Source organism: Aliiroseovarius sp. B-4 (assembly GCF_056857795.1).
In genome coordinates this window covers 171,122-228,792 of sequence record NZ_JBSXNV010000041.1, presented here as the reverse complement: position 1 = coordinate 228,792, position 57,671 = coordinate 171,122, and the positions used below count along the sequence as shown (strand labels likewise).

The window sequence follows — 57,671 nt, the reverse complement described above, 5'->3', positions numbered from 1 at the left end:
TCGTGCAGCTTACATTCGAAATCGTAAAATGCGATCTGGCGCACGACCGTATTGATCATGTCCTCGACCTTGCCGGCCAGCATCACCTTCTTTTCGGCCTGCGTTTTCGCCTGACCCAGCAGCTTGCGGAAGGTCAGCATTTCACCGAAGACGGACGCGGTTTCGGCCAGGGTGAGCGGGGTGGAGGACAGCATTTCGCCCTGGTCGGCGGCCAGCACTTGGTGGACACCGTGGCCCAATTCATGCGCCAGGGTCATCACATCGCGGGGTTTGCCCAAGTAGTTCAACATCACATAGGGGTGCACGTTCGTTACCGTCGGGTGTGCGAAGGCACCGGGTGCTTTTCCGGGTTTCACGCCCGCATCAATCCAGCCTTTCGAGAAGAACGGCGCGGCAATCTCGGCCATGCGCGGGTCGAAATCGGCATAGGCGTCCATGACGATCTTTTCAGCCGCAGGCCAACCGACGAGCTTGTCGTCCTCCATCGGCAGGGGCGCGTTGCGGTCCCAGACCTGCATCACGTCCAGCCCCAGCCATTTGCGCTTTAACTCGTAATATCGGTGGCTCAGGCGCGGATAGGCGGCGACCACGGCGTTGCGCAAGGCTTCGACCACTTCGGGTTCTACGTGGTTGGACAAGTGCCGCCCGGTCTGCGGGGTTGGCATCTTGCGCCACGTGTCCTCAATCGCTTTCTCTTTCGCCAACGTGTTGTGAATGCGCGAGAAAAGCTTCGTGTTTTCACCCAAAACGCTGGCGATTTCGCGCGACGCGGCCTCGCGGGTTTCGCGATCCTTGTCTGTCAGAAGGTTGGCCGTGGCCTCCAGCCCGCGCTCCTCGCCATTCACGGTAAACATCAGCCCCGCGACGGTTTCGTCAAACAGCGTGTTCCACGCCGAGGCACCGACCGACGATTTGTCATGCAGAAACTGTTCCAACTCGTCGGACAATTGATAAGGCCGCATCGCGCGCAGGCGGTCGAAGATCGGCTTGTAACGGGCAAGCGCCGCGTTGTCGGCAAACCAGCCGTCCAGCACGGAGTCGTCGATCCGGTTCACTTCCAGCGAGAAAAACACCAGTGGCGCGGTGAACACAGTGATCTTTTCCTGACAGTTCTGGAAAAACTGAGCGCGGTCCGCATCCGTGGTCTGTTGATAATAACGCAGGCCGGCAAAGGACATGATGCGCCCGCCGATCAGGTCGATCTTTTCGTAATCTTCGATGCAGCCCAGCATTCCAGCAGCATCCAGACCGGCGAGCTTGCCCTGGTAGGTGGCGGCGAAATCGGCGCAGGCTTTTTCTAGCCAGTTCATATCGCGCGCCAGTTCCGGTGCGTCCTCAGCGGTGTAGAGGTCGCTCAGATCCCATTCGGGCAGCCCTTCAAGAGGAACATCACCGGTTTGTGCATTGGCATCGCGAACGGGGAAGGGAAGGGTGGTAAACATCGGACCTCCGGGTTGTTGTCTGGGTCAAGACATAGGACGGGGGCAGGGCAGTTGCAATCCGCCCCCGCGCGTGGCAACCGGTCGCGGCACAGGGCACGAATTAGCCGATATTCCCCGTCTTGGGGTTTTGACCCGGCCCCGCGGTCCCTTTATAGGTGGGAAGCAGTTTTCAAAGGACACGCGCTTGATCCGATTCATTCTTGGCATTTTCGGTGCCGTGTTTACCGGCATTACGCTGGCCATTTTCATGGCCGCGCTGGCCATTGGCGGCGTTTTCTGGATGTATTCCAGGGACTTGCCCAGCCACGAGCAGCTTGCCAACTATACACCCGCCACCATCAGCCGCGTCTATTCTGGCGAAGGTCGGTTGATGGACGAATTCGCTCGCGAGCGTCGTCTGTTTGCCCCGTCGGACGAGATTCCCGACCTCGTGAAGTATGCTTTCATCTCGGCCGAGGACAAAAACTTCTATACTCACGCCGGTTTTGATCCTCGTGGGATTGCCGCCGCCGCGCTAGAGGCGGCCCGCGGCGGCAAGCTGCGTGGCGCGTCCACCATCCCGCAGCAGGTGGTCAAGAACTTCCTGCTCAGTTCGGAACGGTCGGCAGAGCGCAAGATCAAGGAATTGATCCTGTCGGTGCGTTTGGAAAGCACATTGTCCAAGGACGAAATTCTGGCGCTGTATCTGAACGAGATTTTTCTTGGCCAGAACTCCTATGGTGTGTCTGCCGCGGCGCAGACCTATTTCAACAAGACGCTGGACGAACTTGAACCACACGAAGCCGCCACGCTGGCCTCGATGCCGCAAGCGCCCAGCAACTTTCACCCGGTGCGGGCAAAGGATCGGCTGCTGACACGGCGCAATTACGTGCTGCGCGAGATGTTCCAGAACGGCTATCTGGACCGCGCAACCTATGATGCAGAGGTCATCAAGCCCTTGCTGTCGGTTCAGAACGGTGATTTTCCGGCGTTCCGTCAGGCGCTTCCGCCGCGCGACTATTTCACCGACGAAATCCGTCGTCAGCTCAGCCGCAATTTTGGGGAAGAAGAATTCTTTACCGGCGGCATGACGGTTCGAGCGACCGTCGACCCCGACTTGCAACAGGTGGCGGCAGATAGCCTGCGCATCGGGCTGGAAGGCTTTGACCGCGGCCGCGGCGTGTGGCGACCGACAGGCGTGACGTTGCCGCAGGACGTGCTGGGCGACGAAGCGACTTGGCGTGCTGCGCTGGCCGAAGCGAAATTTCCACGCGACATCGAAGGCTGGCATCCGGCGGTCGTTCTGGAAGTCGGCAACAGTGACGCACGTATCGGCATCGAAGGTGTGGACGAGAATGAAGACGGGCACTGGATCCCCGCCAAAGACGTGACATGGGCGCGCCGCCTTGAAGAAGACGGCAGTCTTGGACGCCGCGCCAAAGTCGCCGGTGATCTGCTGAAAGTGGGCGAGGTCGTGCATGTGCGCCAGATGACCAGCGATGAAGATGGCAGTTTCATCCGCTGGACCTTGCGTCAGGTGCCCGAGGTGCAGGGCGGGTTCATGGCGATGGACGTGAACACGGGCCGTGTTCTGGCGATGCAGGGCGGCTTCAGCTATCAGCATTCGGTGTTCAACCGCGCGACACAAGCAACGCGTCAACCGGGGTCAAGCTTCAAACCGTTCGTCTATGCCGCCGCGCTGGACAGTGGGTTTTCCCCCGCCACCATTGTGATCGACGCCCCGATCGAGGTGGTTTCCGGTGGCCAAATCTGGCGTCCCAAGAACTATTCCAACCGCTTCTATGGCCCGACGCCGTTGCGCACCGGGATTGAACAGTCACGTAACCTGATGACCGTGCGTCTGGCGCAGGAAATCGGAATGGACACTGTGGCAAGCTATGCCGAGCGCTTTGGTGTCTATGACCGGATGAACCAGTTCCTTGCCAATTCGCTGGGGGCCGAGGAGACGACCTTGTTTCGCATGGTCGCTGCCTATGCGATGTTCGCCAACGGAGGCGAACGGGTAGAGCCGACGCTGGTGGACCGTGTGCAGGACCGTTGGGGCAAGACAATCTATCGTCATGACAGTCGCCAATGTGCTGATTGCAGCGACCCGTCTCTCGCCAGCGGGCAGGCGCCACAGATCGTCTCCGATCGCGAGCGGGTGATGAACGCCATCACCGCGTATCAACTTACCTCTATGTTGCAGGGCGTCGTTGAACGCGGCACGGCGCGCAGCGTCGTCAACCTGCCAGTGCCCACAGCCGGCAAGACCGGCACCACCAATGACGAGCGGGATGCCTGGTTCATCGGCTTCACCTCGAACATCGTGGCAGGCTGCTATATCGGCTATGACCGCCCTCGTACCATGCCCGGAACCTCGGGTGGTGGTATGTGTGGTCCGGTGTTCCAGCGATTCATGCTTGAGGCGATCAAGGAATATGGCGGTGGTGAATTCAAAGTGCCTCCGGGCGGTCGTTTCATCAATATCGACCGTTTCACCGGCGCACGTTTGCCGCCGGATGCTTCGGGCGATTATGTGGTTGCCGAATATTTCCGAGATGGAGAAGAGCCTCTGTTTGGTGTGATGTTCGATGGTGGCTTCGCCATGGGCGCCAATCTGCCCATGTTTGATCGTGGCGAAACGGACGAAGGGACCACCGAGGTGCAAACCTCGACCGGCAAAACGGTGGTGGTTCCCGGCAAGGCAGATTTCGGTTCCCTGTCGTCCGGTGGCCTTTATTAGCAAGGATTCCGGTGGCGGGGCGTTGGCGCGGTCAGGCAGGCATCGGGCCGGTTTGTCACCTTGCATGCACCATTCATCTGCTTTGATCTGCATTTTGCCCATTGTCATTCGGACCCCGGACCACGTATGGTCCATCTACGGTGGATCGCGCGTTCGCGCCCGACCACTGACGAGAGTTTCGTTGTTTTGCTGACCGAATGATGGCCAATGCCACAGGCCGGGGCAAAACAAGCCGAGAATGCTTTGGAACGCGCCCGACAATGGGCTGGCTGCCAGAGCGCGAAATTGACGATCAAGGACGGTAGAGCCCGAAAAGCCTGTGTTCTCGATCCGAAAATCCGCCCGATGTCTGACAACAGACCGGGCATAAGAATGGGCCGCGCACGGGTTTCTGGTCACTCCAGAACCTGCAAGCGCGACCGGAGAAGAAACGCGATGATGCGCGAGAGGATCGAGCAAACACAAAAGGCGGGGCGTAAGCCCCTGACCTTGTTGCCGTATCCCACGCATCGCTTCGCCCTGACAAGTCACCCCGAAAATCGTGCGCTTCCGCCTGGAAGGGCGCGCGTTTGGGGTGCGGAAAGAACACATGCCCAAGAAGATGCTTATCGATGCGACCCACGCGGAAGAAACCCGCGTTGTGGTGGTCGACGGAAACAAGGTCGAGGAATTTGACTTTGAATCAGAAAACAAACGCCAACTAGCTGGCAATATTTATCTGGCCAAGGTGACGCGGGTCGAGCCTTCGTTACAGGCGGCTTTCGTGGATTATGGCGGCAATCGCCACGGCTTTCTGGCCTTTTCCGAAATCCATCCAGATTACTATCAAATCCCCGTCGCGGATCGCGAGGCGCTGCTGGAAGAAGAGCGCGCCTATGCCGAAGCCATGGCGGACGAAGACGAAAAACCACGCAACCGCCGTCGCCGGTCGCGTGGTCGGTCCCGGTCCAAGGCCGAAGAGGCCAAGTCCGATGATGCGGTGACGACCAAAGAGGTCGAAGCCACAGGGTCTGGCATGGATGTCATTGATCTGGACAATGGCGCGGAGGATGACCTTGAAGGCCAATCTCCGATGGAGCGGGTCGATGAAACTCCGGTAGAAGAACCCGAGGACGACCTGAACTCCGATGGCGGCAACAATTCTGCCGATGCGGATGACCGGTCTGCCGCCGACTCCGACGGTGCTGACGACGACAGCGATGGCGATGATGAGGACGAAGGCGACGACGATGATGACGCACCGCTGGACGCCTCGGAAAAGGATGACCAGATCGAAAGCGTCGCCGATGATGACGCCGTTGAAGATATTCGCCCGCGCCGCAAGCCGCGTCCGAAACGCTATAAGATTCAGGAAGTGATCAAAGTGCGCCAGATCCTTCTGGTGCAGGTCGTGAAAGAAGAACGTGGCAACAAGGGTGCCGCACTGACCACCTATCTGTCACTGGCAGGCCGGTATTGCGTCTTGATGCCCAACACCGCGCGCGGTGGCGGGATCAGCCGCAAGATCACCAACGCGCCTGACCGCAAGAAGCTGAAAGAAATCGCCGCCGAAATCGACGTGCCCAAGGGGGCAGGTTTGATCGTGCGCACGGCAGGCGCCAAGCGCACCAAGTCGGAAATCAAGCGCGACTATGAATATCTGCAACGTCTGTGGGAGCAGATCCGCGAGCTGACGTTGAATTCGTCCGCCCCCGCCAAGATTTATGAAGAAGGCAACCTGATCAAACGCTCGATCCGCGATCTGTATTCGCGCGAGATCGACGAAGTGTTCGTGGAAGGCGAGGCGGGCTATCGCACCGCCAAGGACTTCATGAAGATGATCATGCCGTCCCACGCCAAGAACGTGAAACTGTATCAGGATCAGATGCCGCTGTTCGCGCGCTATCAGGTCGAAAGCTATCTGTCGGGCATGTTCAGCCCCACCGTGCAGTTGCGGTCGGGTGGCTATATCGTCATCGGCGTGACCGAGGCACTGGTGGCCATCGACGTGAACTCGGGCCGGGCCACCAAAGAAGGCTCGATCGAGGAAACGGCGCTGAAGACCAACCTTGAAGCAGCAGAAGAAGTGGCGCGCCAGCTGCGTCTGCGTGACCTTGCCGGTCTGATCGTGATCGACTTCATCGACATGGAAGAACGCCGCAACAACAACGCGGTCGAAAAGCGTCTGAAAGACAAGCTGAAAACTGACCGCGCGCGTATTCAGGTGGGCCGTATCTCGGGCTTTGGTCTGGCGGAAATGTCCCGCCAACGCCTGCGCCCCGGCATGATCGAGGCGACGACACAGCCTTGCAACCATTGCCACGGCACCGGTCTGATCCGCTCGGATGACAACCTTGCGCTGAACATTCTGCGTCAGTTGGAAGAAGAAGGCGTGCGCCGCCGGTCGCGCGAGGTTCTGGTGAAGGCCCCGGTCGGCATCGTGAACTTCCTGATGAACAACAAGCGCGAACATATCGCGCAGATCGAAGCGCGCTATGGCATGGCCGTTCGGATTGAGGCGGATCCTTTCCTGATCTCGCCCGATTACTCGATCGAGAAGTACAAGACCGCCACCCGCACGGTGCCGGAAGCAACCGCGCCAGTCGTGTCGGTCGATGCTTCACTGATGGACGATATCGACGAGGTGGAAGAGGCCGAAGTGGTGGTCGAAGAAACCTCTGAGGAAGAACAGAAACCCAAGAAGCGCCGTCGTCGTCGTCGGCGGCGTCGGTCGTCCAATGGGGACGATACGCGTCAGGACACTCAGAACGGTGAGGCGTCGGACGACAACAGTGCGGCGGATGACGCCAAGAACGGGACCGACACAGATGCCGAGGCCGAAGCGCCGTCCGAGGATGCGGTTGAAAAGCCCAAACGCAAGCGTGCGCCGCGTCGTCGCTCGAAGAAACCAGAGGATGAGACCGCTGACGAAACCGTGGCGGCAGACGCAGCACCTGGGGATGCACATGCTTCCGTAGAGGCCGAGGCAGAAGCGAAACCGAAGCCCAAACGCGCGCCCCGCAAACGGGCCGCGAAAGCGAAGGCGGAAGAAGCTGTAACCGATGCGACGGCAGAGGCCGATGCAGAGGAAAAGCCCAAAACGCCGGCGCGCAAGTCCCGCGCCAGGAAGCCGAAGGACGAGGCGGTCGGGGACACTCCAAAGGCAGAAGACGCTCCGGCGGCTGACACCGAGGAGAAACCCAAGAAAGCTCCGCGAAAACGGGCTGCCACGTCGCGGAAGAAAAAGACTGACGAGGCGACGCAGGACGCACCAGCGCAGGCAGACGCCAACCCCGTCCCTGACAAGACGCCCGAGCCCGCGATGGCAAGCGCCGCGCCCACCGCAGCGTCCGAGCCAGAGGTAAAGGCTGACGCGCCCCCCAAGCCCAAGCGCAAGGGCTGGTGGTCACTGGGCAGCTAGGACGCAGACAAATAGAGGCCGGGCAGCGCCCGGCCTTTGTTGATTGGACCTAACCCTTGCGGATAAAGTAATGCGTGGCGGCTTCGTGATCTTCCTGCGCCACCAATTCATGACCCTGTTCAGCACAGAAATGCGGCACGTCGATCACCGCCGCCGGGTCGGTCGCTTGCAGGCGTAGAACTTGCCCTTTCTCAAGCGACTTCAAGCGCTTGCGCGCCTTCAATACGGGCAGGGGACACAGCAGCCCCAGCGCATCCAGATCATCGTCAAATTTCATATCTTCCCATAGGACTTTGGCGCTGGTCTGTCCATTGGTTGGGAGAGCAAACATGTCGCGCGGCTATGATGCTGTGGCAGGTGGCGGCGTGCATTTCCTGGCTGTGATCTAAATTTCGTTCCTCAATGACGAGGCGCGGCTTGGCGCGATCCCGTCCTTGTCGGCGTCCGAAGGGTCAGTCGCTCAGAAAACCGCCCTGCATGCAACCTATGCTGCTGGGCTGGGGAACCCTTTCCGTCTGGTCGCGGGCGTCTTCCCGCGCCTGACCGGGGCATGAAACGGCATATGAAACGGATCGAACGCATCATGGCCTGTTTCTGTATACCATCGGTCTGATGACGCTGACGGTGGCTTTTGTGCTTTTCTTACTGGTCGATTGAGGCTTTCGAAGCATTGGCCGCCCTTGGTTGATGGGGCTTTGTTAGATAAGGGTTTAATTTCGCCTGTTTTTCCGGCTAGTCTGCGGACAAACCAGCCAGGCCGGGTCAATGAAACCTAACGACGCCTCCCCACCCGATTATCCCGCATATGTGCGTCGCCGCCGGGTGTTTTACATCCCCGGTTACGACCCGATTCATCCGCGCAGGTATCGTGAGCTGTATCGCAAGGAAGGGGCCAAGCAGGGTGCGATCTCGGGCTATAGGATCGACCTGATCGGACGGCAGGGGCCGGGCACCTATGGCTGGCAGGTCACGGGCCGGATGGATGACACCGGGACCGAGGCCGAGTTCGACGTGCTGGTTTGGGCTGACATTGTGCGCGACAGCATGAAGCTGAACATCGCGCAGACTTATCTTCTGATGTCGCGGACGGCGTGGACCTATATATCATCCGGGGCACTATGGCGGCTGATGGGGTTGCGCAAGGGGCCGGTGATCGCGGCACTTTATCCGGTGGGCATGTTGATCCTGCAACTGATCCTTGCACTTCTACTGGGTCATATTCTTGGCCATGTCACAGCGTTTTTTGCCGGACATCTGACGCTCAGGGCGGACGCAATGATGGTCAGCTACTGGATCGGGTTTGCAACCACGGTGGTCGTTATGATGAAGTGGTTTCGCAAGATCGACAACAGGCTTTATGTCTATTACCTGATGCATGACTACGCCTATTCGGCGCGTTCGAAGGGGGCCAACCCGCCGGAATTGGAGGCGCGGATGGCACTGTTCGCCGATCAGATTGCCGAGGCGCTGCGCTCGGACGTGGATGAGGTTCTGGTGGTAGGGCACAGTTCCGGCGCGCATCTGGCCGTGTCTGTTCTTGCAGATCTGCTGCGGGCCGGGCGCGTGCCAAAGGATGGCCCGAGGCTGGCTTTTCTGAGCCTTGGGCAAGTGGTGCCGATGGTCAGTTTCCTGCCCGAAGCGCATCGCCTGCGGCGCGACCTGCGTGACATGAGCGTTCAGACCCAGATCGCATGGGTCGATGTAACCGCCCCCGGCGACGGTTGCGCCTTTGCGCTGTGTGACCCGGTAGCCGTGTCGGGTGTCGCACCCGCGACGGGCAAACGTTGGCCGCTGATTATCTCAGCCGCGTTTTCAAAAACGCTTAGCCCGGCACGATGGAAGGAACTGCGCTGGCGGTTTTTCCGGTTGCACTTCCAATACCTCTGCGCCTTTGATCAGCCCGCAGACTATGATTATTTCCGGATCACAGCGGGGCCGTTGACTTTGGCAGACCGCTATCGGGACCGCCGCCCGTCGGCCAGCAGGATAGAAACGCCAGTCTCGAAATACACTAGCATGACAGCATGACTGACCGCTTGCCTCCCAAGCCACCGTCGCGCAGCGGGCGGGTGTCGCTTTGGCGTTACGCGAAGCTGTTTCGTCGCGACATACTTTCCGCCCAGCCTGCGCGGCTGTATCACGCTTGGATGGCCGAATTTCGCACGCCGTTCTTTCGAAGCTACATGTGCAATGACCCCTCGCTTGTCGATCTGGTTCTGAAAGAACGGCCCGATGACTTCCCCAAATCCGACCGCATCCGCGAAGGGCTGGCACCGCTTTTGGGCAACTCGGTCTTTGTCACCAATGGAGAGGTCTGGAAACGCCAGCGCCGCATCATCGACCCGGCGTTTGAAGGCGGGCGGTTGCGCGAGGTGTTCCCGGCCATGTGGGACGCCGCTGTTTCCGCCGTGGACCGCCTGCGCCCCATGGCGGATGGAACTCCGGTCGAGGTTGAAAGCCATGCCAGCCACGCCGCCGCCGACGTGATTTTTCGCACGCTTTTCTCGATTCCCATCGAGCATGAGATAGCCGGGCAGGTGTTTGCGAAGTTCCGCGACCATCAGCGCGCCCAACCTGTGGTCAACCTTGGGGCGCTATTGCCCTTGCCGCGCTGGATGCCGCGGTTTCATCGCCGCAAGGCGAAAGAGACCGCGCGCCAGATCAGGGAGCTGATCCAGGACCTGACCGCCGCCCGTATGGCCGCGATCGGGCAGGGCACAGCCCCCGAAGATCTGGCCACCAAGATCATGACAACGACCGATCCCGAGACCGGCGATCAGTTTGACACTGATGAAATGGTCGATCAGGTGGCGATCTTCTTTCTTGCGGGCCATGAAACCAGCGCTTCGGCTTTGGCGTGGGCGCTGTATCTTCTGGCGCAATATCCCGATTGGCAGGACGGGGTTGCAGCAGAGGCACAGTCGCAGATTGACCCCGACAAGATCTATTTCTCGGTCATGTCGCGGCTGCGTCTGTCGCGCGATGTGTTCCGCGAGGCGCTGCGCCTTTATCCCCCCGTGCCGATGATGGTGCGCGAGGCGCGCTGTCCCGAGAGATTCCGCGCACGCGCTGTGCCCAAAGGCAGCCAGATCGTCCTGAGCCCGTGGCATCTGCATCGTCATGAACGTTTGTGGGACGATCCCGACACGTTCAACCCCGCACGGTTTCAGACCGCGAACGGAAAATCCTGCCTTCGCAACGCCTATATCCCGTTTTCCAGCGGGCAGAGGGTCTGCCCCGGTGCAGGCTTTGCGATGATCGAGGGGCCGTTGATCCTGTCGATGCTGGTGCGGGCCTATCGCTTCGCGCTTGTGGCTGACAAACCCGCCATGCCGGTGGCCCATCTGACGGTGCGGGGCGAAGACGGGATTTGGCTGTCACTGACACCACGAGAGTAAAGCTCAGCCCTCGGACGGTCGTCTGTAGTGATCGAGCACATAAACCCGAATGGCCGATGCCAGTCCCCGATCGACACCGCGTGCTGCATCAACCTCGGCTGCAAGTGCGTTCAGGGGCAATCCGCGCGCATTCGCAATCTCGCGAAAGGCCTGCCAGAATTCAGGTTCCAGCGACACGGACGTGCGATGCCCATGCAAGGTGAGCGAGTGTTTTTCCGGGCGCGTGGTCATTCTGTCTCCGGGTCACGTTTGTGACCGTCAAGCAGTCTCCGCGCGCGCGTTATTTTCGTGCTGTCCACCGCCTTCTGGGATTTGGTGCGTCCAAATTTTGCGGCATTTTCATCAGCACGGGCCTTGGTCGCGGCCCGCACCTTTTCTTTTCGAAACCGGTTCAGGTTGACCGGCCCTGAACCAGAGCCAACCATCAGTCCTTCGGGCCGATCATCTGTTCGGGGCGCACAACCTCGTCAAAGGTTTTTTCGTCCACGAAGCCCAAGGCAATCGCTTCTTCTTTCAGCGTCGTGCCGTTCTTGTGCGCGGTCTTGGCCACTTTGGTCGCGTTGTCATAGCCGATTGTCGGGGCCAGCGCTGTCACCAACATCAGGCTTTCCTTCATCAGCTTGTCGATGCGTGGTTCGTTGGCCTGAATGCCATTCAGCATCCGTTCGGTGAAGCTGTCCGCCGCGTCACCCAGAAGTTGAATGGATTGCAAAAGGTTATAGCTCATCATCGGGTTATAGACATTCAGTTCGAAATGCCCCTGCGAGCCTGCGAACTTGATCGCGGCATCGTTGCCCATCACGTGCGCCGCCACCTGCGTCAGTGCCTCGGCCTGGGTCGGGTTCACCTTGCCCGGCATGATCGAACTGCCCGGTTCGTTTTCCGGCAGGATCAGTTCGCCCAGACCCGAACGCGGGCCGGATCCGAGGAAGCGGATGTCGTTTGCAATTTTGTAACACGATCCTGCGACGGTCGCCAAAGCGCCTGACATGAAGACCATGGCGTCATGGGCGGACAGGGCTTCGAACTTGTTGGGGGCGGTGACGAAGGGCAGGCCGGTGATGCGCGCCATGTTCGCGGCAACCTCCTCGCCCCAACCGTTCCTGGTGTTCAACCCGGTGCCAACGGCGGTGCCGCCCTGGGCGAGTTCGTATATCCCGGGCAGGGCCAGCTTTACCCGCGCAATCCCCTGACGGATCATGTGCGCATAGCCCGAAAATTCCTGTCCCAAGGTCAAGGGCGTCGCATCCTGCGTATGGGTGCGGCCAATCTTGATGATGTCCTTGAATTCGTCCTGCTTGGCCTCAAGACCGGCCAGCAGCTTTTCAAGGCCCGGCAACAGCACGTCGCGCACGCTCATCGCCGTGGCGATGTGCATCGCGGTCGGGAACGTGTCGTTCGAGGATTGCCCCATGTTGCAATGGTCATTGGGGTGAACGGGGTCTTTCGAGCCGATCACGCCGCCCATGATTTCGATCGCGCGGTTGGCGATGACCTCGTTGGCGTTCATGTTCGATTGGGTGCCGGACCCGGTCTGCCAGACAACCAGCGGGAAGTTGTCATCGAACTGGCCAGCCACCACTTCGCTTGCGGCCAGAATGACGGCATCGGCGATCTTGCCGTCCATCGCGCCCGAGGCCTTGTTTGCCTCGGCGCAGGCTTGTTTGATCACGCCCAAGGCGCGCACGATGGCAATGGGCTGCTTTTCCCAGCCAATTGGGAAGTTCATCAAAGAGCGCTGCGTCTGCGCCCCCCAGTATTTGTCAGCGGGAACCTCAAGCGGGCCAAAGCTGTCGGATTCTGTGCGGGTCTGGGTCATGTCTTGGCGCCTTTGTTTTCAAAACCGAGGCCGTTGTACACGACTGCACACCAAATTCAATGCTGGTAGCGCCTGAACAACGCCATCGCGCAGCGGTCTTGATCTGCTATTTCCGGAAACTGTCCAGCCTGACGATCTCGGCCTCTTTTTGCGTGTCGCCTTGTGGGTCCGTATCTTCGGTGCGTTCGTCGCGTTCCGGGTCGGCCACGGGTGCGGCTTCTTCGGCGACCTCGCCATTATCTCCGGCCAGATGCAGATCGGGGTGGTGCTCATCCTGTATTTCAAAGCGCAGCCCAAATTCGACCGACGGATCGACGAAGGTGTTGATGGCGTCGAAGGGCACGAACAATGTTTCCGGCGCATCGCCGAAATTCAACGTAACCGAGAACCCGTCATCGCCGACCGTCAGGTTTTCGAACCAATGTTGCAGCACGATGGTCATATCTTCGGGGAACCGATCATGCATCCAATCAGCAATCTCAACCCCGTCATGGCGGGTGTCGAAGTTGATGAAGAAATGGTGTTCGCCCGGCAGGCCAGCGGCCGAGACGTCGTCCAGCACCTTGCGGATCAGATCACGCATGGCGTCATGCATCAGGTTTCCATAATCTATGGTGTCGGACATGAGCACTCTTTCTTTAGCTTGGGTCCAGAATACGGGATTCGGTGGCGATGAAAAGGCGCAACATGGTCAGAAGCCAAGCTGGTATAGAACCGCGCCTAAAGCGGCCAAACTTGCCAGTGTCAACGGCAGAGATATACGAAATCGGAAAAGCAACAAGGCGGCGATACCTGCGAGCCAGATGGCCGACGCATTCAGGCTGTCCGCAACCGGCAGGCTGGGGGCGAAAACGCCATCGGCGCGCATGATCTGGCCGAAAAACACATGCAGGGCGAACCACAGCGACAGGTTTGCAATCACCCCGACCACCGCCGCCGAAATGGCCTCCAACGCGGATGTCAGGCGGGGGCGGGTGGTCAGCCACTCAACATGCGGTGCGGCGGTGAAAATCCATAGAAAGCAGGGAACGAAGGTGGTCCACAGCGTCATGGCGGCGGCCAGCAGGGCAAATGCAGGTCCCGAAATCCCATATCCCGCCATATAGCCTACGAATTCTGTCACCAGGATCAGCGGGCCGGGGGTGGTTTCCGCCAGTCCCAATCCGTCCATCATTTGTGCGGGCGACAGCCAGCCGTGGGTGGTGACAGCTTCCTGCGCCATATAGGCTAAAACCGAGTAGGCTCCGCCAAAACTGACCACGGCGAGTTTCGAGAAGAACAAGCCAATCGTGGTCAGCGTGTCTTCACCAAGGCTGTAGGCCAGCAGGATCGGAGCGAACCACAGCGTCAACCAAACAGCCGCCTGTCGCAGGGTTCGGTATGGTGGCACCGCTTGTGCACGTGTGGATGTCACAGCCGGGTGGTGCGCGCGGTTCGTAACCATTCCAACACAGGCGGCGGTCAGGATCACCAGCGGGAAGGGCGCGTCGAACGCATAGAGCGCCATGAAGGACGTGAGCGCGATGGCCCAATGCACCCTGAGCCGCAAAGTTTTCTTGGCCAGTCTCAGAAGCGCTTGCAGAACCACGATGACCACCGCGGCCTTCACGCCCAGAAACACCGCCTCGACCACAGGCAGCTGACCCCATCGCGCATAGGCGTAGGAAAGTCCCAACATGACCGCGGCACCCGGCAGAACGAACAGAAGCCCCGCGATCAACCCGCCGGGCACCCCGCGCAGCCGCCAGCCGGCATAGGTGCATAGCTGCATGGCTTCGGGACCGGGCAGCAACATGCAGAAGGACAACGCATTCAGGAATTGCCGTTCCGAAAGCCATGGGCGGTCTTCCACCAGTTCCCTGTGCATCACGGCAATTTGCGCTGCGGGGCCGCCAAAGGACATCAATCCAATGCGCGCAAATATTCGGGTCAGGTCATGCAGGCCAGGCGTCATTGCCGGATAGGGCCTTGATCCAAGCCCGTTGGCAAGGGGAAAGCCGGCTAGGCCGCGATCCCTTCGCCGGAAAGGCAAAGTGCAAGGCTGTCCGGTGGCAAATACCCCAGCTGTTCAAAGAAAGTCAGGAAGTCGATCTGGTTATATGCCTCGACAACCTGTCCGTTCTTGATGCGCACCATGATCTGACCGGTGGTGTGCACCGGTCGGCGATCGGCAAGCGTCACCGCATGAACGGTCAGGGTCGCCCAGACCCATTCGCCCATTTCAACCTCGCGATCAAAGCGGATTTCGCTGATTTCGACCTGTGCCAGTAACGCTTCGGCCAGCACGCGAAAATCGTCAGGGCCGACGCCGAAATCCATCACGCCCTGCGCTTCGATGTCCGGGGTGAAAAAGCGTCCGATCGCATCAAGATCCTGCTGGACCCAGACACGGTCATACCATTGTTTCAGAAGCTCCAGATGGGCCACGCGCCGCTCCTTCCAATACCATTTGTTTCGGTTCTCACGATGACGATTCTACGCAGGAACCGTTAAGGATCAGTAACCGCCGATTAGCCGAATATTTTTTGGAAGTGCAGGCTTCTGTTGCCAGGTGCCTGCGAACCCCGCCTTACGCGGCTAGGCGCAAGGGCTTAAATCGGCAACTCGAACTGCTTACGCAGCCAGAGCCATAGCCGGAGCTTTGTTGTCATTTGCAACTAGCTTAAGTGAACCGATAACGGTGGTATCTCACCGAGACAAAGCCAACCCCTTTAGACGTCCGTCGATCCTGTTTCGTCCCCATGATCCCCAAATGAAGGATGTTTGGTGGAGACGCCGGGTACCGCCCCCGGGTCCGATCCGCTTATTACGAGCGCGTTTATGTCCATAGTCCCTGACGGGACAGATCATATGTAGGGACTTGGAGGGCGGATGAAAAGGGGTATAACTCAGCAGATTTTTTTACGAGAAAAGAGGTGCTTGATGCGTTCAGGGATTTTTTCAACATATCGTCAGGGTGAGAACCGTGTTACGGCTTCGATCGTTAATGTTCTACGCCGACTGCCCATGGATGTGGTTGAGGTGATTTTGAAACGATTGGCATTTGATGAAGATCCAGCTTCGGCATTCTTTGTTTTCAAGAACCAAAGTGCAAAGAATGATGGTAGCGATACCGTTCCCGATGCGGAACTGAGCGCTAATTTCAAGATTTTGCTTGAGACAAAGATTGTGTCGGACGCGTCCGATCAAGCCCAAATACAGCACCACAAAAACAAATCGGGGATGCAGAACATCAACGCGTTGTTCTTTTGACGCCTGATTTCGATGATCCTACCAAGAAATGGGGAGATGAGGAACAAAAAGGAGTGACGTGGCGCGATTTCTATTTCTTAACTGAATTGATAGATAGCCTTTTTACGGACGAAGACTTGATCCTTTCAGAACGTGACCAGCTCCTTTTGAAGGAACTACAAATCATGCTTCGGGATGAAGGTTTGCTTCCCAGTCGGGACCGGGTCGTGGTCGTCGCAGCGAACATGGCTTTTATGAGGTATGAGAAGCAGACTGGCGCGCGCGTCCGCGCCTATATATGTCAACCAAACCGCACTTTTCGAGCAGATTCCTTTGCCTTTTACGCGGAAGGTAAGATCCAACCGCTCGTGGCAAGGGTCACAAAATCTATTGAAGAGCTTGATGTTCGTACATTTACGAATAGTAACCCGCAATCCGAGATTGTCCTCGAGGAAGATGAAAAAAAGGCTGTCAAAGAGTGTTACGAACTGTCGGAAGACCTACGCGCGGCAGAAAGCGAACAGCCATTGGTATTGAAAGTGGTGTTCTTGTCCGCTCCCGATGCGAACGAAACGATTAAACTAGATCGCCCCATTGAGAATGACCTGAGAAACCAGAATACACAACGCCGATACGCCTATACGCAAGGACAGCGATATACATCACTCAGTCGGTTGCTTGAAGTCGTCAAAGAGAACAAAGGAACGAGTGCGCTTTAGCCCTTGCCAGTGGCGCGCGACCGTCCCAATTCAGCCGTGTACTCTGCAAGCTCCGCCAACGAACTGTCAGCACCAGCCCCATCCTGCCCCTCAATCGCATCCGCCAGCCGCGTGTGCAGCCCCACAATCCTCTCACGATCCCGCTGCGTATAGGTGATCATGTTCATCAGGGGCTGCATTGCCTCGACCGCACCGGCCAGCTGATAGGACAGCACCGGGTTGCCAGCCCCGTCCACAAGCGCGCGGTGAAAAGCCACGTCTGAGGCGCAGAAGGCTTCATCCGTCAGACCGGGTTGTGCCTGGCGATGGATTTCGGCGCGCATGGTGGCCAGATGATCGGGGGTGCGGCGTTGGGCCGACAGCGGCGCGCAGGCGCGTTCCAGCGCATAGCGCGCCTCGCAAGCGGTTTCGAAATCCACATCGTTCATCGACAGGAGCAGGGTCGAGGTGGTGATCTGCTGACCATAGGCTTCTTCAAATGACATGCGGTTCACGAAGGCCCCACCCGCAGCGCCGCGCTGGGTGCGGATCAGGTTCTGGGCAGCCAGTCGCTTCAGCGCCTCGCGCACGGTCGAGCGTCCGACATTGAATTTTTCGCAAAGCTCTGCCTCGGACGGAAGGCGTTGATCGACGATCAGTCCACCATTGATAATCGCGTCTCGAATGGCCTCGGCGATCTGTTTTGAAAGGTCCTGATTGTCGTCCAAATCGGTTTTCACGTGCATCACCTCTTAATTGTCAGACATTTACTTGCTCTGTGATCAATTGTCAGACATTATCATTCCGACTCGCAAGATGGGGGACCCATGTCCGTTTCGTCAAGGATAAGAACCATGAGCGCGCCGCATTGGCTGGCGCTGTTTGGGTTGATCCTTGTGGGGTGGGGGCTGCTCTATGCGATGGCTCTGCCGCAGGACGCGTTGGAGATGTCGCGCATCTATGGCGCGGAGTTTTGGCGCGCTCTGTGCGCCGTTGCGCCTGACAAGGCCGGCTTCATCGGACTTTTTGCCATGTGGGCTGTGATGGCCGCCGCGATGATGGCCCCGACCGCGCTACCTGCATTCGCAACCTATGACGATCTGATCGTCTCGGGCGCAGGAAGTCGCCGTGGCTTTGCCGAGCTTGTCGCGGGCTATCTGGTGGTTTGGCTGGGCTTCGCCGCCATCGCTGCCGCGGGCCAGTTGGTGCTGTTTCGTGCCGGACTGCTGTCGCCTCTGGGGCAAAGCATCTCGCCATGGCTGACAGGTGCGTTGTTGATCGGGGTGGGAATGTATCAGTTCTCGACGCTCAAGGACGCCTGCTTGTCCAAGTGCCGCCAGCCGATGACATTCTTCATGCAACACTGGCGTGAAACACGCTGGAACGATGTAACGTTGGGTCTGCGCCTTGGCGCCATCTGCCTTGGCTGTTGTTGGGCGCTGATGCTTTTGGGCTTCGTTGGCGGGGTGATGAACCTCGCCTTCATGGGGCTTGCGACCCTCATCATGATTTTTGAAAAACTGCCGGATATTGGCCGCTATCTGACCCGCCCCTTGGGCTGGGCGCTGATTGCGGGCGGTGTCTTGGTGCTTGTCCAGGGAGGATAACATGGACGGAACACAAGTCGGTCAGGTCGAATGGACCATCAAAGGGGAGTTGATCCTCAACTGCAATTGCACGGTCTTTTGCCCCTGCGTGGTGAGCCTTGGAAAACACCCGCCCACAGAAGGGCATTGCCAGACATGGGGCGGGGTGCGGATTGATAGCGGTCAATACGGCGATATTGACCTGTCGGGCCTGAACCTTGGTCTGATGATCGAAATCCCCGGCAATATGGGGCGGGGCAACTGGAAGGTGGCGCTGTTCGTCGATGACCGCGCCAGTGATGACGCCTATGACGCGTTGGTGACGATCTTTTCCGGCGCAGCCAAAGGCACCACCGGTCTGTTCCAGATGCTGGTCGGTGAGTTCCTCGGCGCGGAACGCCAGCCAGTCACATACGAGACCGAGGGCAAGACCCGTCATATCACCGTCGGACGCAAGATAGACGGCGTCGTGCATCCGGTCGGTGGTGCCGACCCGGACGAGGACATTGTTATCCGAAACACCCAATACTGGATGGGGCCGGACATTACCGTCGCCACCGCCACAAAAGGCAAGCTGCGCGCGCATGGGCGGGTGTGGGATTTCGATGGCCGCTCGGCCGAGATTTGCCAGATCGACTGGAAAGGCCCCGGTCGCTAAGGCGGCTGGGATTGGCACGGACGCGCGACCCATGGCCCTGATCTCACCCTCCCGCCGTTTGCGGCGCACGCCCTTCAGCCCCGGTGTCGAAGCCGCCGGGGTCAAAGGTTACACAGTTTACAACCACATGTTGCTGCCGACCGTCTTTCGGTCGGTGGAAGAAGATTATTGCCATTTGAAAGACGCCGTGCAGGTCTGGGACGTGGCCTGCGAACGGCAGGTCGAGCTGCGCGGTCCCGATGCCGCGCGCCTGATCCAGATGCTCACTCCGCGCGACCTGTCAAAGATGCAGGACGGACAGTGCTTTTATGTGCCGATGGTGGACGAAACCGGGGGGTTGCTGAACGACCCTGTGGCGGTGAAGCTGGACGAGGACCGCTTTTGGATATCAATCGCTGACAGTGATTTGCTGTTTTGGGTGAAGGGGCTGGCCTATGGGTTTCGGTTGGATGTGCTGGTCGACGAACCGGACGTCTCGCCCTTGGCCATTCAGGGGCCGAAGTCCGACGATCTGGCTGCGGCGGTCTTTGGTGACGCGGTGCGCGACATCGGCTTCTTTCGATATAAACGGCTGGAGTTCCAAGGGCGTAGCCTTGTTGTGGCCCGCTCGGGCTATTCCAAGCAAGGCGGGTTCGAGGTTTACGTCGAAGGCTCAGATATCGGAATGCCGCTGTGGAATGCGCTGATGGAGGCGGGCAGGAACATGGACGTGCATGCCGGTTGCCCTAACGCGATCGAGCGGGTCGAGGGTGGGCTGCTCAGCTATGGCAACGACATGACCCGCGAAAACACCCCGCACGAGGCCGGGTTGGGACGATTTTGCGCGACAGAATCCGCGCTGGGCTGTGTGGGTCGTGATGCACTGCTCAGGGTGGCCAAGGAAGGTCCGGTGCAACAGATCCGTGCCATCGAGATATTTGGCGGCGTCCCACCATGCGATCGCAGCTGGCCCCTGATGGACGGGGAAAAGCAAGTGGGGCAAGTGACTTCGGCCGCCAATTCTCCGGATTTTGAAACCGGCGTCGCCATCGGTATGGTGCGCATGACCCATTGGGCCACGGGCACCGAACTGGATGTTTTGACACCTGACGGGCCGCGCGCGGCCACCGTTCATGAAACCTTTTGGATATAGGAAAACGACGATGTTCAAAGCACTTGTGATGGAGCAGAATGACGAAGGCCTGGCCCAAGCTGTGATCAAAGAGATCAGCGAGGATCAACTGCCCGAGGGCAATGTCACCGTCGCCGTCGAATATTCTACCGTGAACTACAAAGACGGGCTGTGCCTGTCACCCAAAGGCGGGGGGCTGGTGCGCAACTATCCCCACGTGCCCGGCATTGACTATGCGGGCACGGTCGAGGCATCGGACGACAACCGCTACAAGCCTGGCGACAAGGTCGTGCTGACCGGATGGCGCGTGGGCGAGGTGTCCTGGGGTGGATATGCACAGAAAGCCCGGATCAGTGCGGACAAGCTGGTGCCGCTGCCCAAGGGTCTGACGACGCGTCAGGCAATGGCCGTGGGCACGGCGGGCTTTACCGCAATGCTGGCCGTCATGGCGTTGGAAGATCACGGGCTTCAACCGGGGCAGGGACCGGTGCTGGTGACAGGCGCGGCAGGCGGCGTGGGGTCGGTTGCCACGGCCATTCTGTCCAATCTTGGGTATTATGTGGCTGCCGTCACGGGCCGTCCGGATCAGACGGACTATTTGCAAGGGCTGGGCGCGGCTCAGATAGTCCCGCGTGAAGAGTTGAACCAGACAATCAAACGCCCGCTTGAGGCCGAGACATGGGCCGGTTGCGTCGATGCCGTGGGGGGCGACATGTTGGCGCGCGTGCTGGGGCAGATGAAATACGGGGCCAGCGTGTCGGCGGTTGGTCTGGCTGGTGGTGCGCAGCTTCCCGCCACTGTCATTCCGTTTCTGCTTCGCGGTGTGAACCTCTTGGGGATCGACAGCGTGATGCAGCCCTATGAAAACCGCCTGCGCGCGTGGACGCGGATTGCCACCGACCTTCCGATGGATAAGCTGGATGCCATGGTGCAGGCTGCAACTTTGGACGATCTGCCCGCGCTGGGTGCCGATATTCTGAAAGGCCAGGTGAAGGGACGGGTGGTGGTGGATGTGAATGCCTAACACCGAAAAGGGGCACCAGATGGCGTCCCGTGCCGACAAGACGCTGGAAGAAATAGACGGTCAGGTCTGGCCGATGCCCTGCTGTGCGTCCTATTTGGAAGCGACCTGTGCGACCCTTCGCAAGAAACCCATCGGTGATTTCACCGTCGAAGACCTGCGGATCATGGTGGCACAGGATGTCGGGGCGGATGTGTTGAAGCCGTTCGTGTTAAAGATGCTTCGGGACAACCCGATGGCAGAGGGGGACTACCATCCCGGCGATCTGCTGGAGGCCGCGGTGAAACGCTGGCCGGATGACGATTTTCTAAGCGATCTTGCGGCACGGAACGGAAAGTGAGCACCTATCGAGCGCCCCACCCTTTTTCGCCGCTTGACCCTGACCGAAACCCATAGCACAACCGCGCTGTCCCGTTTTTCAAACGGGGCTGCCTGCGAAGGTGTTTTCGCAAGGCTGGCTGGAAGTCCTGCCGGATCAGGGGGTGCCTGATCCGTCTGGCATACCCCCAATTGACATAAAGAGGAGCCGACAGATGGCGAAACTGGATATCAACTGGGTGCGGGCACAATTTCCGGCCTTTTCCGAGCCAAGCCTGCACGAACAGGCGTTTTTTGAGAACGCAGGTGGGTCATACACCTGCAAGCCGGTGATTGACCGGCTGACGCGATTCTATCGCCAACGCAAAGTGCAGCCCTATGGTCCCTTTGAAGCCTCGCGACGGGCAGGGCAGGAGATGGACGAGTCCCGTACCCGCTTGGCCGCAATGTTGGGAGTGGGTTCGGATGAACTGAGCTTCGGTCCCTCAACCACGCAAAACACCTATGTGCTGGCGCAGGCCTTTCGGCAGCATCTGGCATCGGGTGATGCGATTGTCGTGACCAATCAGGATCACGAAGCCAATTCCGGCCCGTGGCGACGGCTTGCGGATGAAGGGTTTGACATTCGCGAATGGAAGATCGACCCCGACACGGGCCATCTGGACCCGGCGGGGCTGGATGAATTGCTGGCAGACGGCAAGGTGCGGCTTGTGTGTTTCCCCCATTGCTCGAACGTGGTGGGCGAGGTCAATGATGTGGCCGCGATCTGCACCAAAGCCCGCGCGGCGGGGGCCTTCACTTGCGTCGATGGCGTCAGCTATGCGCCGCATGGATTGGTGAATGTGGATGCACTGGGCGCGGATATCTATTTGTTTTCGGCCTATAAAACTTACGGGCCGCACCAAGGGATCATGGTGATCCGCCGCGCGCTGGGCGAAGCGCTGCCCAATCAGGGGCATTATTTCAATGGCGATGCGCTCTACAAACGGTTCACACCTGCCGGACCGGATCACGCGCAAATCGCTGCGTCGGCCGGGATGGTGGATTATTTCGACGCGATGGCGGCCCATCACGGTATCACGGGTGACGCGGCCACAATGGCAGCAGGCGTGCATGACCTGATGCGCGCGCATGAAACTAACCTGTTGCAACCCCTGCTGGATTATCTGATTTCGAAGAATTCGGTGCGCTTGCTCGGGCCTGCGCGGGCTGACCGGCGCGCGCCGACCGTCGCGCTTGTTACGCACGAACCTGCGGCTGGGCTGGCAGAGCAACTGGCCCCGCTGGGCATTATGGCCGGTGGCGGCGATTTCTATGCTCTACGAGCGTTGCAGGCGCAGGGCGTCGACCCGGCTCATGGGGTGCTGAGGGTCAGTTTTACCCATTACACATCTGAGGGTGAAGTGGCGAAGTTGATCGGTGCGTTGGATCAGGTGATTTAATCAGGATTGAATAACAGGCAGTTACCAGCCTTTTTGCATGTCGTTCAGGCGTGTTTCCGATACAGGGCGGCCACGACGATTTGCAGTTGCAGCATGTTTTGTTGCAACTGCAAAGCAACCATCTTGTCAGCGATGCCATCTCCGTCCTAGCCTGTAGCAGACGGATCGCAAGCATTTGGGGGGTGGTATGATCCTGACCAGCACAGCGGGGCAGTCGAATTTGCCACGCTATTTCAGCAATGTATTCGAGATCGCCTGTCGGATGAACCGGGGGCGTCTGGATTTTGTCACGCCGGACGGACGCAGGTTCCGCGCAGACGGCGCGCATCCCGGTTTCGTTGCCGAACTTCATGTGCATGATCCCGACGTATTTGCCCGCCTGATACGCGAGGGGGATCTGGGCTTTTGCGATGCCTATATTGATGGCGGTTGGTCGACGCCTGATTTGCAGGCGTTTCTGGATTTGCTGCAAGATGACAATGACATTCTGTATGACGGGTTCCCCGGACAGATATTCCTGCGCGCCTACGAACGGCTGCGCCATCTGATGAACTCGAACACCAAAAGCAGGGCGAAGAAGAACATCAGCTATCACTACGATTTGGGGAATGATTTCTACGCCTTATGGCTGGATGATACGATGACCTATTCCTCGGCGCTGTTTCGCAGCGGGCAGGACAGCCTTGAGAAAGCGCAGGAGCAGAAATACGCCTCGATGATCGAACAGATGGGCGTGGGACCGGGCGATCATGTGCTTGAAATCGGCTGCGGTTGGGGCGGATTTGCCGAACATGCGGCGCGCAAGGGCATCCGGGTGACGGGGCTGACGATCAGCCGAGAACAGCACGATTACGCGGTGGAACGGATTCGCAAGGCGGGGTTGTCCGATCTGGTCACGATCAAGATGCAGGACTACCGTGACGAGACGGGACAGTATGACGGCATCGCGTCGATTGAGATGTTCGAAGCGGTGGGCGAGAAATACTGGCCGGTATATTTCGGCACGGTGCGCAAATGCCTGCGCCCCGGTGCACAAGCCGTTTTGCAGATCATTACGATCACCGAAAAACGCTTTGAGGTCTATCGAAAAGGTGTTGATTTCATACAGAAATACATCTTTCCGGGCGGTATGCTGCCATCCAAGACCGCACTGCGGGCCGAGGTCGAGAAAGCAGGCCTTGCCTTCCGCAATCAGATCGCATTCGGGGAAAGCTATTCCGCGACGCTCAGGCGCTGGCACGAGGTGTTCAATGCCAAGTGGCAGCAGGTCGCTGCTCTTGGGTTCGACGATCGGTTCAAGCGAATGTGGAATTTCTATTTGACCTCCTGCGCGGCTGCATTTCATTCCGGCAATTGCGATGTTGTGCAGGTGACACTTAAAAACCCCGAGTGACGGCAAGCCGGTGATGCGTGATTTGGGTGTCACAACTGTTTTTCCTGGGTCAGGTGCCATAAAATGGCCATAACCCCCTGTGAAAACGTCGATGTGAACGTCGTGCGAGCAGGAGTGTTACATGCCCACAGCCGCAAAACTTGTCGCCGCTGCCATTCTGGCGGTCTCAGGCTGGTTCAGTGCCGAATTGATCAAACCCTTGATGGAAGAAGGCCGCGATTTGTCAAAGCTCGGCCCGATTTTTGCGCTGGTGGGTCTGTTTGTCGGGTGGAAGTTCCTTGGCCCGCGGGCGGATCGCAGCTTGGGCAGTGTCGGGGCCAACGCGTTCACCACAATACTTGTGCAGGTGGGACTGACGATGTTCGTCTTCGCGTTTGCCGTGATGATCAAGCAAAGCCTGCGTCAGGCTTATGATGGTCCGATCGAGGCGTTGCAGGATATTTTCATGATCAGTGTCGACTTTTTTCAGAAGTATTTTACCGGAGAAGTCGTCGGTGCGGCCCTGATCGGTGGCGGATTGGCCTCGTGGTGTGCGTTCAGCGCGGCCCGTAAGTGGGGCTGATCGTGTGACACCCATGTTTTTCTATGGCACCCTGTGCCACCTGCCATTGCTTGAGCTTGTGTTGGCAGGGGAGTGTTATCAGACGCGCGCGGCCACGCTGGCGGGCCATCGGGTCAGATGGGTCAAGGATCAGCCGTTTCCCACCATCGAATCGGACGCGGATGGCAACGCGCATGGTTTATTGGTCGAAGGGTTAAGCGACACCGCCAAAGCGCGGCTTGATTTCTATGAAGGCGGGTTCGATTATGCATTGAAGGGGGTCGCGGTGCGCCCGGATGACGGCACCGACGCCGTGATCGCGCAGGTCTATTTCCCCACGCCCGGCCTTTGGACGCCCGGCGCACCGTGGTCGCTGGACGATTGGGTGTCGCAATGGGGCGCGATGACACTGGAAGCCGCGCAAGAGGTCATGTCCTATTTTGGCGAGGTGTCGGCCGAGGTGATCGCCCAACGTTTCCCGATGATCCGCACCCGCGCGGCCAGCCGGGTTCGCGCGCGCGCCAGCAAGTCTCCCACCACGCTGCGGGCAGGTTTCGGGGCAAGGGATATCGATATTCACACCAGCACTCGGCCCTATGCCCGATTTTTCACCATCGAGGAGCAAGACCTCTCATTCCGCCGTTATTCCGGTGAAATGAGCGAGGTCGTGAACCGCGCAGCCTTCATCGGCGGTGATGCGGTGATCGTTTTGCCCTATGACCCGGTGCGGGATCAAGTGATGCTGGTGGAACAGTTCCGCATGGGGCCGCACATGCGCGCAGATCCCCATCCGTGGACGCTGGAACCCGTTGCGGGCCGCATTGATGCGGGCGAGACGCCAGAGGATTGTGCACGCCGCGAAGCGCTTGAGGAAACCGGGCTGACGCTCGACCGGTTGTTGGCGCTGCCGCATCACTATCCCAGCCCTGGCTCCAGCACCGAGTTTTTCTATACTTACGTTGCGTTGTGCGACCTGCCGGATGCCGCCGCCGGGATCGGCGGCGCAGAGGAAGAAGCCGAAGACATTCGAAGCCATGTCGTCCCGTTTCAGCGCCTGATGGACCTTGTGGACAGTGGCGAGGCCGCCTGTGGCCCGCTGATCGTGTGTGCGCTTTGGCTGTCACTGAACCGCGACGCGCTTCGGGCCGGAAGCTGACCACGGCCCCTTGAACCCCTCATTGCCAACCCCTACAGATTGTAGGGAAACCGCGACACAGGGGCAGAAGATGGATATCAAGCAGGATCTGGAAGCGACCGTCGGCAATACGCCACTGATCCGACTGAAAAAAGCGTCGGAACAGACAGGTTGTGAAATTCTTGGCAAGGCGGAGTTCATGAACCCCGGCCAGTCGGTCAAGGACCGGGCAGCGCTGTATATCATCAAGGACGCCGTGGCGCGGGGTGAATTGAAGCCGGGCGGCACCATTGTCGAAGGCACGGCGGGCAACACCGGCATCGGTTTGGCGCTGGTCGGCGCTTCGATGGGGTTCAAGACGGTGATCGTGATCCCCGAAACCCAGTCCGAAGAAAAGAAGGACATGCTGCGGCTGGCGGGGGCTGAACTGGTTCAGGTGCCGGCGGCGCCTTATCGCAACCCCAACAATTTCGTGCATTATTCGCGCCGTCTGGCCGAAAAACTGGCCAAGACCGAACCCAATGGCGTGATCTGGGCCAACCAGTTCGACAACGTCGCCAACCGCGTCGCTCATATCGAAACCACCGGTCCCGAGATTTGGGCGCAGACCGGCGGCAAGGTTGACGGGTTTGTCTGCTCGGTCGGGTCGGGTGGCACGCTCGCCGGGGTTGGCATGGCATTGCAGCCCAAGGGCGTGAAAATCGGCATTGCAGATCCGATGGGCGCGGGGCTTTACAGCTATTACACCACCGGCGAGATCGCGATGGAGGGCAGCTCTATTGCGGAAGGGATCGGGCAGGTGCGGATCACCAAGAACCTTGAAGGCTTCACCCCCGACATGGCCTGGCAAGTGCCTGATGAAGAGGCCTTGCCCCATATTTTCGATCTTTTGCAAGAAGAAGGCCTTTGCCTTGGCGGCTCATCCGGGATCAATGTCGCGGGCGCGATCCGTATGGCCAGGGAAATGGGCCCCGGACACACCATCGTGACCGTCCTGTGCGACTATGGCACACGCTATCAGTCGAAACTGTTCAATCCGGATTTCCTGCGTGAAAAGGAACTGCCGGTGCCGGACTGGCTGGATCGTGGTCCCGCGATGCTTCCCGAGGTGTTTGAGGAAGTCGAATGACCCGCCTTCTTGCGGCCGGGTTTGCGGCCTTTCTGCTCATTGTAACTGTGTTTGGCGCGCTGGCTCAGGACACAGCCGAGCCGGAAGCAGAGCGCCCCCCGGCCTATGTGGTCAAGGACGACGGATCGCCCGACTATGCGGCGTGGGAACAGGCTGCGAACCGAGCCGAGCAGGCGATCGAGCAAAACCGGGCGTCCGACAAGGTGCTGGATGATTTGCGGCTGGAACTGACCGACTGGCGCAACCTTTTCAGCGAGGCGCAGAAAGAGAACTCGATCCGCATCGACACGCTGAAAATGCAACTGTCGACGCTGGGGCCGGAACCGGAAACCCCGGGGTCTGAACCTGCCGTTCTGACCCAGCGCCGCAGCGAGCTGACGACGAAGCTGAATTCGGCAAGATTGCCGGTCCAGGAGGCGGAAGAAGCCTATTCCCGTGCAGATGTGTTGATCCGGGAAATTGATGCCTTGATGCGGTCGCGACAAACAGATCAGATGCTGGCTCTGGGGCCAAGCCCGGTCAATCTCGCGCTGTGGCCGAAGGCGTTTACGGATCTCAAGACGACACTGGACCTTGCTGTCGGAGAAGTGCGTGAAAACTGGGGTAGCGACGCCCAGCGGCAGGATCTGCGCTCAGACTTGCCGCTGACCCTGCTGTTTCTGGTGGTTGCGATCTTGCTGCTGACACGCAGCCGGGTCTGGATCATGCAGCTTGGCAATAAAGTCCGCGAACGGCGCCGCGGATCGGCCCGCGGCGTGATTGGCTTTATCGTCTCCATCGGTCAGGTGCTTGCCCCGATGTTCGGGATATTTGTGCTGATGGTGGCACTGAACCTGGCAGGCGTTCTGGGCCTGCGCGGGCAGGTGATCGCGGACGTTCTGCCTTGGTTTGGGTTCAGCTTGTTCAGCAGCCTGTGGATCGGCACCCGCTTGTTTGCGACAGAAAGTGGCGGTGCGCCGCTGATCGACCTGCCGCGTGCTGCACTGCGCACCGAGGCACGGGTCAACGTAGCCCTGCTGGGTATGTTGCTGGGTATATGGCCCATTCTGACCAGCTTGTCTGACCACGAAGGGTATGCCGGCGGCACCTTCGCTGTCCTGTCCTTCCCGGCCATCGTAGCGACCGGATATCTTCTGATGCGGGTGGGCCGAACTTTGCGGCAGCATATTCAGGTCCAGTCAGATGGTGAGACGAAGACCTTCCGCGAACGGGCTGTGGTCTTGATGGGTCAGGCGTGTGCGGTCGTCGGGATCGCTGCGCCCGTGCTGGCGGCGATTGGATACACAACTTTGGCCTCGTCTATCCTGTTCCCCATGGTTTTGACCATGGGCATGATTGCGGTTCTGTCCTTGTTGCATGTCTTCCTGATCAATGTTTACGGCGTCGTGCGAAAGATCGACGAAAAAGAAGCGGATCAGGCCCTGCTGCCGGTTCTGATGACATCGGTTCTGGTGCTGTTGTCGTTGCCCATCCTGGCTCTGATCTGGGGTGTGCGTCCGACCGAATTATCCGAGCTCTGGACCACGTTCCAGCAAGGGTTCCAACTGGGCGAAGCGCGTGTGACACCACGCTCGTTCATGATCTTCGCGTTGATTTTCGGCATCGGGTATGTCGCCACGCGGGCGACCCAGTCGGCCTTGCGCAGCTCTATCCTGCCGAAAACCCGGCTGGACAAGGGTGGCCAGAACGCCATCGCGGTCGGCGTGGGATATCTGGGCATTTTCCTTGCAGCGGTGATCGCAATCACGACGGCGGGCATCGACCTGAGTTCGATTGCAATTATCGCCGGTGCCCTGTCGGTCGGCATCGGGTTTGGCCTTCAGACCATCGTGTCCAACTTTGTGTCCGGTATCATCCTGTTGATCGAGCGGCCGATCTCGGAAGGCGATTGGATCGAAGTCGGCGGACAGATGGGCTATGTGCGCGATATCTCGGTGCGCGCCACCCGGATCGAGACGTTCGATCGCACCGATGTGATCCTGCCAAACAGCGACCTTGTCTCAGGGGTGGTGACGAACTACACGCGCGGCAATTCAATCGGGCGGGTAATCATACCGGTCGGTGTTGCCTATGGGTCCGATACCCGGAGGATCGAGGCCATATTGCTTGAGATTGCCGAGAACCACCCGATGGTGACAGTGTCTCCGCCGCCATCCGTTGTCTTCCAGGGTTTTGGTGCCGACAGTCTGGATTTTGAAATCCGGGCAATCCTGAGCGACGTGAATTTCATGCTCAGCGTGAAAAGCGAAATCAATCACGAGATTGCAAAACGGTTCGTCGAGGAAGGCATCGAGATTCCGTTTGCACAACGCGACATCTGGCTGCGCAATCCCGAGGCGTTGGTGGGACGGCCTGAAGTCAAGGCCCCCGCCGCAACAACCGAAGCAGTATCGCCCGCCGCGTCGCCCCCCAAAGATATGCTGACCGCCGAGGATATGCCGGGCGCCGAAAGCTCGGACGCCGAGGATGGAGACGGCGATGACTGACGCATTGTTTCGGCAAGACGCTTATCTGCGACAGGCATCAGGACAGGTCGTGTCACATGCCGATCGTGGTGTGGTGCTTGACCAGTCAGTTTTCTATCCAAACGGGGGCGGACAGCCGGGGGATCGTGGCACCCTGACCTGGGATGATGGGGCGATGGTCGTGATCAACGCGCTGAAAGGTGAGGGCGAGGACATCGCCCTTGTGCCTGAAGAAGGTGCTGTGTTGCCGCCAGTTGGTACGATGGTCACGCAATCGCTCGATTGGGCTCAGCGTTTGCGCCATATGCGGATGCACACGGCGCTGCATCTTCTGTCCGTTGTCATTCCGTTGCCGGTCACGGGTGGCCAGATCGGGGCCGGGAAGTCGCGCCTCGATTTCGCGATGGACGAACCGCCCGAGGACAAGCAGGCACTGGAAGACGCGCTGAATGCGCTGATCGCCCGTGATCTGGAAGTGTCCGAGCGTTGGATCACAGATGCAGAACTCGACGCCAATCCAGGTCTGGTGAAAACCATGTCCGTTCAACCGCCAAAAGGGGCAGGGCAGGTGCGCCTTGTCCGGATCGGCACGGAGGCCGAGCAAATTGACCTGCAACCCTGCGGTGGCACCCATGTCCGCCGCACCTCTGAGATCGGGCAGGTCCGCTTGGGCAAGGTTGAAAAGAAAAGCCGCCTGAACCGCCGGTTCAACATTCATCTTGCGGATTGATCAAGGCGAAATGGCTGAGGCCTGTAATCGGGATTCCGAAGGGCGAAATTGGCCACGCCATAATCCTTTCGGAAAATCACAATGACGGCTTGAACCCGCTTGGCTTTTTGCTGTAGCAACGCCCTCGGAGCGGTGGCCGAGTGGTCGAAGGCGCACGCCTGGAAAGTGTGTAGGCGGGGAACCGTCTCGAGGGTTCGAATCCCTTCCGCTCCGCCATTATCCCCATTGCGAACCAGTGACACCGCCCTGACGGGCACGGATTTTTCCGTGTTATCAAAGGGGTTTGCAGGAACCGACCGAACCTCATAGACGCGCTGCCAGGCCAAGGCTGGGCTCAGAATGGCCCTCAGTCTCAGTTTGGGCGAACCTAGCCCGTTCCGGTTCGGTCTTGTTTTCTCGTTACCTTTCAATGCTCTGCCGCCGAAAACCGCCAAAACCCAATCGCGCGTTTCGAACGATATGGATGGCAACATAGACGGAACACGCGGTAGGCGCGTTGCTCGGGAAGCCAGCGTAAATTGGCGGATTGCTAGGGTAGGTTTGCATCCCATTCCCCCAACCGAAACCGCTGATGACAAATGATTTTCCCGCGTCTAGCCTGGCCGCATGCCGAACGGTCCTTGGACAGACGCAGAGAATGACCTGATCGTCGCGGATTACTTCGCGATGCTGGCTGCGGACTTCGCTGGCCGGTCCTACAACAAGGCCGCTCACAATCGCGATCTTCAGGCCCAGATCGACCGCAACCGAAGTTCGATTGAGTTCAAGCACCAAAACATCAGCGCGGTTCTCCGGGCCCTCGGCGAGGACTGGATCCCCGGCTACAAGCCCGCGCAAAACTACCAAGGGACACTGGAAGAGGCGGTGGCGCGTTGGCTGGACCTCAACCCCGGCTGGCTGTCCCGCATTCCGGACCGGCCCGCGATGGGCCTCCGTGAGGCAGCTCAGCTTTGGATTGGGCCGCCCCCGACGCTCAGCAACCAGCCGCCCCCTCCTGAGCTTGAGCAAACCATCGCCACCGCCCGCAAATTCGATGTGGCGGAGCGTGATGAGCGCAACCGCGCGCTTGGCCGGGCCGGAGAAGAACGCGCGCTGGCGCATGAGAAAGCGGTGCTCGCTGGCTCCGGGCGCTCTGATCTTGCGTCAAAGGTGCGATGGGTCTCGGAGGAGGATGGCGATGGCGCGGGGTATGATATCGCCAGTTATGCGCCGGATGGTCGGCCCCGTCTGATCGAAGTGAAGACGACCAACGGCTGGGAACGCACACCCTTCCATATTTCGCGCAACGAGCTGGCTGTTGCCGACGAACGGCGGGCGGACTGGTGCCTCATGCGGCTCTATCACTTTGCACGCGAGCCGAAGGCGTTCGAACTGCGCCCGCCGCTGGACGCCCACGTGTCGCTGACCGCCACGAGTTTTCAGGCCAGCTTTCACTGACCCTCAGTCAAACACGCGCTCCGGCTGCTCGACCCATGGCAGCTCCGCCACGCCGCAAAGGTCGAAGATCGACAGCACCGTGGGCTCGCGCCGCAGGACCAACCGTTCCAGCACTGATGGCGAGAGCCATGCCAGCCGGATTACGCGGCTGACATAGTGGTCGGAGATGCCTTCCTCTCTGGCGAGATCGGCGATGGTGGTAACGTCGCCACGCTCAAGCCTGTGCCGCCAGTGCCACGCGCGCCCGATGGCGCGCAGCAGGCGGGCGTCCTGGCCGCGATCCATGGCAACTTCGATTTCCTTGGGCGGCAGGATGCGAGGGCGGCCCCGTGATGATGATGGGCGACGGCGTGAACGACGCGCCCTCAAGCAACTGACATTGATGCTTCCCGAAGATTTTGTGTCAGAATCGTTCCTGCGGTGTGAATAATCAGATATTTACATCCTATGGATATTGTTATCGTCACGACCGTTATCGCGTCGCTTTTTCTTGTCATAGGAGTAGCAGAGCCACTGGCCGCGCGCCTGCGCCTGCCTTACAGCGCAATTCTTGCAATCCTCGGCATTCTCATCGGGTCGTTTGCAATTTTCTTCCTTCGCACGGAACTGACGGATGCACTTAATCCTGTGGCGGAAGCGATAACAGGGCTGCCGATCAGGTCGAATGTCTTTCTTTATGTGTTCCTGCCAACGCTTCTGTTCCAAGCCACACTGGGCATGAACTTTCGCCGGATGCTTGACGATTGGGTGCCCATCATGGTTCTTGCGGTCGTCGCGGTGGTCGTTGCAACGCTCAGTGTCGGGTATGCACTGTCGTGGACCAGCGCCTTGCCTCTGGCCGCATGCCTTCTGATCGGAGCCATCGTATCAACGACGGATCCTTCGGCAGTGGTCTCGATCTTTCGCTCGATCTCTGCCCCCCGACGCCTTTCCCGGATCATCGAAGGCGAAAGTCTTCTGAACGATGCCGCAGCCATCGCACTTTTCGGACTGTTTTCGGGGTTCGTGATGCTGGGTGTGCCTGACCCCAAACTTGGCGATGCGCTTGCCCAGTTTCCCGTCCTGATCGTGGGGGGGGCGTTGACTGGTTGGCTGGCGGCACGCATTGCGATCTGGATCATGGCGCTGTTCAGCTCACATGAACTTGCACTGATTTCCGTGTCCGTTGCCCTGCCTTACCTCGCCTACATTGTCGCAGAGCAAAGCATTGGTGCTTCGGGCGTGATTGCGGTCGTGGCGGCAGGATTGACCCTGAACCTGACCGGACCCGGCCGTTTGCCGCCGCAGGCGTGGAAGAATCTGCGCGAGGTCTGGGATCTTCTGGCGCATTGGGCGGGTGCGCTGATCTTTATTTTGGCGGCACTTCTGATCCCCCGATTGCTTGAAGATGTCCGGATCAGCGATTTTGTCCTGATCGGCGTCGTGATTGTTGCTGCGGTCGCGGCGCGAGCCGTGATCCTTTTCGGTCTGCTGCCGTTGCTGACGCTTTTGCGTGTCTCACCGTCGGTCGAGCGGCCGTATCGGACGGCCATCCTTTGGGGCGGTCTGCGCGGTGCCGTAACGCTGGCGCTGGCGCTGGCCGTAACCGAAAGCTTGCGGGTGCCGGTCGAAGTGAAGCGCCTGGTCGGTATCCTCGCCACCGGGTTCACACTTTTCACGCTGCTCGTTCAGGGCACGACGCTCCGCTCGGTTGTGCGTTGGCTTGGTCTTGATCGACTGTCCGCGATCGACGAGGCGATTTCCCGGCAGGTCGTTGCCGTGGCCCTTCAAACCGTCCGCGAGGATGTGGCACGCACGACTGAAGATTATTCCTTGACGCATGATGTCGTTCGATCAGAAGCGAAGGCTTTCGGTGATCGTCTGGATCAGGCCGTCAAAACAGCTGAAGACAGTGATGATATCCTTGATCGGGACCGGATCACGCTGGGGCTGATCGCGCTTGCCGGTTTCGAGCGTGATACGATCCTTGCCCGCGTCCGAGAGCGCACAATCTCTGCCCGAATGGCAGAACAGACCCTGTTGGATGCCGACCGGTTGATTGAAGGGGCGCGCTCGGGCGGGCGCAGCGGCTATCAACGGGCGGCGCGGCGCGCTGTCGGCTATGGTCGGACGCTGCGTGTTGCGGTTATGCTTCACAACAAGATCGGCTTGTCAGCGCCTCTTGTTCGGATGACGGCAGACCGCTTCGAACGGCTGCTGTCACAGCGATTGATTTTACGCGATCTCGATCTGTTCATTGACGGTCGTATTCGCCGTATCCATGGCAGGCGAGTCGCAGACCTTCTGAATGAATTACTGACCCGGAGGATCGAACTGGTGGAGGCGGCAATGGATGGGCTGCGTTTGCAATACCCGGGATACGCAGAGGAGTTGGAGCGCCGCTTCATTCGGCGCACATCGTTGCGGTTTGAAGAACGGGAGTATTCTGCCATGCGCGAAGACGGTCTGATCGGCGCAGAGGTTTACACCAGCTTGATGCAAGACCTGACCATGCGGCGCGATGCCGCCGAAGGTCGCCCGCCGCTGGATATCGCGTTGAAACGGTTCGAACTCATCCGGCAATTTCCATTGTTTGCCGATCTTGACGACAAGGCCGTCAAGCGGCTGGGGCGGGCGTTGAAGACCCAATATTTCAACCCGGACAGTGTAATCTTGCACAAGGACGGCACAGTCAAAAGCGTGTTCTTCATTGCCTCGGGCGCGGTGGAATTGGAAAGCGCAGGCCAAAAGTGGCGCTTGGGCCGAGGCGAAATGTTCGGGCAGGTTGCCATTCTGACAAAAAACACCCGCCGCGCAGAAGTGCGTGCCATTGCGCCATCCTCGCTTTTGGTTCTTGATGTCGCCCGGTTCCGGTCGCTGCTCAAGAAAAGCGTCGCCTTGCAAAAAGCGGTCCGCGCCAGCGCAGAGCAACGCGGCATTGATCCTGATATACTTCTGATGGAGCACACGAAGGGAGCCTGACCACGGGCAGCCCAAATGGGACCGAGGGCAAGAAAGCGCAACCGGTCTACAAGTCGAACAGCGGCGATCCCCGGACGTGAGAGAATAGTTCGCTAGGTGCCATAGGTGTCGCGCAGGATGTTTTTTTGGACCTTACCCATCGTGTTTCGTGGCAGCGCGTCTGGCATGACATATTGGCGGGGGTGTTTGAAGCCGGCCAGCAAAGGCTCGATTTTTTCCGCGATGTCTTTGCCGGTCAGGGTGACGCCTTGTTCGGGGATGACCGCTGCGATGATGCTTTCGCCGAAGTCTGGATGCGAAACACCGAACACCGCGCTTTCAAGCACACCATCAACCTCGTTGATCACATCCTCGATTTCTTTTGGGTAGATGTTGTAACCACCCGAGATAATCAGATCTTTCTGGCGGCCAACGATGCTGATCCGCCCATCCTCGGATTTCACCCCAAGGTCGCCGGTGATGAAGAACCCCGTTTCGCGCAGCTCTTCACGGGTTTTCTCCGGCATGTTCCAATAGCCCTGAAACACGTTGTCACCACGCACTTCGATCATGCCGATCTCGCCTGCAGGCAGGGCGCGGCCCGTTTCGGGGTCGGTGATTTCGACCTCTGTGCCAAGCAGCGGGTAGCCGACGGTTCCTGCGATACGATCGCCGTCATAGGGGTTAGAGGTAATCATGTTGGTTTCGGTCATGCCATAGCGTTCCAGAATGCGGTGGTCCGTGCGATCAAGGAACGCGGTGTGGGTTTCGGCCAACAACGGCGCCGATCCCGACACAAAAAGACGCATATTTGCGCAAAGGTCTGTGGTCGTGCGCGGGTCGCCCAACAGACGCGTATAGAATGTGGGCACGCCCATCAGCATTGTGGATTTTGGCAGCTCCTCCACGATGGCATCCTGGTTGAATGTTTCCATCAAGCGAACCTGCGCGCCGGCAAGCAGGCAGGTGTTCAACGCAACAAAAAGGCCGTGCGTGTGAAAGATCGGCAGCGCATGGATCAGGCGGTCTTGGTGGGTGATTTCCCATAGATCGGTAAGGGCCTGGGCGTTGGAAAGCAGATTCTTGTGCGACAGCATCGCGCCTTTCGACCGCCCAGTCGTGCCGGAGGTATAAAGCAAGGCTGCAAGGTCTTCAGGCCCCCGCGGTCGGGTGTCGAAATGTTCGGGTGCTTTGTTCGCGGCGGTCGAAAGCGTGCCCGTGCCCGCCGTGTCGAGCGTCAATATCGTCGCATTCACCTCTGCTCCGAGGTCTGACATCACGGTGCGGTCATTGTGGTCGCAGACAATCACGCGGGGGGACGCGTCCTTGATGAAGTAGCCGAGTTCGGATTGCGTATAGGCCGTGTTGAGCGGCAAATAGACGGCCCCGATTTGCACAACCGCACCATAAAGCGCGACCGTGTCGGGGGTTTTGGGGGCTTGAACCACGATCCGGTCGCCAGTCGTGACGCCGGCGTTTTGCAACATATGTGCCAACTGGGCCACGCGCCGCACGAAACCCGCGTAAGTGATTGTGCTGCCATCATCGCAGTCCATGAAGGGCTGTTCGTTGCCCGCATGTGGGGCGATCAGGGCGTCATAGAGAATGTTGGTCACTGCGTGGGTTCCTTAATCGTCGGATCAGTTTTTGCGGCTGCCGATGCTTGAACGCCACGCGACGCGCTCACCGTCGACATCAGCGCAAAGCTTTCGTGGTTTGTCGATCCAAAAAACTGGTGTTGTGCACCATTCAAGGATTTGGCCTGGTTCTGACGAGTTCGACATTTGTTTCGTCTATGCCTGAATTCATGACCATCACCCCTTAGATGCCGGCGCATCAACAACAAGCGCAAAAGCGTTCGAAATCTGCTTCTCGAATTTACTGGGTGCAGATTTTTCGCCAGCAAGGAATTTCTGAAGGTGAAAGCGGAATGTGGCATCCAGCATCAGGTAGATAGGCGTGGGGTCGACATGCGGCAGTCCCAACCGGTCGGTGAATTTCGCCACGAGATCAATCAGCCCGGCTTCGATTTCCTCGGCGACGTCGCGAAAGGCAGGATCGAACATGGCTTGAGTGCGAATGTCATACCAGAGGCGGTGCGTTTCCGCGTCGCGACGGATCGAAAGAGAAAGGCCTTTGATGAACCGTTCGACGATTTGATCAGCGTCGATATCGTCTGACAGAATGGACTGCATCTCGTCAATAAACCCCGCCTTGTATCGTCGGACGCAATAGGTGATCAGATCGACCTTGTCTTCGAAATAGTAGTGCAGAGTGCCGACGGCCACGCCAGACATTTCGGCGATATCGCGCAGGCCAGTGCGGGCATAGCCGAGTTGTTTGAGCGCAGCAATCGCATGATCAGCCAACTCGTCCTTCTTGCGGGCGCGCTTGTTGGACTTGGCGTCAGCCTTGTCCACGAGGCGAGAGATTTTTTCAAGTCTGGTCATATCGCGTTTGTCTCCGACTTCATCCCATCAATGCATTGACGAAAATGCGTGGCAACTTCAACCAAGCCGGGTTGTGCTGGAATCGGGTCAGCAACTTGCCGACGATATGCTGGCGACGGTTCGTCACGAACCAGGGGGGACGCGGTAGCAACGAGGTCTTGCCCGACATCAGATTGCGGGGGAACGGCCGCCACGGGGCTTGCACCACGACACGCTGTGGCCGATCAAACATGAACGTGTTGTGGGCAAATCCAACACCGCTGCCGACATCCTTAAGCGTGTGGCCCGGAAACGCCCCCCACGGGCAGGCGGTGCTGAGAAAGGCCAATCCTGTCCAGGCATTGATCGCAATCGCGCCATAACGAAGCTCGGCGATGATTTCCTCGAACCGGTTTTGGCCGATCTGGCGGATCGTGTCTGGATGGATCAGGATGTTCGCTCCAAGCGTGCCGTGAAGCGTCTCGTTGGCATATCGGACCGCATCGATCAAATAGGCCTCGGGGTCGGTGCCACTGATTTCGTGCGTCGACAGGGCAGGGGCGAAAACCTCGGTTCGGGTGAACCAGTTTTCGCCGTCACCGACAGGGGCCACGATGCAGGCCGGGGCGGTTCCGCGGTCGAACCGCTCGGCGTCAGGGGCATGGCTGGCGAAGTTCTCCATCCGGTCGGCAGCGCCCGGGTAGTAGGCCTGTCGCGGATCGACCTTCTTCATCACGTCGCGTAGATTTGCCATCAGCGTGTCTTTCAGCGACCAGTCGCCGGGCAGGATCAGCATCTGGCAAGCAACGCAGTTGAAACCGGAGTTGTGCAGCTTCTGGGTGGCGAGATGTTCGGCCTGAAAACTCAGATCCGCCGAGGACCAATTGCCGGGCACGACGATGGTCGGGCAGACCGCACCCAATTCTGACGTGATCGGCTTGGTCAGTTTTGGTGTGCCCGCCGCCTTGTTTTTCACACCTTCCTTGCCTGGCCCCCAGACGATGGCGTCATGCGATGCCGCGGCCCCGGTGATGTGGATCTCGTCCACCTGGGCGTGAGTGCAAAGATAGCCGCCGACTTCGGCCCCGCCTTTGACGATCCGCAGGGCATCGCGGTCGATCAGTGGTTTGAGCGCGGCCTGAAGATAGGGCGTCAGGTAGTCGTTCACGGGGTTCATCTTGAGGATGACAACCTTGTGTTCGGAAAACGCCTTCTGAAACACGTCGAGCGGGGCAATCGAGGCGATGTTGCCTGCACCCAGCACCAACGCCACGCCACCTTTGCGCGACTCCACAGGTCCATCATAGGCAGAGGCGGTGTTGGCGGCGAGCGTGTCCTCGGTCACGTCCGGCTCCATCCAGACATCGGCGGTGACGCCCGACAACAGCAGGTGGTCCCAGGTTGAATGGGGCAGCACACGCACGGCAAGCTGTCCGTTGGCGGTGCGGCGTTTCTTCAAAGGGCCAAGGAAGCTCTTGCCTTCCATACCCGCCAGGGTCTGTATCAACTCGTTGCATGCCGACATGAGGGCATAAGGCCCAGAAAGCCATTCTTCTCCGGCCAGAGGCGAACCGGGTGGGATCAGCTTGTGCCGGGCGGCGGATTCAGCCCAGCCTTCGGCCACGACCGACAGGCAGTTCTTGATGTCATCCAGCACGGCAATGCGGTCGGCATTCGATGTGCGTGCCCAACTCTCTTTCGCGGCAACCAAGGTATCAAGGTCTCGGTCAAGTGCAGAATGGTCCGGGGCGATGTCGGCTTCGATCTGGTTCATCTCAGACCTCCTTGATCAGCACGTCGCAATAGCTCTCGCGCAATTTGTTCTTGAGCACTTTACCTGTCGCTCCGAGCGGCAATTCGTCGACGAAAATCACGCGGTCGGGGATTTGCCAATTGGCGACCTTGCCCTCATAGGACGCGAGAATTTCCGCTTCGGTCGGATTTTGACCTGGCGCGGCTACGATCAATACCACGGGACGCTCGTCCCATTTCGGGTGTCGCGCCGCAATGGCGGCGGCATGGATGACCTTGGGGTGGGCAATGGCGATGTTTTCAAGCTCCACAGTCGAGATCCATTCGCCACCCGATTTGATGATGTCTTTGGACCGGTCGCGGATGGTCATGTAGCCGTCGCCATCCAACGTCGCCACGTCGCCAGTGTCAAACCAGCCGTCCTTGGTCAGGGCAGGGCGGTCCTGACCGAAGTAGCTTTCCACGATCCAATGGCCGCGGATCTGCAACTCTCCCTGTGTCTGGCCGTCGCGGGGCAGTTCATTGCCCGTTTCGTCCACGATCCGCAGGTCCACGCCCCAAGGCGGACGCCCCTGACTTTCGCGCAGCTTGGCCTGTTCGGCCACACTCAATGCGTCGTGTTTCTGAAGAAGCTGGTTCAGCGTGCCCAGCGGCGAGGTCTCTGTCATGCCCCAGGCGTGGATCAGTTCGACGTTATGGGAATCGCGGAACTCGCGGATCATCGACGGTGGCAAGGCTGACCCGCCAACCACGGTGCGCTTCATCGAGGCAGGCTTGATGCCGGTGGATTTCAATCCCGCCAGCAACCCCATCCAGATCGTCGGCACACCCAGCGACAACGTGACCTTCTCGGCGTCGATCAGCCGGGCCAGACTTTCGCCATCAAGGTTTGGCCCAGGCATCACCAGCTTGGCCCCGACCGCGGCCGCGATATAGGGGACACCCCAGGCATTGACGTGGAACATCGGAACGACCGGCATCACCACATCGCGGGCGGCCACGTTCAACCCATCGGGTTGGTTGCCACCGATCGAATGCAGAACAAGCGCGCGGTGCGAATACTGAACGCCCTTGGGGTTGCCCGTTGTGCCGGAAGTGTAGCACAGCGCAGCCGGAGCGTTCTCGTCAAGGTCGGGCCACTCGGTTGCGGGGACGCCAGTCTTCACCAGATCGTCATAGAACAGAAGCCCTTCGACCATGCCCGCCGCCTCGTCGTCACGCGGCCCCATCAGGATGTAATGTTTCACTGACTTGAGATGCGCGCCGAGTTTAGCGGCGATCGGCAGAAATGTTCGGTCGAGGAAAAGCACCTCGTCCTTTGCATCGTTGAGGATAAAGATCATCTGCTCGGGCGTCAGGCGCGGGTTGATCGTGTGTGTTATGCGACCGCCGCTGCCGATCCCGAAGTAAAGTTCAAGATGCCGCCGATTGTTCCACGCGATGGTGGCACAGCACGCGCCGGGTGCCACCCCCAGATTGTCCAACGCCGATTTGATCCGCCGGGCATTGGCCGCAATCTCACCCCACGAGGATCGAGCGACCGTCCCGTCCGTCTCGACCGAAACGACTTCGGTTGCGGCGTGATATTTTTCGGCATGGCCGATCAGTGATCCGGTGGTCAGGGACTGCCACATCATGGTTCCGTGCATCGTATTCTCCCTTATTCCGCCGCCATCGCGCCTGAAGCGACACCGCGGATCATGTCTGCGGCCCGCTCTGCGATCATGATTGTCGGGGCGTTGGTGTTTCCGCGGACCAGCGTCGGCATGACCGAGGCATCGACGACGCGCAGTCCCTCCATCCCGTGCACCCTCAATTCGGGATCGACCACCGCCATCCCGTCCACCCCCATCTTGCAGGTGCCGATCGGGTGATAGATTGTGTCGGCGCGGGCGCGGATATGGTTTTCCCATTCCTTGTCGCTCATGCCGTCTTTCACGCCGAACAACTCTTTTTGGCGGAAGGGCTTCATGGCAGGGGCTTGCAGGATCTCGCGCGTCATCTTCGCGCCTTTGATTGTCGTCTCCAGGTCTCGCGGATCCGACAGGAACTGTGGGTCGATCCCCGGTGCCTTCATCGGATCACTGCTGGTTAGGAACACTTCGCCTCTGCTGTGCGGTCTTAACGCACAAATATGGCAGGAAAACCCGTAACCCAAGTGCAGCTTGCGCGCGTGATCGTCGACGATCGAGATCACAAAATGCAACTGAATGTCCGGATGGTCGAGCGCCGGGTCGGTCTTCAGAAAACCGGCGCCTTCTGCAAAAGGCGTGGCAATCATCGAATTGCCGTCCTTGCGCCATTTCAGAATGTGCTTGGTCAGGCCGATGGTTCCTGCAAGGCCGATGCCAAAATTGTCTGTGTCTTTCGACTTGTAGGCCAGAATGAAATCCAGATGGTCCTGAAGGTTCTTGCCTACCCCCGGCAGGTCATGCACGACTTCGATCCCGTGGCGTTGAATCTCTTCTGCCGCTCCGATTCCTGACAATTGCAAAAGCTGGGGCGAGTTGAAGGCACCCCCGCAGAGGATAACTTCGCGGCTGGCCGTGACACGCGCGTCCTTGCGGCCCTTGCGATAGACGACGCCTGTGGCGCGCTTGTCCTCGGTCAGAATCTTCGTCGCATGCGCGCCGGTGATGATCGTCAGGTTCTTGCGGGTCTTCTGAATGGGACGAAGATACGCCGCCGACGCAGAGCATCGTTCGCCATTGCGTGCCGCATCGTGGAATTGCGTGACCTGAAAAAGGCCGACGCCTTCGTTGTCGCCAGTGTTGAAATCCGCAGTCTCGCGGTGTTGGCATTCTGTCGCGGCCCGCACGAAGGCACGCGAGATCGGGCGGGGCGCTTTCTGGTCCGATACATGCAGCGGCCCGGCGTCACCGTGAAACTCGCTGGCACCGGCTTCATTGTTTTCGGCCCGCAGGAAATAGGGCAGGCAGTCATCCCAGGACCAACCTTCGCAGCCCATGTCAGCCCAACCGTCATAGTCAACTCTGTGACCGCGGACATATAGCATGGCGTTGATCGCACTTGACCCGCCCAGCCCCTTGCCACGGGGCTGATAGCCTCGTCGCCCGTTCAGGCCGGGTTGCGGCACCGTGTTGAAAGCCCAGTTCGAAATCTTGCCGTGGCCCGGCAACATAGCGACCACACCGGCAGGTGCCCGGATCAAGATGTGATCGCCATTCCCCCCGGCTTCCAGCAAACAGACGGACATCGCAGGGTCCTCGGACAGACGCGCGGCCAGGGTCGAGCCCGCGGAACCACCGCCTACGATTACATAATCGAATGACGTTCTTGATTGCATAACTTCCTCCCAACGTGGTGTCTCCCCACACCGCTAGATAAGTTGAACATATAACTTGAACAATTGTCCAGAAAAATGGACCAGATAGCCGATCGGGTCAGATTAACGATTATTGACAAGGGGTTACGGATAGGGCGACGCCGGTAAGCACGGTTGCATACATTCGAATCAACGCGCGGCAGTGATGCAAGATCCCGGGATTCCTTCGTTCGAAGGCGGCGCGTCTTTCGCCTCCTGGACAGGCGCGACGGGGAGGCAAGCGTTGCTGTGGAAGACTCAACATCAGCGATGCACGGTCTATGGAATCAGCCAAGTGAGTGGTGTTGACCGGTCCGAATATGATAGCCGTTGGCTTTTGCGTGCTCACACATCGCATCCAAACTGATGATGTCAAAATAGCTCCAGATCTTGTTGATTGGCGGGACGCCATCGCAAGAATGCACGCAGGCGTCCTTAGCAATACCGCGCTATATACCTGGTCACTTTATACTGGTGACTTTCCACAAGGAAATCCGGCTGTGAAACCGACCCGACCAACGCGCCAGCTACAGACCGCTTGTTATGTGGTCAAAGCTACCGCAGTGCATCTTTGCGAATGTCGTCTGTCTGAGCCAGTTCCATAGTCAGCCTAATCTCGTGCAGTACGGCTATCAGACGAGTGGTATCAAACCGCGACAGGTCCATGTCGGCCATTAACCCTCATTGGACACTGGTCACATAATTCTTGATTGGATGATCTCGGGTCGGTCGAAACGCGGGATTGAACGACCACTCAATCCAGCGCGTGATCGGCGGAAATATGATCCTTTTCGTCCGTTTTCAATTCAAAGTTGACAGATTGCCGTGCGGACGAGCAGGCTGAGCCTATTCAAAGAGCTTATTGTGCGAAGTGGAATGTCATGTACACGCTTATCGCAAATTACGGACTGGCACGCGCGTTTCGTGCGGAATTTGTGCCGTTTCTGATTGCGCTCGTTGTCGCGCAACTTTTCTTCAAATGGGGCAGTTTTGGTTTGGAGCTTCTGGGATTTATCGTCCTGTGGGCTGTTTTGGGCTTCGTCTCTGATCGCGTCATGCCGGCACCCGGCAAGGACTGACGCGACACACCTATCGATGTCAACGCACATCACGCTTGTTGGATCATCCAGCAAGCGAGGAGGATCGCTATGGGCAAATCGCCCCGACCTAAACCGAAAGTCCGACAGGATGTGAAGCGCCCGGCGAAGCGACCTGAGGCGTCTTTACCCGACACCCATCTCGGTGATCTTGAGCGGCTGGTTGGAGACGGCGCATTGCGGGTCGCGATTGATCGTTTGCTTGAACGGACACCGGACAAGGACATCGACAAAGACATTGATAAAGTGTGCAAAAAGATGTTTCAGGCGCTCAGAAAGCGCTGCCCACATCTGGTGCCGGATCGCCCTGTGAATACCGGTCAAATCGGGCCCAGGATTGATCTTGGGCCGAAAACAGTGGTGACGCTGTTTCGTGGTGCAGCGGTGAAGCTGGCGGGCGACAAGCAAACCGTCTGGGTGCTGGGCGACAGCGAGATACTGGTTTTCACAAGTCGCGTGGAGATTGAAACCGAACCGGGACGGATTGTGGTTCACCTGCCGGTCAGGACCGATCAGACCAAAGATGTGGTGATCAGGGTGCCTTTCGCCGTCGGCTCTGAAAAGCGCCCGGCGGGGCTGATGGCATCCACGCCCATGCGCCCCATCGGGCCCGAAGCGATCGTCGAAATATGGGCCGATGCTCTGACCGCCTTCGCCTGGGGTGCGGTTCTGACCCTGGCCGAGGTGCTGGCCAACCGTGCCGGACAAGACCCCGACCGCAATGGACTGATCGCATTCAACCTTCTGGCGGGGGCAGGGGGGCTGACCATTGGCACGATGGCGCGACACGGATTTGACCGGAGGGCGCCATGAGCCTTGATGCTGCCGATTTTGGAGATCTTGAAGACGTCCTGAAGGCGCTTGGATTTGCCGGCGACAGCGGTGCGCTTAATGAAGATTGGCTGGCCGATCCGATCACCTATCTGAAGACGATGCTCGCCAATGAGACGCAGCGAGAAGCACTGCTGGCGGTCATGGATCGGCTTTTGGAAGGAGAAACCGAGATTGACGGCGAGGGCCATCAATGGCTGCCGGTCGTGGCAAGCGATGATGGCGCTGCGACTTTCTATTTTGTCATCGACGATGAGCCGGAAACCGAAGTTCACATCGGGCTTGGCGTGCGGCTGAAAACGACGGACCCAGACACGGCGACCTCATTCTTCGTGCCCCTGTTCCGTGCCGCTAAAGAAGGCCACTCCGTCCCGGACCCGGTGTTGATCGGTCATCCGGGTGGCAAACTTATTCTGGCAAGCGAGATTGTCGTCGATCCCAATCCGCCCAGCGGCGAAGCGGGGCTAAGATCCATTGGTCTGGCCTTCACGACGCCCACAGCTGCGGGGGATGGCGATCCGGCGGTGGCGCTGACACTTGGCGGGCTGTTTCTGCCCGGGTTCTCGGCGCCGCGCGATTTCTCGCTCTCGGTCTCTGATCTTGATACGCTTGATGAGTCCGCGCTCGAGTTGATCCTTGGCATCATCCAGGCCATGGCGGATGGCGGTGCCACGCCCGAGATCACCGCGCTGGCCGAGCTTCTGGGGCTTGCAGGGTCCGTGCCGCCCCTTCCCATCGACGGGCTTGTCAATCAGGGGCCGCAGGTTCTGGCAGACTGGTTTGCAGCACTCATGGGCGACAGCGCGGCCAAGTCTGCTTGGCTGCAAGCGGCCGCCAACCTGATCGGAGGTGCGGCGAGCCTGTCGGGCGATACGCTTGCCATTGATCTGGGCGGCGGGGTCAGCGTGGATCTGGTGATTGGGGTCGTGACCGGATCGACCGGGCGGCCTGTCGTGACGCCCTCGATTTCTTTCGGGATCACGCAAGGGTCGGCCAGGGTCGAGGTGGCTGCGGACCTTCTGAAACTCGATCTGGGCACGGGTGCCGCGGTCGCCGTTCCTGCGCTGTCGGCGCAGGTGAGACTTGGCAATTCTGGCGCGCCGCTTCTTGTGGGCGATCCGGGGATCGAGGCTTTGCGCGCTGGTATCGCCCTTGGGCCGTTGCGCCAACCCATCGCGATCCTTGCGTTGGATCAGGTGGTGATTGCGGGCAACTCCTACGAGGTTCTGGACCTTTCCACACCGGATGCCATAGCCGAAGCGGGCACGACGGTGATCGGAGACGTAATTGCGGAACTTCTGGCGCAGCTTGGCCCCCCCGGCACGGCGATTTCGGTTCTCTTGGGTATCGCGCCCCCTGCCGGCGCACCAGGACTGCCGACGTTAGACCTGTCTGCCTTTCTGGCTGACCCCCTGGCCGCTGTGCGAAACCACTGGCTTGGGCTTCTTGGAAGTCACGTTGGCGATATTCCGGAGGTTCTGGGCGCGCTGCGCGGACTGTTGGCCGATGCGGCGGTGGCGGCCGATCCTGTAACCGGGAATGGCACCATCGACACTCCTTGGCGGGTCGGGATCACGGGACCGGTTGCTTTGCTCATTCGTCAGCCCGATCCGGGCGTGATCGAGCTTGCCGTCGGACTTTCCGCGACGCAATCCGAGTTGGGCGAGCGCTGCACGGTGCTGGAAACCAGCATAGATATGCTGATCATGCGGGCGGATCTGGCCGCACCTGACGCCGCCTTCGCCGCAAATGTCACCCTGACCATCGACGCCCGTGGGCGGGGCGCGCGACGCACGGCATTGGGCGATGATCCGTTGGCGATTGCCGCAGATCGGGTGAGCGCCCGGTTCGGTTGGAGCGCCACAGAAGGTCTGTCAGTCAACTTTGCCGCGCCCAACCCCGCATTGATCGTTCGTGAAATCGAGATCCCGCTGGATATCCCAAACTTCGATCAAGGTTTTGACGCCCTGACACCCCAACAGTGGGATGCCATCGAAGAACTGATCGGACTTTTAGGTGCTTCCATTGCCGCGCCTTGGGCGTTGGATATTCTGACTGCCATTGGCTGGCGGCGTGCCGGAGTTCTGGCCGAAAACACCGCGATAAACCGTCTGGCGCTGTCCGATCTGATCGCCGACCCCGATGCAGCTTTGCGCGCTTGGCTTGGTCGGCTGATCAGTGATCCGGGCGGGTCACTGCGCAAGGTGTTGGAGCCTTTGGGCCGTGTGATGTCAGGCAGTCGCGAGCGATTTGGTGTGCTCTCCGGGCGTGGCGCGCCCGACGATCCTTTGCGCATAAACCTTGCGCCGGATCTGGGTGGTCCAGCTTTGGGGCTTTGGACGATGCCCGGGCGTGCAGTGCAGGGCGACGGGCAGGTCCAGTCAGAAGCGCTTCGACAGTGGCGACCCGGAGACGCGCCGCTCGATACGGCCTCGCTTGCCGCGGGTATCGTGGTCGAACTTGCGTCGCGCGAAGGTCTTGTTCAGGCAAGCGCGCGGATTGCTGCGTTGGCCGCCGGGATCGATGCACTTGAGGCACGGCTTTCGGGCACAGATGGCCTGATTGTGCCGCCGGATGTCCTGCCGGATGGTGCGACGCGTCATGAAATACCCAATGTCGCCGGACCGGGTCTACGCGAAGCCGTTGATCTTGAAGCCATATTTGGGAATCTACCCGGCACGATCCTTCATCTGGCCGTTGCAAACGAAGCCGACGCCTTCCCGTTTGATGCCGCATCTGAGGACCGCAGGATTGACTTGCGCCCCGCAGGCCGCGCGCCTGACACGTTCGAGGCACCGACCGCCGCGCCGGGCGAATGGTTCATCGCGCTTGGTCCTCGCGCGGATGTTGCGCTGTTGTCCGGCGATCCCGACGGCACCGGAGGGCAAACCGCGCGATTGGCCAGGATGTTCGCTGCGTTCTCGACGGTGGGCGGTGACGTTGCGGTGGTGGCTGATGCAGCGGGTGCCCATGCGGCGTGGTTGGCGGCTGAAAATGTCGGGGCAGGATCGGTCAACCGGCTTTTGACGCTTGGCATGCCGCTGGTTCCGGCGGCGTTTTCGATCTTCGATCTCAATCCCGGTGCCGAAGCCTTGCGAACTTTCCTGGGGCTGCTGCCCCCCGAAGACCCCGGCACACCTGACGATGATGCGCTTGGCTTTGCCCGCGCGGCGTTCGGCGCCTTGTCCGGTCTGTCGCGGTTCGCCGACCCGGCCGCCGAACTCAGCCCTCCTGCCAACCTGCCAGGAACCGTCGCTGCGGGTCTGAACCTGCACTGCGTCTATGGCATCTTTGACCGTGCGGCGATTCGGGCAGGTCTGACAGCCGCCGCCGCGGCCGGTCTCAGCGAACGGGCCAGCGTGCAAGCTGGTTTCGAGGCCAGCGCCACAGTGACGGGCGCAGGATTTGGTCTTCTTTTGCCGATTACACCCGCCAGCGGGGGACTTACCGTTTCGGGCCACGTGGCTGTGGAACTGGGTGCCATCGCGCTTGATCCTCTTCCGTCACTCACGGATGAGCGCAGCGTAAGACTGCATCTGGAGATCCGCCGGGATGGTGGTTGGCTGCTTGGTGGTCCGGGGTCCGGGGCAGGGGCGGCACAGGAACTGCGCTGGATCGCCGTCGATATCGCGGTGCCGTTGGGCGCGTCCGGGCCGGTAGAAGCCGAGATCAGACTGCATGATGCGGTTGTCTTTGGTCTGGCCCGCGATGTTTGGGTTCTGCGCGAAGCGGGGGCAGACGCCGCCGAGGGTGTGGTTACAACAGCGCTGCCCGAAGTGCGGGTGCTGCTGTCATCCGTCGTGACCGAAATCCTGAGCGATCCCAGCCCAGAGATGGGAGCGTTAGCCGATTTGCTAAGCGCGATCGGCGTTATTGATGATCTGGGCGGGCTGGTGGCCACAGCGCTGAATCGCGTGCTGCATGAACCCGATGCGCAGGTGCGCGACGCGCTTCTTAGCGCTGCAAGGGTCTTGGATTTGCAGGGTGCCGCTGACACGATATTCGCGGGTATTCCGGGTTTGAGCATCGACATCGCCGCCCGGTCTGTCTCGTTCTCACTTGCCGGATCGGCTCCGTCCCTGGGGCTGCCCAATTGGAGCGTTTCCGCCAGTGCCGCAAGCTCTGGCCCGATCACCGCAGACCTGAGCATTGGGGCTGCGTCCTCTGGTGCGCTGACGGCCTCGCTTGACCCCTTGGAGATCAGGCTTGATTGGACACCTCCGGGTGCGGCACCAGTAAGCCTGCCCATCTGGCCGAACGCCGATCCCGCTGCTCTGGCCCAGGAAGGCGCGCCGCTGACCATTGCCAGTGCGGTCAAATTTGGCGTCGATTACATGCGGTCTCAGGATGACGGTGCGAAACTGATCATCGACGGGCTGCTTGAGATGTTGGGGTTGTTGGCTGCCCCTGGCCCGGATGGTGATCGGGCAATGGTCACACCCATCGGGCTGTTCCGCGATCCGGTGGCATGGCTGAAAAGCGATGCGGTCTTCGGGCTGGCGGGCGGCTATGACGCAAGCCGTGTAGGTGCGGCCTTCGACGCGTTGCGCCCATTCCTCGGCCTGTCCGGCGCGCCGGGACGTTGGGACGTCGCGGACGGTGTGGCAATTGAATTGACTGGCGCAGGGGGCGTGCTGGATCTGGGATTGGCGCTGGATAGCGACGCCATTGGTGGCGGGGCGGAACAACTGGCGTTTGGTGGTCGGTTCGGGCTTTTGATCTCAGACACAGCACCGGTTGCGCCAAACATCGCCGTCTTTGCCGGGTTGCCAAGCGCAATCCAAGGGCGCAGCGCCGTGCATTTGAACATTTCCGCTGAAGTCAGCCTGTTTCTGAGAAATGCAGGTGGCACGGATTTGCCGCTTTACCCCAATACGCCGGGTTTGGCCTCGCTTGCGGGCGCGGCGGTCGAGACCGCGCTGCCCTTGGCCTTGAACGCGCTGGTCGATGCGGGCGGAACCGCGGGCGACGTTGTGGCGGCTGTGGGCGATGCGCTTGTATTGCGCGAAGGCACACCGCTTGAATTTACCGGCCCACGGCTGTCTGCGTGGGCAAATGATCCCGAGGGCGAGCTTGCCGCACGCTGGCCTGCGATCACGACCGGAGCATTGAACGCGCTCGCAAACGCGTTGGCACCGGTTCTGCCGGTCGGCGTGTCGGCTTCATCCAGTGCTGCCGGGTTGGACATCATCGCAGGACCGATCACCCTGTCGCTGGAGACCGGGCCATTCCGCTTTGCCATCGGATATTCCGACACCGGGTTGCCGTTCGTTGAAACCGTCACGACGGCAATGGCCTTCGATGCGGGCGGGTTGGACGAATTCACCGGCAGCATCGGACCTGCGTTGATTGATGCAGGCGGTGCAAGCCTGTTCCCTGTGGTTTCGTTCGAGGTCGGGGAAAACATCACCGTTCCCTTTGTGGGCCTTGGCCTTGCGATTGCGGGGGACGGGGTGCAGGTGTTGACGCTGCGCACAATCCTTGATCCGTTGGGCTTTGAGGTTGTGTTCGACGATGGCGACGGTCCGGTGTCGGATCCGGCCAGCGTGGCCTCTGGCCTCTTGACCCTGACCGTGGGCCTTGTGGTCGATTTCCTGCGCCAGACCGACCCGGTTCAAGACCTTCTGGAAACCGAAATACCCGGCACCGGCTCGAGCGATATCGAGGATCTTCTGGAAGGTGTGATCTTGCTGGATGGCGACACCAGCCAGCTTGACTTGGCACTGTTCCAACTGATCCCCACGCCGGGGCAGAGCGCCAGCGACATCCGCGACAACTTCATCGCGCGGATGATCCGGCTGATCGAAAACTTCGCCGATGCGGGTCCGTCCGTGACCATCGACAGTATCCTGACGGTGGGTCTGGCGCGCGATGGCAATGCGATTGGCGTGAATGTCGGGCTGACGTCACGCCTTCCGCTGACCTCGGGCGATGTGGTTGTTTCGATCGAAAATGACAGCCGCTGGATCAAGGACGCACCCCCGGCAGGGATCGTGATTGGGCTGGTCGAAACAAGCCCGGCTTTGGGCTTCGCACCGTCGATTGCCGCCAATGGGCTGGGCGTGCGCATCGGCAAGGACGGTGCGCCGCTTGTCGATTTCGGCCTGTCGCTTGGCTCGATCGCGTTGCATCTGTTTGGCCGGATCGGCAATGGACCACCCGCTGGTGGTGTGCAGGTGCAACTTTCCGACCTTGCGGTCAGCGTCTCCGGCGGAACCGGCGGCAACCCTGTGGCGCAGGGCATCATGGACGAAAGCTCGGACAGTGGGCAGGAACTGGCGCCGATGTTCAGCCCCGCGCTTGCCATTCAGAAACACGGGTCCGATCCGGTGATGGTGCGGCTGTCGGCGGGCGAAGGCGATGGGCCATGGTGGCTGTCGATCAAGAAGGGCTTCGGGCCGCTTTACGTCGATCAGGTCGGACTGGGCGTAACCCAGACCGGTGAAGAGCTTGAAAAGATTTCGCTTCTGTTTGATGGCAACATTTCGATTGCCGGGCTGACGGCGGCTGTGGATGATCTGCAACTGACCTATTCGCTTGATGCCGGACCTGTCTATGACCCCGGCAGTTGGAGCGTTGATCTGTCAGGCCTGGCCGTCAGCGCCGATCTGTCCGGCGTGCAGTTGGCAGGGGGTCTCAGGAAATACTCGGACCCCGGCAATCCCGAAAATGTCGAATATGTCGGCATGTTGCTGGCGCGGTTTGCGGCTTATGGGCTGTCGATTTACGGCGGCTATGCCTCGATCGAGGAAAATGACGAGGGACGTTATACAGCCTTCTTCGCTTATGGTGCCATTGTTGGTCCCATCGGTGGGCCGCCTGCGTTTTTCCTGACAGGTATTGGCGGCGGGTTCGGCATCAACCGCGAGATCGTCGTGCCCGATGATCTGTCGAAATTTGATGAGTTCGTGATGATCAAGGCGCTTGATCCCAGCGCCTCGGCCCCGTCTGACCCCATGGCCGAGATGGACAGCGTGCGGGTCACGTTCCCGCCGCGCAAAGGCACGTTCTGGTTTGCCGCCGGGATCAGTTACACCAGCTTCATGATTGTCGATGGCGTGGCGGTCGTCGCGGTCGAGTTTGGCAACGGGTTCGAGTTGAACATCTTTGGCCTGGCCCGGATGGCGCTGCCGCGTCCGCAATTCCGGCTGGTCTCGATCGAGATTGCGCTGGTGGCGCGGTTCTCGACCGAAGAGGGCGTGATCTGGATACAGGCGCAACTGACCGACAATTCCTGGCTGCTTCATGAAAGTGTGCGGCTGACGGGCGGCTTTGCCTATGTTTCTTGGTTCGGTGGGCCGAAAAAGGGCGAGTTTGTCCTGACATTCGGCGGCTACCATCCGAAGTTCCACCGCGACGGCTATCCGGTGGTTCCGCGTCTTGGCTTTCATTGGCAGCCGACCAGCAATATCGTCATCAAGGGTGGCAATTACTTCGCGTTGACGTCCGAGGCGATCATGGCCGGCGGCGGGCTTGAAGCCTCGGCCACGCTGGGGCCAGCCTGGGCCTATGTGGCCTATGGTTGCGATGTCATCATCTATTTCGACCCGTTCCGATACGAGGCCGAAGCCTATGCCAAGATATCGGCGGGCGTCACGATTGATGTCTGGATTGGCAAGATCACGATCAAGATCAGCCTTGGGGCCAGCATCTATGTCGAAGGGCCGGAGTTCCGTGGCGAGGCGCGCTTCAAGGTCGGGCCTGTCAAGCTGAAGGTAAAATTTGGCGCAAGCAGCCAGTCTTCCCCCAATTACATCACCTGGACCGATTTCGTCGTCAAATACCTGGAAGAAGCACGACCGGGCACGGCGCGGGCGCTATCGGCCATCGCGGGCAACGGGGCCTTGCCACCCGGTGGCGAAGAAGGCACCGCGGACGGGTCCATCGACCATCCTTTCGAAGTGATGAGTGAATTCGAGATGACGGTGACGACCACGCTGCCCGCCGACCGTCTGGCAGTCGGCACCGCAAGCCCGCAGAATTATTCCACGCTGCCGCTTGGATTGCCACCGATCAACGCCTCGTTGGACGGGTCCGAATTGTCGCTGTCGCTGATCCGGGTCGACACGGACGCCGAGCGGATCAACGAAACCGGCGTCACGGTTCTGGGCCGTTACACTGGCAAGTTCCCGATGGCCGTCTGGGGTCCGCCACAAGAGCTTGACAAGAAGTCCATGCCCAAGGGCGAAGTGCTGGACGCGCTTGAAGGCGCGCATATGACCGTGAAGCCCTCGCGCATTGGAAGGCTGCCGCCCGAGATCGCCTTCAATCAGGTCGAGGCCGGACCGCGCAAACCCCTGCCATTCGTCACCGAGGCCACCGTGCGCCCCGGCTTCCTTGCCGATATCGGCGGGCTGGTCGCGACTGTGCCGGGCGGGTTGGATCCGAACCAGATATTCGAGCTTGAACAAAACATCCTGGCGCAGAACGGACTGGGAAAGGCGGCTTTGGCGGGACGCGCAAATGCACGGGTCGCGCCGGGCCGTATTGGCTCGCTCGGCGAACGGTTGGCGGTTCCCGAGGCAGCGACGCTGGGTAATGTCCTGAGTGCAGCGCCGGTGAAGGAACTGGACCTGTCGGTCAAACCGCCCCGCGCTGCCGCAATCCTCAGCCCCGAAATCCGCGCCGAGGCCGCGCCAAGGATCACCACTGTCAGAAACACCGATCAGATCCAGCGCGTGGTCGCCCCAAGCCTTGCACAGATGCGGGCCGGCCTTCCATCACAACTTCCTGCGGTCCTGACCCGTGTCGACACCGCTGCGCGTGGTCAGAAGACGGTCATTGCGGGCACCCGCCCACCTGTGACGCAATCGGCGCGGGCCAATGCAAGCTTTGTGGCGGGGCTTGGGCAGGATGGTGCGGCGGCAGAGCGTCTGGCGGCGTTCGACCAAGTGGCAACCGGGCCTGCCCGGCGCGCGGCGTCGGACAGCGCGCTGCTGACCCCCGGCGAGATCGCGATCTTCGACATGCCTGCCGCCCGACGCTCGAACCCTCGCCTTGGGGCTGGGATCATCGCGACCTCGGGCGGGGCGGCACGTGTGACTGCAATCGGGCTTGGCGGCGCCGTTCTGGACACCGGCAAGCCCGATCGTGGGCGGGTCAGTCTGCCGGGCCGAACCTCGCGGATCATTATCGAGGCCTTGGGCGATGGCGGTGCCAAGGGCGGTGTCACGGGCTGGATGGCCGAACAGGAACTGGCCTTTGTTGGCTGGAGCCGCGCGATCTTCGCTGGAGGTTCGGTCCACGCGGCGGGCGCGCAAATCGGGCGACGGAACGAGGCCGCAGGGCTGGGGTGGATCAACGCGGCCAAACTGACGCGTCAGGGTCGGATCACAACCCGGTTCGAGACATTCCAGCCGCTGCTGGTGCTATTGCTGGAAGGCCCGGTCAATCCCGACGCCGCGCGCGATTTTGCGCTGGCTCTGACCGGCGCAAAGGAAACCGCTGCCGCGCCGGTCGTGGTGAATCTGGGCGCGCGCACCGCGCTGATCCTTGAAACGACCGCAGTTGGCAAGGGCGGCCCGGTCAGCGTCGGCGTGGAAAGCAAAGCGCCCGGGCGACTTGCCGGCGTTATGCTGGCGAATGGAACAGCGGATCGCTTTGCAGAGCTTTTGGGAACCCGCAGCCTGGAAGAGCTTTTGGATCGGCCTCGGGCGGTCGGCGGCAAACCGGTGAAAATTGCCTGGAAGAAACCACCGAACAAACTGAAGGAGGCGTGCTGATATGGTCGCGGTTGGAAAATTCGTGCTCTATGACGGGTTCGTTCCCCCGCTTGAAGCCGGGGATTACGATCTGGTTGCCCGCCACACGCTCAGCTCTCCGGATGTGTCCGGGCTGAACGTGGAAACGCAATCAAGCCGCGTGCGCATTACCTCGCCCCGGTTCAAACTGCCGCCCGATCAAATCCTGTCGACCTTTCCGCCCGCCAATTCCGAAGGCGCCTATGAAAGCCGACTGCCGCAGATCGTCATCAAACGCCGGACCATGCCGTGGGAGCGCCGCCCGCTGCGCCCCGGCGATCCCGACGTGCCCCACGCCCCCGAAGAAGCCGCAGATCGCAACACGCCCTGGCTTGCGCTGGTGGTGATTGCGGAAGGCGAGGGCGAGATTTCGGTCGAGACTCCGATTGCCGACTGCGTCACGCCGGGCGTGCCGATGAATGGCCCGTCCGATGTGGTGAAGGGCCTTTATCTGTCGGTGCCCGAAACGGTGGTGCGCAAGGTCTTTCCGACGGTCGAGGATTTGCGGCTGCTCGCCCATGTGCGCGAGGTCAGTCTGGCGGATACGGAAAACGCGCTTGGTGATGATGACGGATTCATGGCAGTGGTGCTGGCCAATCGGCTGCCTCAGTATGATCGTGTGGCCTGTAAACCCGTGCGCTATATGGCCTGCCTTCTGAACCTCGAGGGCCAACTTGACGCCTTGCCGGCGCCAACCCCGCCGATCAATACGTTTCTGGCAACCCAGTTCGTGTTCAACGCCGCCGCCGTCGCGCAAAGCCAACCGGTCGATCCGGATTTGCGCTTCATGGGGGCCGAAGTGGACCAGTTCGTTGCACCTGAGGTGCTGGACGGAGACCTGCCTCGTGGTGGCCCAGCAAGTCGTGCGGTTCTGGGCGGGGTTAATCCGCGCGCAAAGACCAAAGCACCGACGCGGACCACGGCAACCCGTTCGGCAAAGGCTGAAGAATGGGCAACCGAGGCCGTGACGGCAAGGATTTCGGATGTCGCGACCTCGGCCAACTCGGATGATGCTGCTTTCGTGGTGCGCGACGCGATGCGAGCAGGCTTCCGGATCCCGTTTGAAGCATATGTGCTGGAGAAAACCTATCGGTTCCCGGTGCTTGCGCATTGGAGCTTTACCTGCAACGGCGCGGGGTCGCTTGACACCATAATGCAAGAACTGGATGTGGGGCTTCTGGGCACCTTGCCCGGCCCTGATGCCGAACCGCCGCGTCCTGAATGCCTGCCCGCCGTGGGCGGGGACGCGCCGCCGCCCGCCGACAAACCCCGCGTGCCGCCGGAAGTCACCGGCACCGGACATGTCGGGCTTGCGCACAAAACCCGTGAAGGGGAAGACCGCCGTGCGTGGTTCCGCGGACCCTTTGTGCCGTTTGCCACACGCAGGCGGCATCAGGCAGGTGATTTGCCGGTGCTGGCCCATGTTTCGGACCAATTGCGGCTGACGATTCCGGATGGCCGCGAGGATCTGTCGCTTGCCATCGCGTTCGAGATCGGGCGGCTTTTGGCGCTTTCGCAACCGTCCTTCGTTGCGGCCTTGATGCGGTGGCGACGCGAGCAATTCGGGGCGGAACGCGCGCGCCTTTTGAACGGCAAGCTCAGCAAGGTCGGTCAGTTCGCCGGAACGCTTGATCTGACGTTGGGCCAAGGCGTCGCGCGCGAGGTTGGCAGGCGCTTTTTGAAAGTGGCCTCGGCCGATTTGGTCGCGAATTTCGGCGATGCCCGTCCCATCGCTGACCCCGGTCGCCCGATCGAGCATCTGGCCGCCAACCCCATCACCGATCTGGCAAATGGGCTTGGGATCGACCGGCAGGTTCTGGTCGAGGCTCAGCGCCTGCGTGATCCGGCGATGCTGGACCGCGTTGCGGTGGCCCGAGGTGCGTCGGCCGAGACGCTCGACCCTTCGATAATGCAGGCGCTTAACGCCGGGTTGGACGAGTCGCTTCGCAGCATATTGGCCCAAGGCGGGGCAAGGGCCGCGCGCGACCTGCGACGGTCGGCGGCACAAGATGAAGATGCGCTTGATGCGTTGATCCGGCACACGACCGAGCGACGCAAGAAGGAGTTGGAATGATGGCCAAAGCAACCCTGACCGCCGAAACCGTCATGAACGAAGCCGTGGCCGCCATCGAAGGCGTCTTGGTGGCAACAGACGTCGATGACTACACCGATGATGACAAAATCACGCCTCGGGAAGTCCGGCAGTTTCTGGCGCGGCTGCGGCTTCTGGAAGGCGTTCCGTTTTCCAATCTGGTGGCTGACAGCGCGTTGCTTCCCATCGAATCCATTCGCTTTTTCTATGTCGATCGGGGATGGACCGATGCCTTGACCCAAGGTGCCTTGTCGGTCGGAACGGTCAACACGGGGGACCGGGCACAGCTTGACCGGCTTTATGGTGCCATAGAAGACGAGATCGACAGTGAGGAACGTCTGGTGCGTCTGCCCGGCGGTGAAGAACGTCAAGCCGGGCGCGCTGGGTTGATGACGGGGTTTCTGCTGCGGTCACGGGCGGTGTCGGGTTGGCCCGGCCTGCATGTGCGGGCCTATGCGCGTGAACCTGACGGCAACGACGAAGAGATCCTGCCCGAGTCTCATCCAGACAGGCTGAAACTTCTGCGGCTGGAACGACTGGCCCCGGCGGTGATGCTGGCGCTGTTCGACGGAATGCCCGAAGTCGTTCACATCGAGGAACCCAAACGGGGGCTGCAATTTGGTGTCAGCTTGAAACAGACTGTGGCCAATACCTATGCCGCGTCGATCCCGGCGCGGAATGTGCAGACGGCCAATTACGTGGATGAGAACGGCAATGAGGTCGAAACGATGGCCGAAGCCAAGCGCCTGCCGGTGCGGTTCCGGCCCGGCAGCCCCGGCGTGCTGGATCTTGCCAACACGGGCCGCGCGTTTCTTGAGGATGACAGCCTTGGCATGGGGTCTGAGCTTGATGGTGCCGAGTTTGCTTTGCAGATGATCCGCTTCCCGTATCGACAGGTTTTTGGCGACCCCCAAGTGACAAGCGATTTTGATATCGCCGCCGTGTTTCGACCGACGTTATCGAAAGAAGTGACAACGCTGGCGGCTGACTTTGAAAGGGTGTTCGATGCCGATTGAGCTTGATCCCCAGGTGTTGGATATCGCCATCTCGTCGCCGCGTTGGTCTGTCATCGCACGCACGGGACTTGGGGTGGACGACTTTGCGACCTGGGACCCCAAGATCATCCGCAAACCGCGGTTGATCGTCCCGATTGATGTGCAGGCACTTTATGTCGAAGAAGGTTCGACCGAAGTGTTTGTGCGCCTCCCGGGTGCTGTGTCGACACCTGATGGTGAACCACCAGAGCCGACCCCCGCACCGCTTGATCCCGGTGCGCCGCGTCCTTCGGGCGTTCATTTGCATTGGGCGATGCCCGATGCAGTGATGAACGGTCAGATGCAGGATGTCGATGGTGACGGGCTTGGCCTTGCGGCGCTGCCGAACCGCTGGCTGGTGCTACGGCTTCTGGCCCCCGACCGGGCCGAACGGATGGCCGTCACCGGCTGGGTGATCGAAGCCGATACGACGCGGGTCATTCCACTGAAAGACTGGAAGGAAGAGACCGACCAGGGCTTGTCGCCGACTGGCAAGACGCTGAAGGGTCGCGACTTGAATGCAGGTGCGGGCGGAAGTCTGGCCTGGACCGCGAGCTATGACGCCACGTTCAATCGTTTTGCCTTCCACGATCCGTTGAATGATATAACGGAAGCCGCGCCAAATGGGGTTTTCGGTGATGTGGCCACCTATCTGATTGCGGGCTGGTGGAGCCGCGCGGCCGAGGACCCTCTGGATGCCGCTCGCACCGCATCGGGCTTTGCAAGCGTGACCGAGGATTTGGGTTGGCGGG

The 57,671-nt window shown here is 60.0% G+C and carries 41 protein-coding genes, 1 tRNA gene and 1 other RNA gene (2 of these 43 running past the window's edge); 27 read left to right on the top strand and 16 right to left on the bottom strand.

Annotated elements, in window-relative coordinates:
- On the bottom strand, positions 1-1,442 hold the 5' portion of the coding sequence (locus tag AC13C8_RS16455) for a M3 family oligoendopeptidase (protein ID WP_482848393.1). It extends 385 nt beyond the left edge of the window; only the first 1,442 of its 1,827 coding nucleotides appear in the window; it begins with the start codon at positions 1,440-1,442; its stop codon lies off the left edge, out of view.
- Positions 1,443-1,626: 184 nt separating this feature from the next.
- On the opposite strand from AC13C8_RS16455, the gene AC13C8_RS16450 reads away from it, so the two are divergent.
- Positions 1,627-4,167, top strand: coding sequence for a penicillin-binding protein 1A (locus AC13C8_RS16450; RefSeq protein WP_482848390.1), 2,541 nt, complete (start codon positions 1,627-1,629; stop codon positions 4,165-4,167).
- A 589-nt stretch (positions 4,168-4,756) separates the two neighbouring features.
- On the top strand, positions 4,757-7,567 hold the full coding sequence (locus AC13C8_RS16445) for an Rne/Rng family ribonuclease (protein ID WP_482848388.1): 2,811 nt from the start codon (positions 4,757-4,759) through the stop codon (positions 7,565-7,567).
- 49 nt (positions 7,568-7,616) lie between these two features.
- Here the strand turns inward: AC13C8_RS16445 and AC13C8_RS16440 are convergent, their stop codons facing one another.
- Positions 7,617-7,844: a sulfurtransferase TusA family protein gene (locus AC13C8_RS16440; protein WP_091432170.1), complete on the bottom strand. Its 228-nt coding sequence runs from the start codon at positions 7,842-7,844 to the stop codon at positions 7,617-7,619.
- Between the two features lie 488 nt (positions 7,845-8,332).
- Here AC13C8_RS16440 and AC13C8_RS16435 point away from each other — a divergent pair, with 488 nt between their 5' ends.
- Together AC13C8_RS16435 and AC13C8_RS16430 are read left to right on the top strand one after the other, a co-directional pair.
- Positions 8,333-9,595 (top strand): hypothetical protein, encoded by a 1,263-nt coding sequence (locus tag AC13C8_RS16435; RefSeq protein WP_482848386.1) that lies wholly within the window; start codon positions 8,333-8,335, stop codon positions 9,593-9,595.
- Positions 9,592-10,965: a cytochrome P450 gene (locus tag AC13C8_RS16430; RefSeq protein WP_482848384.1), complete on the top strand. Its 1,374-nt coding sequence runs from the start codon at positions 9,592-9,594 to the stop codon at positions 10,963-10,965. Before AC13C8_RS16435 ends, AC13C8_RS16430 begins: the two co-directional genes overlap by 4 nt.
- Before the next feature lie 3 nt (positions 10,966-10,968).
- Here the strand turns inward: AC13C8_RS16430 and AC13C8_RS16425 are convergent, their stop codons facing one another.
- The 7 genes from AC13C8_RS16425 to ssrA all read right to left on the bottom strand — a co-directional run bounded on the left by AC13C8_RS16425 (position 10,969) and on the right by ssrA (position 15,666).
- Positions 10,969-11,196 carry a ribbon-helix-helix domain-containing protein gene (locus tag AC13C8_RS16425; RefSeq protein WP_482848382.1) on the bottom strand — a complete coding sequence of 76 codons (228 nt, stop codon included), beginning with the start codon at positions 11,194-11,196 and terminating at the stop codon, positions 10,969-10,971.
- Complete coding sequence (locus AC13C8_RS16420; protein ID WP_482848380.1) at positions 11,193-11,390, bottom strand: DUF4169 family protein; 198 nt, start codon at positions 11,388-11,390, stop codon at positions 11,193-11,195. Before AC13C8_RS16420 ends, AC13C8_RS16425 begins: the two co-directional genes overlap by 4 nt.
- On the bottom strand, positions 11,390-12,784 hold the full coding sequence (gene fumC / locus AC13C8_RS16415; protein ID WP_482848378.1) for a class II fumarate hydratase: 1,395 nt from the start codon (positions 12,782-12,784) through the stop codon (positions 11,390-11,392). The genes AC13C8_RS16420 and fumC overlap by 1 nt, the downstream gene beginning before the upstream one ends.
- A 106-nt stretch (positions 12,785-12,890) precedes the next feature.
- On the bottom strand, positions 12,891-13,409 hold the full coding sequence (locus tag AC13C8_RS16410; RefSeq protein WP_482848376.1) for an SspB family protein: 519 nt from the start codon (positions 13,407-13,409) through the stop codon (positions 12,891-12,893).
- Between the two features lie 66 nt (positions 13,410-13,475).
- A complete protein-coding gene (gene chrA / locus AC13C8_RS16405; protein ID WP_482848374.1) occupies positions 13,476-14,738 on the bottom strand; it encodes a chromate efflux transporter in 1,263 nt (420 codons plus the stop codon).
- A gap of 47 nt (positions 14,739-14,785) precedes the next feature.
- Positions 14,786-15,211: an ester cyclase gene (locus tag AC13C8_RS16400; protein WP_091429555.1), complete on the bottom strand. Its 426-nt coding sequence runs from the start codon at positions 15,209-15,211 to the stop codon at positions 14,786-14,788.
- 103 nt (positions 15,212-15,314) lie between these two features.
- Positions 15,315-15,666: a transfer-messenger RNA gene (gene ssrA, locus AC13C8_RS16395) on the bottom strand.
- A 40-nt stretch (positions 15,667-15,706) separates the two neighbouring features.
- Between ssrA and AC13C8_RS16390 the strand changes: the two genes are divergently transcribed.
- Together AC13C8_RS16390 and AC13C8_RS16385 are read left to right on the top strand one after the other, a co-directional pair.
- Entirely contained in the window at positions 15,707-16,036 is a 330-nt protein-coding gene (locus AC13C8_RS16390) for a hypothetical protein (RefSeq protein ID WP_143064303.1), read from the top strand.
- Complete coding sequence (locus AC13C8_RS16385; RefSeq protein ID WP_091429558.1) at positions 16,033-16,734, top strand: hypothetical protein; 702 nt, start codon at positions 16,033-16,035, stop codon at positions 16,732-16,734. Before AC13C8_RS16390 ends, AC13C8_RS16385 begins: the two co-directional genes overlap by 4 nt.
- Here AC13C8_RS16385 and AC13C8_RS16380 read toward each other — a convergent pair.
- Positions 16,731-17,459 carry a FadR/GntR family transcriptional regulator gene (locus AC13C8_RS16380; protein WP_177179306.1) on the bottom strand — a complete coding sequence of 243 codons (729 nt, stop codon included), beginning with the start codon at positions 17,457-17,459 and terminating at the stop codon, positions 16,731-16,733. The genes AC13C8_RS16385 and AC13C8_RS16380 overlap by 4 nt on opposite strands.
- Before the next feature lie 108 nt (positions 17,460-17,567).
- Between AC13C8_RS16380 and AC13C8_RS16375 the strand changes: the two genes are divergently transcribed.
- The 14 genes from AC13C8_RS16375 to AC13C8_RS16310 all read left to right on the top strand — a co-directional run bounded on the left by AC13C8_RS16375 (position 17,568) and on the right by AC13C8_RS16310 (position 31,679).
- Positions 17,568-18,320 carry a DUF2182 domain-containing protein gene (locus tag AC13C8_RS16375; RefSeq protein WP_482848371.1) on the top strand — a complete coding sequence of 251 codons (753 nt, stop codon included), beginning with the start codon at positions 17,568-17,570 and terminating at the stop codon, positions 18,318-18,320.
- Position 18,321: 1 nt separating this feature from the next.
- The gene (locus AC13C8_RS16370) at positions 18,322-18,957 is read left to right on the top strand and encodes a DUF1326 domain-containing protein (protein WP_091429561.1); all 636 of its coding nucleotides are present in this window, start codon (positions 18,322-18,324) and stop codon (positions 18,955-18,957) included.
- 31 nt (positions 18,958-18,988) lie between these two features.
- Positions 18,989-20,089, top strand: a complete 1,101-nt coding sequence (locus AC13C8_RS16365; protein ID WP_482848367.1) for a dimethylsulfoniopropionate demethylase — start codon at positions 18,989-18,991, stop codon at positions 20,087-20,089.
- Positions 20,090-20,099: 10 nt separating this feature from the next.
- Positions 20,100-21,092: an acryloyl-CoA reductase gene (acuI, locus tag AC13C8_RS16360; protein WP_482848365.1), complete on the top strand. Its 993-nt coding sequence runs from the start codon at positions 20,100-20,102 to the stop codon at positions 21,090-21,092.
- Positions 21,085-21,429, top strand: a complete 345-nt coding sequence (locus AC13C8_RS16355) for a contact-dependent growth inhibition system immunity protein (protein ID WP_482848363.1) — start codon at positions 21,085-21,087, stop codon at positions 21,427-21,429. Before acuI ends, AC13C8_RS16355 begins: the two co-directional genes overlap by 8 nt.
- A 193-nt stretch (positions 21,430-21,622) precedes the next feature.
- A complete protein-coding gene (locus tag AC13C8_RS16350) occupies positions 21,623-22,849 on the top strand; it encodes an aminotransferase class V-fold PLP-dependent enzyme (protein WP_482848361.1) in 1,227 nt (408 codons plus the stop codon).
- 187 nt (positions 22,850-23,036) lie between these two features.
- Positions 23,037-24,242, top strand: coding sequence for an SAM-dependent methyltransferase (locus AC13C8_RS16345; RefSeq protein ID WP_091429573.1), 1,206 nt, complete (start codon positions 23,037-23,039; stop codon positions 24,240-24,242).
- Positions 24,243-24,363: 121 nt separating this feature from the next.
- The gene (locus tag AC13C8_RS16340; RefSeq protein ID WP_091429576.1) at positions 24,364-24,804 is read left to right on the top strand and encodes a TrgA family protein; all 441 of its coding nucleotides are present in this window, start codon (positions 24,364-24,366) and stop codon (positions 24,802-24,804) included.
- A gap of 13 nt (positions 24,805-24,817) precedes the next feature.
- A complete protein-coding gene (locus tag AC13C8_RS16335; protein ID WP_482848638.1) occupies positions 24,818-25,939 on the top strand; it encodes an NUDIX domain-containing protein in 1,122 nt (373 codons plus the stop codon).
- Positions 25,940-26,009: 70 nt separating this feature from the next.
- Positions 26,010-27,047: a cysteine synthase A gene (locus AC13C8_RS16330; RefSeq protein ID WP_091429579.1), complete on the top strand. Its 1,038-nt coding sequence runs from the start codon at positions 26,010-26,012 to the stop codon at positions 27,045-27,047.
- Positions 27,044-29,533, top strand: coding sequence for a DUF3772 domain-containing protein (locus tag AC13C8_RS16325; RefSeq protein ID WP_482848358.1), 2,490 nt, complete (start codon positions 27,044-27,046; stop codon positions 29,531-29,533). Before AC13C8_RS16330 ends, AC13C8_RS16325 begins: the two co-directional genes overlap by 4 nt.
- A complete protein-coding gene (locus tag AC13C8_RS16320; RefSeq protein WP_482848356.1) occupies positions 29,526-30,242 on the top strand; it encodes an alanyl-tRNA editing protein in 717 nt (238 codons plus the stop codon). The genes AC13C8_RS16325 and AC13C8_RS16320 overlap by 8 nt, the downstream gene beginning before the upstream one ends.
- A gap of 126 nt (positions 30,243-30,368) precedes the next feature.
- Positions 30,369-30,458, top strand: a tRNA-Ser gene (locus tag AC13C8_RS16315).
- 390 nt (positions 30,459-30,848) lie between these two features.
- On the top strand, positions 30,849-31,679 hold the full coding sequence (locus AC13C8_RS16310; RefSeq protein WP_482848354.1) for a protein NO VEIN domain-containing protein: 831 nt from the start codon (positions 30,849-30,851) through the stop codon (positions 31,677-31,679).
- Between the two features lie 3 nt (positions 31,680-31,682).
- Here AC13C8_RS16310 and AC13C8_RS16305 read toward each other — a convergent pair whose 3' ends face one another.
- Complete coding sequence (locus tag AC13C8_RS16305) at positions 31,683-31,964, bottom strand: hypothetical protein (RefSeq protein ID WP_482848352.1); 282 nt, start codon at positions 31,962-31,964, stop codon at positions 31,683-31,685.
- Between the two features lie 162 nt (positions 31,965-32,126).
- Here AC13C8_RS16305 and AC13C8_RS16300 point away from each other — a divergent pair, with 162 nt between their 5' ends.
- On the top strand, positions 32,127-34,640 hold the full coding sequence (locus AC13C8_RS16300) for a cation:proton antiporter (RefSeq protein WP_482848351.1): 2,514 nt from the start codon (positions 32,127-32,129) through the stop codon (positions 34,638-34,640).
- A gap of 92 nt (positions 34,641-34,732) precedes the next feature.
- On the opposite strand, the gene AC13C8_RS16295 is transcribed toward AC13C8_RS16300, so the two are convergent.
- The 5 genes from AC13C8_RS16295 to AC13C8_RS16275 all read right to left on the bottom strand — a co-directional run bounded on the left by AC13C8_RS16295 (position 34,733) and on the right by AC13C8_RS16275 (position 42,107).
- Positions 34,733-36,235: an AMP-binding protein gene (locus AC13C8_RS16295; protein ID WP_482848349.1), complete on the bottom strand. Its 1,503-nt coding sequence runs from the start codon at positions 36,233-36,235 to the stop codon at positions 34,733-34,735.
- Between the two features lie 198 nt (positions 36,236-36,433).
- Entirely contained in the window at positions 36,434-37,069 is a 636-nt protein-coding gene (locus tag AC13C8_RS16290; RefSeq protein ID WP_482848347.1) for a TetR/AcrR family transcriptional regulator, read from the bottom strand.
- Positions 37,070-37,088: 19 nt separating this feature from the next.
- The gene (locus AC13C8_RS16285; protein WP_482848345.1) at positions 37,089-38,822 is read right to left on the bottom strand and encodes an aldehyde dehydrogenase family protein; all 1,734 of its coding nucleotides are present in this window, start codon (positions 38,820-38,822) and stop codon (positions 37,089-37,091) included.
- Between the two features lies 1 nt (position 38,823).
- Positions 38,824-40,449 carry a long-chain fatty acid--CoA ligase gene (locus AC13C8_RS16280; RefSeq protein ID WP_482848343.1) on the bottom strand — a complete coding sequence of 542 codons (1,626 nt, stop codon included), beginning with the start codon at positions 40,447-40,449 and terminating at the stop codon, positions 38,824-38,826.
- A gap of 11 nt (positions 40,450-40,460) precedes the next feature.
- The gene (locus AC13C8_RS16275; RefSeq protein ID WP_482848342.1) at positions 40,461-42,107 is read right to left on the bottom strand and encodes a GMC family oxidoreductase; all 1,647 of its coding nucleotides are present in this window, start codon (positions 42,105-42,107) and stop codon (positions 40,461-40,463) included.
- An 899-nt stretch (positions 42,108-43,006) separates the two neighbouring features.
- Here AC13C8_RS16275 and AC13C8_RS16270 point away from each other — a divergent pair.
- The 6 genes from AC13C8_RS16270 to AC13C8_RS16245 form a co-directional block, all read left to right on the top strand.
- Positions 43,007-43,204, top strand: a complete 198-nt coding sequence (locus AC13C8_RS16270; protein WP_091429599.1) for a hypothetical protein — start codon at positions 43,007-43,009, stop codon at positions 43,202-43,204.
- Positions 43,205-43,273: 69 nt separating this feature from the next.
- Positions 43,274-44,035 carry a hypothetical protein gene (locus AC13C8_RS16265; RefSeq protein ID WP_482848340.1) on the top strand — a complete coding sequence of 254 codons (762 nt, stop codon included), beginning with the start codon at positions 43,274-43,276 and terminating at the stop codon, positions 44,033-44,035.
- A complete protein-coding gene (locus AC13C8_RS16260) occupies positions 44,032-53,775 on the top strand; it encodes a DUF6603 domain-containing protein (protein ID WP_482848338.1) in 9,744 nt (3,247 codons plus the stop codon). The genes AC13C8_RS16265 and AC13C8_RS16260 overlap by 4 nt, the downstream gene beginning before the upstream one ends.
- A gap of 1 nt (position 53,776) precedes the next feature.
- Complete coding sequence (locus AC13C8_RS16255) at positions 53,777-55,867, top strand: hypothetical protein (protein WP_482848336.1); 2,091 nt, start codon at positions 53,777-53,779, stop codon at positions 55,865-55,867.
- Entirely contained in the window at positions 55,864-56,901 is a 1,038-nt protein-coding gene (locus AC13C8_RS16250) for a hypothetical protein (RefSeq protein WP_091429607.1), read from the top strand. The genes AC13C8_RS16255 and AC13C8_RS16250 overlap by 4 nt, the downstream gene beginning before the upstream one ends.
- A protein-coding gene (locus AC13C8_RS16245; RefSeq protein WP_482848334.1) for a hypothetical protein crosses the window boundary here: on the top strand, positions 56,891-57,671 show its 5' end (the start). 3,020 nt of this gene lie beyond the right edge of the window; the window shows 781 of its 3,801 coding nt (coding positions 1-781); it begins with the start codon at positions 56,891-56,893; its stop codon lies beyond the right edge, outside the window. The genes AC13C8_RS16250 and AC13C8_RS16245 overlap by 11 nt, the downstream gene beginning before the upstream one ends.

Coding starts and splice junctions, on each gene's coding strand:
- AC13C8_RS16445 (WP_482848388.1), top strand. CDS start 4,757: ATGCCCAAGAAGATGCTTATCGATGCGACCCACGCGGAAGAAACCCGC.
- AC13C8_RS16440 (WP_091432170.1), bottom strand. CDS start 7,844: ATGAAATTTGACGATGATCTGGATGCGCTGGGGCTGCTGTGTCCCCTG.
- AC13C8_RS16435 (WP_482848386.1), top strand. CDS start 8,333: ATGAAACCTAACGACGCCTCCCCACCCGATTATCCCGCATATGTGCGT.
- AC13C8_RS16430 (WP_482848384.1), top strand. CDS start 9,592: ATGACTGACCGCTTGCCTCCCAAGCCACCGTCGCGCAGCGGGCGGGTG.
- AC13C8_RS16425 (WP_482848382.1), bottom strand. CDS start 11,196: ATGACCACGCGCCCGGAAAAACACTCGCTCACCTTGCATGGGCATCGC.
- AC13C8_RS16420 (WP_482848380.1), bottom strand. CDS start 11,390: ATGGTTGGCTCTGGTTCAGGGCCGGTCAACCTGAACCGGTTTCGAAAA.
- fumC (WP_482848378.1), bottom strand. CDS start 12,784: ATGACCCAGACCCGCACAGAATCCGACAGCTTTGGCCCGCTTGAGGTT.
- AC13C8_RS16410 (WP_482848376.1), bottom strand. CDS start 13,409: ATGTCCGACACCATAGATTATGGAAACCTGATGCATGACGCCATGCGT.
- chrA (WP_482848374.1), bottom strand. CDS start 14,738: ATGACGCCTGGCCTGCATGACCTGACCCGAATATTTGCGCGCATTGGA.
- AC13C8_RS16390 (WP_143064303.1), top strand. CDS start 15,707: ATGCGTTCAGGGATTTTTTCAACATATCGTCAGGGTGAGAACCGTGTT.
- AC13C8_RS16380 (WP_177179306.1), bottom strand. CDS start 17,459: ATGCACGTGAAAACCGATTTGGACGACAATCAGGACCTTTCAAAACAG.
- AC13C8_RS16375 (WP_482848371.1), top strand. CDS start 17,568: ATGAGCGCGCCGCATTGGCTGGCGCTGTTTGGGTTGATCCTTGTGGGG.
- AC13C8_RS16370 (WP_091429561.1), top strand. CDS start 18,322: ATGGACGGAACACAAGTCGGTCAGGTCGAATGGACCATCAAAGGGGAG.
- AC13C8_RS16365 (WP_482848367.1), top strand. CDS start 18,989: ATGGCCCTGATCTCACCCTCCCGCCGTTTGCGGCGCACGCCCTTCAGC.
- acuI (WP_482848365.1), top strand. CDS start 20,100: ATGTTCAAAGCACTTGTGATGGAGCAGAATGACGAAGGCCTGGCCCAA.
- AC13C8_RS16355 (WP_482848363.1), top strand. CDS start 21,085: ATGCCTAACACCGAAAAGGGGCACCAGATGGCGTCCCGTGCCGACAAG.
- AC13C8_RS16350 (WP_482848361.1), top strand. CDS start 21,623: ATGGCGAAACTGGATATCAACTGGGTGCGGGCACAATTTCCGGCCTTT.
- AC13C8_RS16345 (WP_091429573.1), top strand. CDS start 23,037: ATGATCCTGACCAGCACAGCGGGGCAGTCGAATTTGCCACGCTATTTC.
- AC13C8_RS16340 (WP_091429576.1), top strand. CDS start 24,364: ATGCCCACAGCCGCAAAACTTGTCGCCGCTGCCATTCTGGCGGTCTCA.
- AC13C8_RS16335 (WP_482848638.1), top strand. CDS start 24,818: ATGTTTTTCTATGGCACCCTGTGCCACCTGCCATTGCTTGAGCTTGTG.
- AC13C8_RS16330 (WP_091429579.1), top strand. CDS start 26,010: ATGGATATCAAGCAGGATCTGGAAGCGACCGTCGGCAATACGCCACTG.
- AC13C8_RS16325 (WP_482848358.1), top strand. CDS start 27,044: ATGACCCGCCTTCTTGCGGCCGGGTTTGCGGCCTTTCTGCTCATTGTA.
- AC13C8_RS16320 (WP_482848356.1), top strand. CDS start 29,526: ATGACTGACGCATTGTTTCGGCAAGACGCTTATCTGCGACAGGCATCA.
- AC13C8_RS16310 (WP_482848354.1), top strand. CDS start 30,849: ATGCCGAACGGTCCTTGGACAGACGCAGAGAATGACCTGATCGTCGCG.
- AC13C8_RS16305 (WP_482848352.1), bottom strand. CDS start 31,964: ATGGATCGCGGCCAGGACGCCCGCCTGCTGCGCGCCATCGGGCGCGCG.
- AC13C8_RS16300 (WP_482848351.1), top strand. CDS start 32,127: ATGGATATTGTTATCGTCACGACCGTTATCGCGTCGCTTTTTCTTGTC.
- AC13C8_RS16290 (WP_482848347.1), bottom strand. CDS start 37,069: ATGACCAGACTTGAAAAAATCTCTCGCCTCGTGGACAAGGCTGACGCC.
- AC13C8_RS16285 (WP_482848345.1), bottom strand. CDS start 38,822: ATGAACCAGATCGAAGCCGACATCGCCCCGGACCATTCTGCACTTGAC.
- AC13C8_RS16280 (WP_482848343.1), bottom strand. CDS start 40,449: ATGCACGGAACCATGATGTGGCAGTCCCTGACCACCGGATCACTGATC.
- AC13C8_RS16275 (WP_482848342.1), bottom strand. CDS start 42,107: ATGCAATCAAGAACGTCATTCGATTATGTAATCGTAGGCGGTGGTTCC.
- AC13C8_RS16270 (WP_091429599.1), top strand. CDS start 43,007: ATGTACACGCTTATCGCAAATTACGGACTGGCACGCGCGTTTCGTGCG.
- AC13C8_RS16265 (WP_482848340.1), top strand. CDS start 43,274: ATGGGCAAATCGCCCCGACCTAAACCGAAAGTCCGACAGGATGTGAAG.
- AC13C8_RS16260 (WP_482848338.1), top strand. CDS start 44,032: ATGAGCCTTGATGCTGCCGATTTTGGAGATCTTGAAGACGTCCTGAAG.
- AC13C8_RS16255 (WP_482848336.1), top strand. CDS start 53,777: ATGGTCGCGGTTGGAAAATTCGTGCTCTATGACGGGTTCGTTCCCCCG.
- AC13C8_RS16250 (WP_091429607.1), top strand. CDS start 55,864: ATGATGGCCAAAGCAACCCTGACCGCCGAAACCGTCATGAACGAAGCC.